This window comes from Streptomyces sp. NPDC051286, assembly GCF_044455345.1.
Lineage (GTDB): Bacteria > Actinomycetota > Actinomycetes > Streptomycetales > Streptomycetaceae > Streptomyces.
The window spans coordinates 1-57,026 of the sequence record NZ_JBITER010000036.1; the positions used below are offsets into that span (position 1 = coordinate 1).

The window sequence follows — 57,026 nt, forward strand, 5'->3', positions numbered from 1 at the left end:
CGTGTCCGATTCCCGGTCGAAGCGGGCCCTCTGCGAAGCAGAAGATTTGTTACTGCGCTTTCCAGTTCTTCGCTTTCGCGTTTCCCTTTCCGGCGGTTCCAACCTTACCAGACTCTTTTTCGTTTCCGTTTCCGGTCCGAATTTGATTCCGGTGGCCTTTGGAGTGGCCTTTGCCTTTCGGCGGATCCGACTTTATCAGAAGCATTTCGGCCGATCTAATCGGCTTCATTGCTCGAGATAGATAAAGGAATCAATGGCTCTGCGGAAACTTGGTTCCGTTGAGAGCGAGATAGATACTAGCCGTTGGGATCGAACCTGTCCAGTCCGACTCAACCGTTTGAATCTACCTCCCCCCGTCCACCATGTCAACGGTTTTTGGGGCGAGGAGAAGACTAGCAGGTCAGCGGGGTCGTGCGCACCATCAGGCAGCGACCGGGAGCTCGGCGCTCCGCTCGGTGGCGTCGAGGTCGCCTGCCTCTCCGGCTCGGGCCGCGCGGCCGCCGAGTATGTAGACGTACGCGAGAAACGCCAGCTCGGCCGCGATGCCGATGGCGATACGGGCCCAGGTGGGGAGACCCGAGGGGGTGACGAAACCTTCGATCACGCCCGAGACGAACAGGACCAGGGCCAGACCGATGGCCATGCCGATGGCGGCTCGGCCTTGCTGCGCCAGGGCGGAACGGCGGGTCTGCGGGCCGGGGTCGATGACCGTCCAGCCGAGGCGGAGGCCTGTACCGGCTGCGACGAATACCGCGGTGAGCTCGAGCAGGCCGTGCGGGAGGACCAGGCCAAGGAAAGTGTCGAGTCGGCCGGCCGACGACATCAGGCCGATGCCGACTGCGAGGTTGAGTACGTTCACGAAGAGGATCCAGATCACCGGCAAGCAGAGGAACGCCCCCAGGACCAGACACATCGCCGCAGCCTGAGCATTGTTCGTCCAGACCTGGGCGGCGAACGAAGCGGCCGGGTGGCTGGAGTAGTACGTCTCGTACTCCCCTCCGGGGCTCGTCATGCGGCGAAGGTCTTCAGGGGCGGCGATCGCCGCCTGGACCTCCGGGTGGGTGCCGATCCACCAGCCCATGAGTGCGGCCAGGAGCGTCGAGAGGACGGCCGTGGGTATCCACCAGTGCCTGGAGCGATAGACCGCTGCGGGAAAGCCGGCGGTCAGGAAGCGGGTGGCGTCGCGCCAGGTGGCCCGGCGGGTGCCCGTCACCGTGGACCGGGCACGGGCCACGAGCTGGGTGAGGCGCGCGGTGAGCATCGGGTCAGGGGCACTGGACTGGATCAGTGAGAGATGGGTGGCCGTCCGCTGGTAGAGGGCGACGAGTTCGTCGGCTTCGGCGCCGGTGAGATGGCGCCCGCGGTGCAGGAGGTGGTCCAGGCGGTCCCACTCGGTGCGGTGGGCTGTCACAAAGACGTCGAGATCCATGGTCGGCTGCTGCTCCAGGCATGGGTGCGTACGGGTCCGTACTACTGCGGCGCGCTGCGGGTCAGCTTGGCAGACTGAGCTCCCGAGGGGCAGGGAAGGTCGGCGAAGGGTGGGCGGCAATGAGTGAACTCGTGACCGGGGACGCGGTCGTACTGGGGCTGCGGCCGGCGAAACTGCCGAGTCGGGCGCTGGCTCTTGCGATCGATCTTGTTGTGGTGTGGACGGTTTTCATCCTGGTGTCGATCGGGCTGACCGTCGCGACGGTGACGCTGGACGAGGCGGCGAGCGCGGCCATTGCCGTCGCCACGTTTCTGCTCGTGCTGGTGGGCGGGCCCATCGCGGTGGAGACGCTCAGCCACGGCCGTTCGCTGGGGAAGCTGGCGTGCGGGCTCCGGGTGGTGCGGGACGACGGCGGGCCGATCCGGTTCCGGCACGCGCTGGTGCGCGGGGCGATGGGGGTCGTCGAGATCCTGATGACGCTCGGGGTCGTCGCATCCATCGCGTCGCTGGTGTCGGCGCGGGGGCGGCGGCTCGGGGATGTCTTCGCAGGGACGCTCGTCGTACGGGAACGGGTGCCTGCGGGGCGGGGTGTCTCCGTGCCGCCTCCGCCGCCGTGGATGGTCGGACGGTTCGCCGGGCTTGATCTGTCAGCGGTGCCGGACGAGCTGTGGCTGGCGATACGGCAGTACCTGACGCGGATGAACCAGCTCGATGCGGAGGTGGGGTGGTCGATGGCCACGCGGCTGAGTGGGGAGCTGGCCGCGCGTACGGGGGTTCCCGTTCCGGAAGGGGTGCCGGCTGCGGCGTATCTGGCCGGCGTGGTGAACGAGCGGCAGGCACGGGACGCACGGCGGGTGTTCGCCGCTGCGCAGAGAGTTTCCCCGGAGGTCGCGGCTCCGCCTGTGGACGGACAGACGGGACTGCCCGTGGACGGACAGAGCGGTATGGCGAGCGCGGGGGGCGTGCGGGCTGCGTCGACGCCCAGGGAGTGGCGGGCCCCTGTGGAACCCGTTAACCCTGGGGTTTCCGGGGCGGACGGGTCCCCGGTGCGGACTCCGGGCACTGGGTTTGCGCCGCCTGCTTAGCGAGGGGAGGGCGGGGATTCCAGCTCTTCGAGCTCGATGCCGGGGGCCGAGAGGACCACGTCGCCGGCGATGTGGACGGTGTGCTGTTCACCCGTGTCCAGGGCGCTGACCTGGTATTCGTCCACCATCAGGGGGCCACTGTCAGTGGCATGCGCTTCACTGTTCACCAGGGCCCAGGACTGGTCGACGGTACGGGGGGCGAGGACGGGTTCGGTGAAAGCGACGAGGCGGACGCGGGTGGCGGGGGAACCGGGGGTGAGGCGCAGTAGTCGTGAGGTCGCGACGAGGAATGCGGGGGAGGTGCCGGTGAAGGCGTGGGCGCGGACATTGCCTTCGGTGGCATGGGTACCGGTCGGATCGGTGCGGACCCAGGTGACGCCTTCGAGGGCGGCTCCTCGGATCTGCCAGCTCGCGGCGTGGAGTTCGAGGCGAACGGGGCGGCCGAGCTCGTCGAGGGTGAGGTCGACGGAGCCCAGGTGATCACCGGAGGGGGTGGTGGTCCGGGAGACGTAGCGCCAGCCGGAAGGGCCTGGGGCGCATTGGAAATGTTCTTGGCCGAGGGGGGTGTGGTCGTGGGGATCGTGGAGCGAATAACGGCCGCGGGGCATGGGGTCCTTCGGGTTCCTCGGGCTGTGCGGGTGCGGTACGACGCAGGCCCCCGACACGGGGGTGCGGGGGCCTGCGCTCGTATCTGTTGCTGAAGGAAGGGCTGGTCCGTCCGTCAGGGCCGTTCTGGACCGGTCACCGGCCGGTCCGATCTGTGCCGCTGACGGACGGGATCAGCACCGGATCAGTAGCGGTAGTGGTCGGGCTTGTACGGGCCTTCGACCTCGACGCCGATGTAGGCGGCCTGCTCGGGGCGGAGCGTCGTGAGCTTCACGCCGAGCGCGGCAAGGTGGAGGCGGGCGACCTTCTCGTCGAGGTGCTTGGGCAGCACGTAGACGTCGGTCGGGTACTCCTCGGGCTTGGTGAACAGCTCGATCTGGGCCAGGGTCTGGTCCGCGAACGAGTTGGACATGACGAACGAGGGGTGGCCCGTGGCGTTGCCCAGGTTCAGCAGGCGGCCCTCGGACAGCACGATGATGACCTTGCCGTCGGGGAAGGTCCACGTGTGGACCTGCGGCTTGACCTCGTCCTTGACAATGCCGTCGATCTTGGCGAGACCGGCCATGTCGATCTCGTTGTCGAAGTGACCGATGTTCCCGACGATCGCCTGGTGCTTCATCTTGGCCATGTCGGCGGCCATGATGATGTCCTTGTTGCCCGTCGTGGTGACGAAGATGTCGGCTTGGGCGACGACGTCGTCGAGGGTGGCGACCTGGTAGCCGTCCATTGCCGCCTGGAGCGCGCAGATCGGGTCGATCTCGGTGATGATCACGCGGGCGCCCTGGCCACGGAGGGACTCCGCGCAGCCCTTGCCCACGTCGCCGTAGCCGCAGACAACGGCGGTCTTGCCGCCGATCAGGACGTCGGTGGCGCGGTTGATGCCGTCAATGAGGGAGTGGCGGCAGCCGTACTTGTTGTCGAACTTGGACTTGGTGACGGCGTCGTTGACGTTGATCGCCGGGAAGAGGAGGGTGCCGTCGCGGTGCATCTCATACAGCCGATGCACACCGGTCGTGGTCTCCTCGGTGACGCCGCGGATCTCGGACGCCAGCTGGGTCCACTTCTGCGGGGCCTCGCCGAGGGTGCGGTTCAGCAGGGTGAGGATGTGGCCGTACTCCTCGCTGTCCGCGGTCGACGGGTCCGGGGCCGATCCGGCCTTCTCGAACTCGACGCCCTTGTGGACGAGGAGGGTGGCGTCGCCACCGTCGTCAAGGATCATGTTCGGGCCGCCGGTGGGCGTGTTCGGCCAGGTCAGGGCCTGCTCCGTGCACCACCAGTACTCTTCCAGCGTCTCGCCCTTCCAGGCGAAGACCGGGACGCCGGCGGGAGCGTCCGGGGTGCCGTTCGGGCCGACGGCGATGGCTGCGGCGGCGTGGTCCTGGGTGGAGAAGATGTTGCAGGAGGCCCAGCGGACCTGGGCGCCGAGGGCGACCAGGGTCTCGATCAGCACGGCGGTCTGCACGGTCATGTGCAGCGAGCCGGTGATGCGGGCACCGGCGAGCGGCTGCGCGGCGGCGTACTCCTTGCGGATCGACATCAGGCCGGGCATCTCGTGCTCGGCGAGCGTGATCTCCTTGCGGCCGAACTCCGCGAGGGAGAGGTCGGCGACCTTGAAGTCCTGTCGATTGGCGACCGTCGTCATAACGGGCTGCTCCTCGTAATGGGGTCGAGGGTGGATAGGGCCGGCTCTGCGGCGGCGGGCACACCAATGCCCGGGCGCTCGCAGCACAGTCCGTCGGAGGCCCTCTCTCCCTCGCCCGGTCCGCAGGAGCGGAGCGGCCGACCGCCATCAGCAGCGACGTCTGACACTGTCACCGAATCTACACCGATCGGCCCAGTCGCTCCCAGCCCACTCGGGGGCCGGGAGCGTTCAAAAGGGGGATCGGGAGGGTCAGTGGCCGGAATCGGCCGGGTCGGTGTCGGGGGTCATGGCTGGATTGATGCCCGCGGCGGCGGCCGCCTCGTTGAAGATGTCCGGTTCCAGGTAGATGACCCGGGCGATCGGGACGGCTTCGCGGATGCGGGCCTCGGCGGCGTTGATGGCGTTGGCGACCTCGGTGGCGGTGTCGTCGTGCTGGACGGCGATCTTCGCGGCGACCAGCAGTTCCTCCGGGCCGAGGTGGAGCGTACGCATGTGGATGATGCGGGTGACGGTTTCGCCGTCGACGACCGCGGCCTTGATCTTGTCGACCTGGTCGGTGCCGGCGGCCTCACCGAGCAGCAGCGACTTCGTCTCGGCGGCGAGGACGATCGCGATGATGATCAGCAGGGTGCCGATGCAGAGGGTACCGATTCCGTCCCAGATGCCGTTGCCGGTCCCGAGGGCCAGGCCGACACCTGCGAGGGCGAGCACCAGACCGATCAACGCTCCGAAGTCCTCCAGGAGGACGACGGGGAGCTCGGGGGCCTTCGCGCGGCGGATGAACTCTTTCCAGGAGAGCGATCCGCGGGTCTCGTTGGACTCCTTGATGGCCGTACGGAAGGAGAAGCCCTCGGCGATGATCGCGAAGACAAGTACGCCGACCGGCCAGTACCAGGCCTCGATCTCGTGCGGGTGCTTGATCTTCTCGTAGCCCTCGTACACCGCGAACATGCCACCGACCGAGAACAGGACGATGGAGACGAGGAAGGCGTAGATGTAGCGCTCACGGCCGTAGCCGAAGGGGTGCTGGGGAGTGGCTTCGCGCTGGGCCTTCTTGCCGCCGAGCAGCAGAAGCCCCTGGTTGCCCGAGTCGGCGACCGAGTGGACGCTCTCCGCGAGCATCGACGACGAGCCACTGAACAGGAACGCCACGAATTTGGCCACTGCGATCGCGAGATTGGCGCCGAGCGCCGCCACGATCGCCTTGGTTCCGCCTGACGCACTCATGGGTGCCTGGTGTCCCTTCGTCAATGCTGCGGCCCTGGTGCCGCGGTACGGCCGGACATTGTTGCAGCCGCTGATTCGGACGGTACGTCAGGCCACCACTGTGGCGCGGAACAGTGTGCCGGTACCAGACGCTTCGACCGATTCGTCCGATGGCACGAAGACCGAGCCGCCGGGAGCGAGGTCGAGCGTGCCGACGCGGGGCGCACCGGCGGTGCAGAGCAGGATCTGCGGGGTGGACCTGGTCAGGTCCACGGGGGCGGCGCCGGGTGAGAGGTCGTAGCGCGACAGCCGGAATTCATCGACCGGGGTCTGGTACAGCTCCTCGCCGGAGGGGGACGCCTCGGGACGCAGGATGCCGGGGTCGGTCGCCTCGAAGCGGACGACTGCGAGGAGCTCGGGGACGTCGATGTGCTTGGGCGTCAGTCCGCAGCGCAGCACGTTGTCCGAGTTGGCCATGATCTCCACGCCGAGGCCGCCGAGGTAGGCGTGCGGGACGCCGGCGCCGAGGAACAGGGCTTCGCCGGGCTGGAGCTGCACGTGGTTCAGCAGCATCGCAGCGATGACACCCGGGTCACCGGGGAAGTGGTGTGCGATACGGGCGTACGGGGCGTGGGCGCCACCGAGGCGTTCTGCGGAGGCGGCCGCAGCCGTAACCGTCTCCGCCATTTCCGCGGGGTCGGCGGTGAGGATCGCCGTGAGCACTTCGCGGAGCGCCGCCTCTTCGGGGTGGGCTCCGAGCAGGTCGACGTACGGCTTGAGGGAGTCGACACCGAGCGCCGCCATCACCTCGGCAGCCTCGGTGGGCCGGCGGAAGCCGCAGAGGCCTTCGAAGGGGGTGAGCGCGCAGATCAGTTCGGGCTTGTGGTTGGCGTCCTTGTACGTGCGGTGGGGCGCGTCGATCGGGACGGACCGGCGCTCCTCGTCCTCGTACCCCTTCTTGGCCTGCGCGAGGTCGGGGTGGACCTGGAGGGAGAGAGGGGCGCCCGCGGCGAGCAGCTTGAGGAGGAAGGGGAGACGGGGGCCGAACTTCTCGACAGTGGCCGGGCCCAGTTCGCGCTCGGGGTCGGCGGCGATGATGTCGGTGAGGGGCTGCTCGGTGCCTGCTGTACGGGTGAGGCGGGAGGGGGCTCCGGGGTGGGCGCCCATCCACATCTCGGCCTGGGGTTCGCCGGTGGGGGCGACGCCGAGCAGTTCAGGGATGGCGGTGGTGGAGCCCCAGGCGTAAGGGCGCACGGTGTTGGAGAGCCGGTCCATGGAGATTTTTCGTCCTCGTGAGATGCGGGGATCGTGCGATGCGGTGGAGCGGGTCAGGGGCGAGCCGCCGACGCCAGGGACAGGTAGACGGCGGCGAAGTCGGTGACTGCGAGGAGTTCAGCGAGGGCTTCGAGTTCGGTGCCCTCTTCCGGTTCGAGTTCGCTGATCGCCGTGTCGTGGCCGAGGGCCAGTTCGCGGGCGGCCGGGGCGGCGCTCAGGCCGCTGGTGGGCCGGTCCCGGAGCAGGACGACCCGGGCGTGCAGGGGCTCAGTCTCATCGACCCGGTCGCGGAAGAAGTCGTCGGGGTCGGCTCCGGCGGCGAAGGTGCCCGCCAGCAGCGCCCCGTGGGCGGGGAGCGCCTCGGGGAGTTCGGCGGCGATGGCCGGGCGGCCGGACAGTTCGGCGAGGACGGCCGCGAAGCGTCGCCCGACCGGTCCTGCGGCGCCGCCCTCCGTCCAGATGAGGGGCAGGCTGTCGGCGAGTTCGGCAGCGAGGGTCTTGGCCGGGTTGCTGTACGTGGCAATGGCCGGGCCGCAGCGTTCGGCGGTGCGGTCGAGGCGGTCGGCGACGCTCTGCAGTGCCTCGGGGCTTGCGGTGACCAGGCCGACCCGGTCGAGCAGGGCGAGCAGCGGCGTGAACAGGGCCCAGAGCGTGCCGGGGCCCGCGGCCGAGGTCTCGGCGTCGTACTCGCCGTGCGGGGCGGACGCCATCGGGACGACGAGGCCGTGCCCCCCGTCGACCGCCTCGCGCAGCGGGGACCGGTGGGGCGCGACGGCAACGACCGTGCAGCCGCGCCGGTACGCCTGTTCGGCGAGGAGGGCGAGGCCCGGTTCGGTGCCGTCGGCCGTGGCGATCAGCAGCAGGTCGACGGAGCCGGCCCAGCCGGGGAGCGTCCAGCGCATCGCGCCCGCGGCGGGTGCGACGCCGGAAGGGGGGATACGGGTGACGGGGGCCGAGGCGCCCGCCAGTGCGGCGATCAGATCGGCGACGCCGAATGCGGCGGTGCCTGAGCCGGCGACCATGACCGCGCGGGGGCGGCCCTCCGGGGTCAGTTCGGTGATCCCGGCCTCCGCGGCGTGCCGGGCTGCGGTACGAACGCGTGCCCCGGCCTCGGCGGCGCCTCGGAGCAGACCGCGGCGGTCGGCTCGGGCCAGTGCTTCCGGGGCGTCGAGCAACGACTCGTCGAGCATGGGGACGGGCCTCCGATCACGTGCTGCTCAGCGTGAGGACTGCGGTGTACGGGGCGGGGTCGCCGATGTGGTGGGTGACGGCGGTCCCGTGACTCGCCGTTACGCGGGGCGGCGGGCCTCGTCGACGAGGAGGACGGGGATGCCGTCCCGTACCGGGTAGGCCAGGCCGCAGTCCGTACCGGTGCAGACCAGCTCGGGGCTGTCGGCTGCCGAGCGGTCGTCCAGCGGGGAGTGGCAGGCCGGGCAGGCGAGGATCTCCAGGAGGCCGGCTTCGAGCGGCATGGGGTGGGTCCCTTCGGGCATTCGAACGTGTGTGTCCGGTTCACGCGGATCAGGCGTCGTCAGCCTACCGCTGGGGTGGCAGGGGCGCGGCCCACCCCGGAGCCGGTGGGGCGCGTGGGGCGATGTGGTGTGCATGGGGTTGCGGTGCGGGTCGGGGCCGGCGGGTGGGGCGCCCGCGGCGGGCTCACCCCTTCCCGAAACCGGTGCTCCGTCCCGCCCCCCGTCCGGTTCCCGAACGCCGGACGGACCGGACGGTCGCTCAAGAGGGCCGGGAGTGGGCCTACGCGCGGACCAGGGCCAGGACCTCGTCGCGTACCGCCTTCATCGTCCCCTCGTCGCGCGCCTCGACGTTCAGGCGCAGCAGGGGTTCCGTGTTGGAGGCCCGGAGGTTGAACCACCAGTCCGGTGCCGTGACCGTCAGGCCGTCCAGTTCGTCGAGCGTGATGCCCTCGCGCGCCTCGAAGAATGCGCGTACCACCGCCGTGCGGGCCGGCTGGTCGTCGACCGTGGAGTTGATCTCTCCGGAGCCGGTGTAGCGGTCGTACTGGGCGACCAGTTCGGAGAGCGGGCCCGGCTGGCCGCCGAGGGCGGCCAGGACGTGGAGGGCGGCGAGCATGCCCGTATCGGCGTTCCAGAAGTCGCGGAAGTAATAGTGCGCGGAGTGTTCGCCACCGAAGATCGCACCGTGTTCGGCCATCTCCGCCTTGATGAAGGAGTGGCCGACGCGGGTACGGACGGGGGTGCCGCCGTGTTCGCGGACCACCTCGGGGACCGAGCAGGACGTGATCAGGTTGTGGATGACGGTGCCCTTGCCGCCGTTGCGGGCAAGCTCGCGTGCCGCGACCAGCGCGGTGATCGCTGACGGGGAGACGCCCGCGCCGCGTTCGTCGACGACGAAGCAGCGGTCCGCGTCGCCGTCGAAGGCGAGGCCCAGGTCGGCACCCTCGGCCAGCACCCGGGCCTGGAGGTCGACGAGGTTCTTCGGGTCGAGGGGGTTGGCCTCGTGGTTGGGGAACGTGCCGTCCAGTTCGAAGTACAGGGGGACGACGTCGAGCGGGAGTCCCTCGAAAACGGTGGGGACGGTGTGGCCGCCCATGCCGTTGCCCGCGTCGACCACGACCTTCAGCGGGCGGATGGCCGTCAGGTCCACCAGGGACCGCAGGTGGGCCGCGTAGTCGGTGAGGGTGTCGCGGTCCATGACGGTGCCGGGCGTGGCGACCGGCTGCGGTACGCCCTGTTCGGCCCACTTCTCGATCAGGGTGCGGATCTCGGCGAGCCCGCTGTCCTGCCCGACCGGTGCGGCGCCCGCCCGGCACAGCTTGATGCCGTTGTACTGCGCCGGGTTGTGCGAGGCGGTGAACATCGCCCCGGGCAGGCCGAGGCTGCCGGAGGCGAAGTACAGCTGGTCGGTGGAGCAGAGGCCGATCAGCGTGACGTCTGCACCGCGTGCAGCCGCGCCGCGCGCGAACGCCGCCGAGAGGCCAGGCGACGACGGACGCATATCGTGGCCGATCACGATCGCCTCCGCGTCCGTCACCTCGACGAACGCCGCCCCGAACTGCTCGGCCAGCGATTCGTCCCACTGGTCGGGCACGACTCCGCGCACGTCGTACGCCTTCACGATCTGCGACAGATCAGCAGTCACGGGCCGGTCCTCCTGAGTTTCCTGCGGACCGCCCAAACTACCCGGCCGGTCCACGTGCCCACGGGGGGATGTGGTCGTTCGATGATCGACTGCTTCAGGAGTCGGGAGAGCGCAGGACCCGCAGGTGACCGCGGCGCGCGACCTCCATCGGGTCCGCGGCGTGCGGGCCGCCGCCTCTGGCCTCCGCCGCGCGGTCGTGCGGACGCGCCGCTTCCCGCACGGCGTTGGCGAGTGCTTCGAGGTCGTCACCGCTGGGGCGCGTGGGTGCGGAGGGATCGGTGAGCCGGACGACTTCCCAGCCGCGTGGCGCGGTCAGTCGCTCACTGTGCTCGGCACAGAGGTCGTAGCAGTGGGGCTCGGCGTAGGTGGCGAGCGGGCCGAGGACCGCAGTCGAGTCGGCATAGACGTACGTCAGTGTCGCGACGGCAGGGCGGCCGCACGCGGTGCGCGAACAGCGACGTACAGGGCTCACGATGTTGGACGGTACCGCACTCTTGAGCGGGCTGCGACGACTCTCCCTCAGGTCACCCCACCGTGTCGCACTGTGACCTCCGGCACAACCGCCTTTCGGGTAACAGGCCTGACCTGCGCGGGAAGAGGGAAGCGCAGGTCGCAACGGCAACGATTCCGGTCACCACTCGGTGCATAAGCTGTCAATACGTAGGAGATCCACGGTCGCGGACCGGGACTGAAACGCGCTCAAGCTTGGCCGGAATGTTCAAGTGCGGACATGCCGCTGTGCTGCCGGTGACGGGCGATCCGGCTGCCCCGCAGAGGGTTACGCTGCGTCGGTGATGGACAGTCCTGTACCGCCGCCCCACCCGTCCGAGCCGCGGTCCGAGCCGCGACCGCGCCGTCGTGACCGCCATGGCCGCGGCATGCGCGGCCCCGTCGCCCCGCCCCAGGTGCCGCTCTCGGCCACCAGGGCGGAGAACTTCCGTGATCTCGTACAGGACTCGGTGGAGCGGCTGGAGCGGCGCTGGCCTCAGCTGGCCGATGTCGACTTCATGGTCCTCGATGTGCCGGGGCCGCAGGCGGAGACCGTACCGCTGGGGCGTGCGGTGTCCGCGGAGAAGGACCGGCCCGCGCAGATCGTCATCTACCGGCGCCCCGTCGAGATCCGTACCAAGAACCGCGACGAGCGTGCGCTGCTGGTGCACGAGGTCGTGGTCGAGCAGGTCGCGGAGTTGCTCGGGCTGTCGCCGGAGTCAGTGGATCCGCGCTATGGGCAGGACTAGGAGGGCACTGAAGATCTTGGCCGGGCTCCCGACGCCTTGCACGCACATCTGCGGCGTTGCCAAAACGGCCTGATAGCTCCGCTATAAGGCCGCTTCGGCGCCTTGCAGCTGCACGCACCAGACGCCGCTCGCTGATCCGGCCAAGATCTTCAGCACCCTCCTGGGGCGTGTTTCGAAAGCAGCGTCGTCCGCCCGTACGGCAGACGGGACTTTCGAAACACGCCCTGACCCGTTGCTCAGTCGTCCAGGACCGAGATGTCCTGTTCGGCGTCGGGTACCTCGACCGTTCCGCCGTCGTCCGGCAGCGTCTGCACCGTGAACATCGGGATGCCGTTCTCCGGAAGGGACAGAGTGCGCGCGGCATGGACCGGACCGCCCGACACCGTCTCGATCGTCAGCGCGTAGCTGCCCTTGAGCCCGGCCGGTACCGGCGGGGTGACGGCGATCGTCGTACCGGCCTTGACCGTGTACGTCTGGACGGTCTGTTCGCCGCCCTCGCTGCCCGCTGAGGCCGTGACCTTCACCTTCCCGGTGGCTCCCGGGGCGGTGAGGGAGAGGATCGAGCCCTTCGCCCGGTTGTCGGCCACGGTGGCCTGCGCGCCCACCGGCCCGGTCGCCGGGATGTACGCGACCTCCCGCTTGTCGCCGGTGCCCCGGACCACGCGCAGCGCCGCCACCACCGGCGTGGCCCGTCCGCTCTCCGCCGGAGTCAGCAGCAGGGAGCCCGCTTCACCCTTGGTGACGTCCTTCAGGTCGACGCCTGCGGTCATGTTCGACTTGACGTGAAGATCCTCGTGTCCGGCCGGTGAGATCGCACTGTTCTTGCCCAGCAGCTTCAACGTCAGATCGGCGTCCTCCTCGCCGGGGGCGAAGGCCACCAGCCGGACGTCCGTGGCGTCCGCCGGGATGCCGGGGAGGACGAGGGTGCCGGTCGGATCGACGGAGGCGGCGAGCCAGTCGCTGCCGGTCTCGTTGTCCGCTGCCCTGACGACGGCGCCGACCCGGCCGGTACGCGTGGTGACGTGGACGGTCACGTCGTCGGCCGCCTCGCTGGTCAGGGTGGAGATCAGGACCGGAACGCTGGACCTGGCCGGGACCGTGATGCCCTCCCCCACGTCGGACTTGAGCGAGCCGTCCGGCCCGTACAGCTCGATGTCGGCCACCGCGGCCGTGTCGTCCGGGTTGGTGAGGTGGACGTAGTCCTCGCGGGACTTCGCAGTGCTGGCGGCCGGGAACCAGAAGTTCGTGTCGGGGCCGGTGCAGCTGACCCCGAGCAGGCCGCGGGTGGCGCCCGCGCTGACCGTGGTGGTCTGCTGGGTGGTCCAGCCGGGCGCCAGCTCGCCGGTGGCGGTGCCGACCAGGGCCGGGGCGTCGGAGCCGGACACCTCGGCGGTGGCCGGTCTGCCCGGCTTCTTGAGGGAGACGACCGGCTTGCCGGAGTCCGCCTTCTTGCTCTTGTCCTTCTTCCCGCCCGTCTCGGCGGTGGCGCCGTCGCCCGCGCCCGCCGCGGTGGAGACGGACGGCATCAGTTCGGCGGCGCCTGCCGCTCCGCTGCTGTCGGCCGCCGGGGTGAAGGAGGTGTACGTCGTCTCCGCGAGGTCTGAGAGGCCGGGCGCCGGGCAGAGCAGACTGGACCGCTCCACCGGCAGCCGTGCGGCGGCTTTCGCCTCGCCGGCATCCGCGTCGCCCGGCGCGGTGAGCGCGGCGAACCCGGTGACGGCGGCGAGGGCTACGGCGCCCGCGATGAGGGACAGGCTGGTGGACTTCACTCGGACTCGCCTCGCGATGCGTTACCGGTCGGCCACGGGTTCCGGGCCGGGGCGGGGTTCTCGTCGGGGTTCTGCGGGTCGTACAGGGGTTGTGCGATGTAGGGGGCCTGTGGGTCGTACGGGGACTGCGGGGCGTACTGGCTGTACTGGCCCTGGTCGTACGCGCCCTGGCTCTGGTCGTACTGACCCTGTTCCTGGTCGTACTGACGCTGGTTCTGGTCGTACTGGCCCTGGTTCTGGTCGTACTGGCCCTGGTTCTGGTCGTACTGGCCCTGGTTCTGGTCGTACTGCTGCTGGTAGCCGTACGGGTCGTACACCGGGGTGGTGCCCTGCTGGTAGGGATCGGCGGCGGCCTGCTGCTGCTCGCCGTGGTACTGCGTGTAGTCGGCGCCCTGGTACTGCTGGGTGTCCCACTCGCCGTACTGCTGTTGCTGCGGTACGGGCGCGTAGTGGCCGTCGTCGTCGGGTTGGGCGTGCGGGTCCTGTGCCGCGGACTGCTCGCCGTACGGGTCCTGCGCTTCGGACCGCTCGGCGTACGGGTCCTGCGCTTCGGACCGCTCGGCGTACGGGTCGGCCGACTGCTGCGCGGGGATGCTCTGCCCTGCCTCGTCCGGCGTCGGCCCGGCGTCCTCGAATGCCGCCTCAGCCTCAGCGGCGGCGCGCAGCCTGCGCGCCCGGCGCCCCTCGCCGGCGACCGGCTCGGCCGGAACCGTCAGGTCCGCCTCGGGCAGGTCGTCGTCGATCTCCCGTCGGCGGCCCGGCAGGGCCAGGACCAGCAGGACCACGCCGAGCGCGGCCTGGGTCCAGATCCACGCGGTGTGGGTGATCGGCGTCTCGTACGTGAGGTCCAGCGTGCCGCCCTCGGCGGGCAGCTCGAAGCCCTGTGCCCAGCCGTCCACGGTCTTGGCGGTCAGGGTCCGGCCGTTCAGCGTGGCCTTCCAGCCGGGGTCCGCGGCGTCGGCGATCCGCAGGACGCGGCCGGAGCCGCCCGCGGGAATCTTGGAGTGCGCCTCGACTGGTCCCGAGCCGACAGGCAGCTGCTCGCCGCCGGCACCGGGCGGGACGATCATGATGCGGGCGACCTGACGGTCCACGCGCCACAGCGCGCTGCCGTCGAGCTGGCTCAGCCGGCTCAGACCCGGGGTCGCGTCGAGCACCCGGCTCATCTCGCGCGGCGCGCCGTCCCGTACGAGTACGTAACGGATCGCGAAGCCGCTGAGCTGACTGCCCTGGTCGGCGCCCGAGCCCGCGACCAGGTTGGCGACCACCTTGTCCAGGTGGCTGTTGGAGCCGCCCGACTCGGTCAGTTCCGCGTCGCCGAGCCGCGCGCCGGAGCCGCGGACCAGGGTGTACGCGACAGAGGCGGGCGAGCTGCCACCGAGGACCAGGGTGCGGGGCTGGTCGCGGGTGCTGCTCTCCTCCGCGACGAACGCGGGGACCTGAACCGGGTCACGGCGCTCCAGCGGGCCCGCGGCGCCGCCGATCATCCAGCCGGCGGCGGCCAGCGCAGGGGCCAGCACCGCGGCGAGGGCGATCAGAGCGGCGACCGGCTGGCGCCAGCCGAAGCTGAGCCCGGCGACCCGTACCCGGGCACCGTCCGCGCCGACGAGCGCGGCGGTGATCAGCGCGATGCCGTAGACGAGGGTGGCGGGCCCGGCCCAGCCGGAGCCGTTGGCGAGCCCGGCGAAGAGCAGGGCGATGAGCGCGACGGCCCAGGCTGCGCGGATCGCGAACTGCCGCTCCCCGCGCAGCAGCGCGGCCAGCGCCGCGAGCACGATGCCGAGCAGCAGCACGCCGCCCGCGGCCTTGGGGCCGCCGGGACTGATCCCGAGCAGGTCGAGTGCGGAGGCCGAACCCGTTCCGAAGTCCAGTCCCGCCTCGTTCAGGAACGACGAGGGGCTGCTGAGCAGCGACAGCGACCACGGGGCGAGGACCAGCAGCGGGGTGCCGATCGTGGCGAGGAAGCGGAGCCCGTAGGCGGCGATGTCGTGGCGGCGCAGCACGAGGACGCCGATGCCGAGAACGACAGCGAGCGGCCAGACGATGGGCGTGAAGGCCATCGCGAGGGTGAGGAGCAGGGTGTACGCCCAGGTGGCGCGCCAGCTGCCGCGGGTGTCCCCGTGGCCGCGCATCCCCCACGCGGAGACGGCGGCGCGGGTGATCAGCGGAAGCAGGATAGCCAGTACGGCGGTGCCGAGGCGGCCGGTCGCGAGGGCGCCGGTCGCGGCGGGCAGGAAGGCGTACGCGACGCTCGCCCAGGCCCGCAGCAGTCGTGATTCGAGCAGCGGGCGGGAGACGAAGTACGCGGTGAGTCCGGCGAGCGGGACCGAGCAGACGAGCAGCAGTGTGAGCGCGAAGCCGGTCGAGCCGAGGAACAGGGCGGACAGGGCGGAGATCACGGCGAGGTAGGGCGGTGCGGTCTGAGTGCCGCCGGTACCGACCGGATGCCAGCCGTCCGCGTACCGCCCCCACAGGTCGGAGACGTCCGCGGGTGCGGGCAGCAGTACGCCGCCCGCCAGTGCGCCGCCGCCGAGGAGGCCGCGGCAGGCGACGAGGGAGACGAGGAGCAGGACGGCGAAGAGGACCGGGCCGGGCTTGCGGCCGATCCGCTTCAGCCGGGCGAACTGCTCGATCTCCAGGAAGTCGGCGTCGTCACCGCCCGGTCCGGACTCGACGGCGCCGTGCCGTGAGCCGCCGGAGTCGGCGTCGGATCCGCTGCCGAAGTTTCCGGCGACCTGCTCGAATGTGGCGCGGACGGTCGCACCGGGCGGCGGGAAGAGACCCCGCAGCTCGGCCATGTCCACGACGCCCTTGCCGCGCCTGCGGCGGGCCGCGAGGATCCTGCCGGGGCGCAGCAGGGTGCCGAAGAGTCCGGCGACCTCGTCGAGTGCCTGACCGGGCACCTTGCCGACCAGGTAGGCGAGGGTGCGGAGCAGCGTGCCGAGCACGAGCCGGAGCAGCACCCAGGGCAGCTGTTTGCCGCGGGCGTTGACGAGCATCGTGTAGACGGCGCCGGCCTTGTCGACGCGGTGCGGGGAGGCGACGGAGCGTCCGGCGCAGTCGATGGGGCGGCGTTCCCGGGCGGATGCCTCGGCGTGCCGCAGGACCGCGTCGGGGGCGACGAGGACCCGGTGTCCGGCGGCATGCGCACGCCAGCAGAGATCGACGTCGTCACGCATCAGCGGGAGTCTGCCGTCGAACCCGCCGAGTTCCTCCCAGATGTCACGGCGGATCAGCATGCCGGCGGAGGAGACGGAGAGCACGGTACGGACCTGGTCGTGCTGGCCCTGGTCCTGCTCGCGGCGGTCGAGTCCGGTCCAGCGGCGTCCGCTGTTGGCGATGGAGACGCCGACTTCGAGGAGCTGCTTGCGGTCGTACCAGCCGCGGAGTTTGGGGCCGACGATCGCTGCGTGGTGGTCGGTCTCGACGACACGCAGCAGCTCGGCAAGCGCGTCGGGCTCGGGTGCGCAGTCGTCGTGGAGCAGCCAGAGCCACTGCACCGGTTCGCCGTGCGGCAGTTCGGGCAGGTCGTACGCGTCGTCGCGCCAGCTCCTGGTGACGGGGTCCCAGGAACTGGGGCGCTTCAGGTACGGCAGGTCGTCAGGGGTGAGTTCATCGGCCGTGCGGACCGCCTCGTCGACGGCCGTACCGAAGCTCGTACGGCGTGCGAGGTGCAGGACGCGCTCGGCGCCGAGCGCCTCGGTGACCAGCCGCGCGGAGTCGTCGGCGGAGCCGGTGTCGGCGGCGACGACCTGCTGTACGGGACGTTCCTGCCCGAGCAGCCCGGCCAGCGCGGTGGGCAGCCAGCGTGCGCCGTCGTGGGCGACGAGCACGGCGGTGACGACGTGCCGGGGGAACTCTGGGGCGGCGGCGGCCGCGTACGGCGCCGCCGATTGGCTGTGCACGGACATCGAGGTACGGGCCCTCCGGCCGGGTCCGGGGGGCGTCCCCCCGGGGGCTGCATCGGTGTACACGCGCGCTCCGTCGGGGCGTTGGCGCGTCTCGGACGGAGCCCCACACTAACGGTACGGATGACCAGGGTGGCGCCGAGCGGTTGAACAGGGGCGCTCGGAGGGCGACGGGCGGAGCGGCCGCGCAGGCGGTGGTATGGGGGGTGCGGACACGGCGATGGCCCGCCGCCTGGCGGGCAGGGTGCAGGCGGCGGGCCATCGGGGCCGAGGTCCGGAGCATGGTCGGTGGCGCTCGGGCGGCCGGGGCTTCCAGTGAATCCGTCGGTCTGTCGCTTCGCGGGCCTCGCGGTCAGACTGCGGCCTTCTTCAGTCGTCGCCGCTCCCGTTCGGAAAGGCCGCCCCAGATACCGAAGCGCTCGTCATTGGAAAGGGCGTACTCGAGGCATTCGGACCGGACTTCACAGGCGAGGCAGACCTTCTTGGCCTCGCGGGTCGATCCGCCCTTCTCGGGGAAGAAGGACTCGGGATCGGTCTGGGCGCACAGTGCGCGCTCCTGCCAGCCGAGTTCCTCGTCCGCGTCCTCGACCAGCAGTTGTTGGAACAGCTCGGTCATGTGCGCCCCTCGTCTGTCTCTTGCGTCCCCGTGATGCAGCCGTTATCGATTCGGCCGAACGACACGAGTGAAATTACAAGTGTGTGGATCCGAGCCAGTCAAGCGGAGATCTGCTATTGGGCCCGGTATTCACTCTGCGGAACCAAGCCTATGCGGAAAGTGTGCAAATCACCAAAACCCTGACATATGCCATGGGCCTCATCGCACCCTCATCCGTCACGGAGTCAGACTCCCGGCGGGGCGGCCATGTTTCGATTCGATCACCGAAGCGATCAAGATCACAGTCGGATCACAAGGCCGCTACGACGTTTGAGGGCGCCGTTGTTGCGCCACATCTCCGGCACGGCGGGTATGCAAACCTCTCTCCGGCCGGAGTAACCGGATGAGGTGAAACATTACCGCCAAATCGGGCATCGGGTTGACAACGGGCGCTTTGCTCGGTTCCCTTGCTGTCATGCCAGCGACCTCTGTGATGCGTGTGACCCACCTCCGTGGGTTCCGCACCGCTGTCCAGGCTCGCTGTTGCTGTTCCAGCTGTCTCAGCTGTTGAGGCCTTCGCGCTCCAGCCAGTGCCCCTCCCGGCAAGCTTTGCCCCGTCGCGCCGCCCAGCACGCATGCTCGGGACGACGCTCCTCATAGGGCAAACATTGCCGGTCACAGCACTAGTCGCAGCTCTTCTCCGGATCTCGACCTTCTCCGGACAACCCCGTCGAACGGCTTCCCGCCCGGCGGCTGCCCGGCCCCTCCCCGGTCCCCGGTCCTCGCGACACCCCTGGATCTCTGCATCTGCACTCTTGCCCTGCACTCACTTGCCGAGGAACCACCGCACCCATGAACAGCGACAGCGACCTCCAGATCGCCGGCGACATCCTTGAGGTCCAGCACCTCCTCCGCCCTGCCCGCCAGCACCCCTCCACGGTGGCCGAGTTCGTCGGGCTCGCCCGCAGCATCGCCGCCGACCGCTCGCAGTGGGCACCGCTCGTCCAGTACGACGCGACCACCCGCTGGTACCACCGGCTCCGCACCGTTCCCCAAGCTCTCGGCTCCGCTCAAGCAGGGGAGACCCCACTCGGCTACGAGGTGTGGCTGCTCAGCTGGGTCCCCGGTCAGGGCAGCGGGCTGCACGACCACGGGCTGTCGTCCGGCGTACTGACCGTCCTGGAAGGCCAATTGACCGAGCGTACGGAGCGTGGCATGCGGTCGCTGGACCCCGGCGCGCAGCGCGCGTTCGCGCCCGGATACGTCCACGAAGTGGTCAACGACTCCCTCGAACCGGCCGTCAGCCTGCACATCTACTACCCGGGGCTCACCGAGATGCCCATGCACGCGGCGCGGTGCTCCTCGGCAACCGCCGACGCCGTACACACCTGACCTTCCCCCACCCGTCACCCACCACCACCCCCACAACGATCAGGCTGCGCCTGACAGTCCCACCCGTCACCCACCACCACCCCACACAACGATCAGGCTGCGCCTGACAGTCCCACCCGTCACCCACCACCACCCCCACAACGATCAGGCTGCGCCTGACAGACTGGTCTGCATGCGCATTGTGGTTCTGGCCGGCGGTATCGGTGGTGCTCGTTTTCTGCGTGGCCTCAAGCAGGCCGCGCCCGACGCGGACATCACGGTGATCGGCAATACCGGTGACGACATCCATCTGTTCGGACTCAAGGTCTGCCCCGACCTCGACACCGTGATGTACACCCTCGGCGGTGGCATCAACGAGGAGCAGGGCTGGGGCCGTACCGACGAGAGCTTCCGCGTCAAGGAAGAACTCGCGGCGTACGGCGTGGGACCCGAATGGTTCGGGCTCGGCGACCGTGACTTCGCGACCCACATCGTCCGTACGCAGATGCTGGGCGCCGGCTACCCGCTGAGCGCCGTCACCGAGGCGCTCTGCGCTCGCTGGAAGCCCGGGGTCCGGCTGCTGCCGATGTCCGACGACCGGATCGAGACGCATGTAGCCGTCGACATCGACGGCGAGCGGAAGGCGATCCACTTCCAGGAGTACTGGGTGAAGCTGCGCGCCTCGGTCCAGGCGCAGGCGATCGTGCCGGTCGGTGCCGAGCAGGCGAAGCCGGCGCCCGGTGTCCTGGAGGCCATCGCCGACGCCGACGTCATCCTCTTCCCGCCGTCCAACCCCGTCGTCTCGGTCGGCACCGTCCTCGCCGTGCCCGGGATCCGGGAGGCGATCGCCGAGGCCGGGGTGCCGGTCGTCGGCCTCTCCCCCATCGTCGGCGACGCGCCGGTACGCGGCATGGCGGACAAGGTGCTCGCGGCGGTCGGCGTGGAGTCCACAGCGGCCGCCGTCGCCCGGCACTACGGCTCCGGGCTGCTCGACGGCTGGCTCGTCGACACGGTGGACGCCGGCACGGTCGACGAGGTGGAGTCCGCGGGCATCCGCTGCCGCGCCGTGCCGCTGATGATGACGGACGTGAACGCGACCGCCGAAATGGCGCGGCAGGCGCTGGCGCTGGCCGAGGAGGTACGGGCGTGAGCGGCACGGCCGCCGGTGAGACGCCCTCGTACCGGGTGTGGGCGCTGCCCGGGATGCCCGAGGTACGGGCCGGTGACAACCTCGCGAAGCTGATCGCCGCCACCGAGCCGGGGCTGGCCGACGGTGACGTCCTGCTCGTCACCTCGAAGATCGTCTCCAAGGCGGAGGGCCGGATCGCCGAAGCCACCGACCGGGAGGCGGCGATCGACGCCGAGACCGTACGGGTGGTGGCGCGCCGCGGCACGCTGCGGATCGTCGAGAACCGGCAGGGACTGGTCATGGCCGCGGCCGGGGTCGACGCCTCGAACACCCCCGCCGGGACGGTGCTCCTGCTCCCCGAGGACCCGGACGCCTCCGCGCGGACGATCCGGGACGGGCTGCGGGACACCCTCGGCGTCAAGGTCGGGGTCCTGATCACGGACACCTTCGGGCGGCCGTGGCGCAACGGGCTGACCGATGTCGCCATCGGGGCGGCCGGGGTCCGGGTGCTGGACGATCTGCGGGGCGGAACGGATGCGCACGGCAATCCGCTGAGCGCCACCGTGGTCGCCACCGCGGACGAGCTCGCCTCGGCCGGTGATCTGGTCAAGGGCAAGGCGGAGGGGCTGCCGGTCGCGGTCGTGCGGGGGCTCTCGCATGTGGTGGACCCGGCGGACGCGGAGGCCGGGGCCCGCGCGATGGTGCGGGTGGCCGCGGAGGACATGTTCCGGCTCGGGACGTCCGAGGCGGTGCGGGAAGCGGTGACGCTGCGGCGTACGGTCAGGGAGTTCACGGACGAGCCGGTTGACCCGGCGGCGGTACGACGCGCCGTGGCCGCGGCGGTGACGGCGCCGGCGCCGCATCACACGACACCGTGGCGGTTCGTACTCCTGGAGTCCGAGGAGTCGCGGACCCGGCTGCTCGACGCGATGCGGGATGCGTGGATCGCGGATCTGCGCCGCGACGGCAAGAGCGAGGAGTCGATCGCCAAGCGAGTGCGGCGGGGCGATGTGCTGCGCCGGGCGCCGTATCTGGCGGTGCCGTGCCTGGTGATGGATGGTGCCCATACGTACGGGGACGCACGACGGGATGCTGCGGAGCGCGAGATGTTCGTGGTCGCGGCGGGCGCGGGTGTTCAGAACTTCCTGGTGGCGCTGGCAGGTGAGCAGCTCGGGTCGGCGTGGGTGTCGTCGACGATGTTCTGCCGCGATGTGGTGCGTGAGGTACTGGATCTTCCGGCGGAGTGGGATCCGCTGGGGGCGGTGGCGGTCGGACGTCCGGCGGTTGCGCCGGTGGCCCGGGCGGAGCGGGGTGCGGAGGGGTTCGTCGCGGTGCGGTGAGGTGGGCCGGGGTGGAATTTCCCCTGCCCGCCCCTGCCCTGGGGCCCAGCGGCGGCCTGGGACGCGTTCGCCCTCGCTCGCCGGACGAACTCGCATGCGACACGGCCGGTCGCGATCTGCGGGCTCGGTTCGTCCTCGCTCGCCGGACGAACTCGCATGTGACGCGGCTGGTCGTGGACTGCGAGGCCGAGTCGGTGTTTGAGGGGGTCTCAGAGGCGGGCGATGTCGCCTCTTGTCATCCGCGGAGCTCTGCGCGGCGGAGTGTGGCCCGAGAGCAGGATGAGGCGTGCGGCTCGGTGGCGCTGGCCCTCGTAGGGCGTGAGGAGCGTCAGCATTTCCGCGTCGTCGGCGTTTCTGTTTCCTGCCAGGGCATGCCCGATGATGCCGGGGAGGTGGAGGTCGCCCACGGTGACCGCGTCGGGGGCGCCGTTGGCACGTTGGAGGGTTTCCGCCGAGGTCCATGGGCCGATGCCGGGGATCAGTTCCAGGCGGGCAGTGGCCTCGGGGAGGGGCATCGTCGCCGCTTCCTCCAAGCGGCGGGCGACTCGTACCGCGCGCAGGATCGTGGCCGAGCGCTTGGCGTCGACGCCTGCGCGATGCCATTCCCAGGACGGGATCAGCGACCAGGTGCGCGGGTCCGGCATGACATGCAGTCCGTGCGTGCCGAACAGGGCCGCTGCCGGGCCGGGGGCCGGAGTGCCGTACGTACGGACCAGGAGGCGCCAGGCGCGGTAGGCCTCGTCGGTGGTGACCTTCTGTTCCAGGATCGACGGGATCAGCGACTCCAGCACCAGACCGGTGCGCAGCAGGCGCAGTCCGGGGCGGCGGTGCCGGGCAGCGGCGACCAGGCGGTGGCGGGGGCGGAATGCTTCCGGGTCGTCCTCCGCGCCGAGCAGGGTCGGGAGCTGGTCCAGCAGCCAGGACGCGCCGGGGCCCCAGGCCGTCGCCTCGATCCGGCCGCCCCGGTCGGTGATGTGGAGCGTGCCGGGGCCTGCCGGGGTGCGGGTGGCCCGCCAGACCGAGCCGTCCCGGTCGATGCGGAACGTGGGGTCGGCGGGGCCGCGGCGCAGCGGGCCGAGGACGAGGCGCAGGTCGAGCGGGCCCGGCGGGGTCCAGTCCCGGGTCAGTGCCTCCGGTGCCGGACCGGTCGGCACCTGGCGTGGGACGGGCGTGCGCGGGGCGCTGCGGGGAGCGAATCGTCCTGCCACGGGTGAGGTCCTCGGTCGTCGGGGATGCCTCTCGAGGGTACGCGCCGCAGCGCGCCCGTCATTCGTCCGACGAGAAACGGACCGACGCGTCCGGCAGGACCGCACCGCACCAGACACGGACGCCGTCACGCAGTTCGTTGTCGGCGCCGACGTGGGCGCCGTCGCCGATGACGGCGCCCGCCAGGACCGTACGGCTGCCGACCCGTGCACCCGCTCCGACCAGGGAGTCCGTGATCACGGCGCCGGGTTCGACGACCGCTCCGGCCAGTACCGCGGAGCCGTCGATCCGGGCGCCCTCGCCGATCAGGGCGTCCTCGCCGATGACCGTACCGCCGGTGAGTTTGGCGTCGGCGGCGACGGACGCGGTCGGCAGGACGAGCCGGTCGCCGCACCGGCCGGGGACGGCCGGGGACGGGGCGCGGCCGAGGACGAGGTCGGCGGAGCCGCGTACGAATGCCTGCGGCGTGCCGAGATCCAGCCAGTACGTGGAGTCGACCATGCCCTGGAGGTGCGCGCCGGAGGCGAGCAGTCCGGGGAAGGTCTCGCGCTCCACGGAGACCGGCCGGCCGGCCGGGATCGTGTCGATGACCGAGCGGCGGAAGATGTACGCCCCCGCGTTGATCTGGTCGGTGACGATCTCCTCGGGTGTCTGCGGCTTCTCCAGGAACGCGGTCACCCTGCCCGTGGAGTCCGTCGGTACGAGTCCGAAGGCGCGGGGGTCCTCGACCCGGGTGAGGTGGAGCGAGACATCCGCGCCGTAGGTGGCGTGCGAGGTGACCAGCGCCTGGATGTCGAGGCCGGTGAGGATGTCGCCGTTGAAGATGAGCACGGGTTCGTCCGGGCCCGAGGTGAGGCGGGACGCCACGTTGCGGATGGCTCCGCCGGTGCCGAGCGGTTCGCGTTCGGTGACGTACTCGATGTGCAGGCCGAGCGACGAGCCGTCGCCGAAGTACGGCTCGAAGACCTCCGCCAGATACGAGGTCGCGAGCACGATGTGCTCGACCCCGGCGGCCCGCGCCCGCGCCAGTTGGTGCATGAGGAACGGGACACCGGCCGCCGGAACCATGGGCTTGGGAGTGTGCACCGTGAGCGGGCGCAGTCGGGTGCCCTTGCCACCGACCAGGAGAATCGCTTCTTTTGCCTCTGTCACGGCACGTCTCTGCTTCCTGCTGGGGCCGGGCCTGGTTTTGGCTGGCCAGTGTATGCAGACCGGGCGGTTCATCACCGTCCGGCAGCCCCGCAGCAGTCCGCAGCGGCGGGTCGTCAGCGGCCTTGCAGACGGGCGGAGGTGGTCCGGGCCGTGCCGAGCTTCTCGTAGAGGCGTTCTCCTGGGCATTCGGTGACGAAGCCGTCCCGGTGGCCGGAGATGACCTTGAGTTTGACCTTCGTCCCCTTCTTGAACCGGTTGCCGCCGCCGGAGACGAGCGTGGTGCTGCCACTGGGGTCGGCGCCGAACAGGCCGAGCTTCCAGGCGGTGAGTTCGGCGACGGCGTTTACCACTGCGATGGGCGGCTTGGACGTGGTGAAGGTTCCGAGCACGGCAATGCCCATGCTGTCGGCGTTGAAACCGAGAGTGTGCGCGCCCTGGACGGGCTTCGTCACGCCTCCGGCGCGTCCTTCGTAGATGGTTCCGCACTTGTCGACGGCGAAGTTGTAGCCGATGTCGCGCCAGCCGCTGCTCTCGACGTGGTAGCGGTAAATACCCCGAAGGACCGAGGCCGCTTGCGCACACGTGTAGCTGTTGCCCGTAGCGGTGTGGTGGATGAAGGCGGCCTTGACGGACTTTGTGTAGACGAAGGTGCTCTCGCGGAGCTTCTCGTCGGCGCCCCAGCCCTTGCGGGTGATGATGGTCGGGCGGGGGCCGATGTACGGCTTGGTACCCGGGGCGACTCCGTCCTCGGCCTCGCTCTCCGCCTCCGTCTCCGCCTTGCTCAGCGCGGGGAGAACCAGGGCTTCGGAGGACGGGGCACGGCTTTCCCCGCCACCGGCTGCGGCTCCCGGGCCTGCTGCGGGGAGGTGTTGAGGGTCCTTGCCCGGGTCGACGAGTTCGAGCCGCAACCCGTAGGGCAGCGGGGCGCTGGCGCCGCTGTCCCGGTCCCGTACGTCGGTCACTTCGGGGCTCACCCGGACCTCGACGCCGTCGGAGTCGCCGACCCAGAGCGGAGCGGTGGAGCCGCGGACGGTCCCGGAGTCCCGTTCGGCGGTGCCGGGGTCGGCGCCGTGCTCGACGTTGTGGGTCTCCAGCTCCTGCCAGTCCGACCAGTGGGTGGTGCCGGTGGCGCGAGTGCGGACCTGGACGGTGCCGTTGAGTTCCACGTCGGCGTCGTCCCAGACGACACCGACCAGGGAGAAGGGGTGGACGTCGCGCCGGGGCAAGCCTTGTTCGGCGGTGGCGGCGGCCTCGGTGGGGGCGCCGGTCGCCCGCGTGGACGCAGGGGGCAGCGCAGTGAGTGGCAGGGACTGGGTCGACCCGGGCACCTCGACGGGGTCGGCGGCCTCGGTCTCTGCGGTGACGGTGGTGTCGGTGGCGGCGCCCGCGGGCGCGGCGAGCGGCAGGACGAGGACTGCCGAGCAGGTGACACCCATGGCGGATGCAATGAAGGCACGCATACGAACGATCCTGGGCACAATCCAACAACTCCGGCTACTGGGATATCTCCCTGCAATTGACGAGCCGTCTGCCGAACCGGTGTATGCGACACCTGTGGCACCCGGTCCCGTCCGGCGCGGCCGCGTACCCTTGCGCGGATGAAAGCCAGCGACCGCACCCCTGCCGACCTGCTGCGTTCCGCGCTCGCCGCGGACCCGGCCCGCCCCATGGTCACTTTCTACGACGACGCCACCGGAGAACGGGTCGAACTGTCGGTGGCCACCTTCGCCAATTGGGTGGCCAAGACAGCCAATCTGCTGCAGGGCGACCTGGCCGCGGAACCCGGCGACCGGCTCGCCCTCCTGCTGCCCGCGCACTGGCAGTCCGCGGTCTGGCTGCTCGCCTGTTCCTCGGTCGGCGTCGTCGCCGATGTGCAGGGCGACCCCGCAGCCGCCGACCTCGTCGTGACCGGTCCGGACACGCTGGACGCGGCGCGCGCCTGCCGCGGCGAGCGCGTCGCGCTGGCCCTGCGTCCGCTGGGGGGCCGGTTCCCGCAGCCGCCCGAGGGCTTCGCGGACTATGCCGTGGAGGTGCCGGGCCAGGGCGACCGGTTCGCGCCGTTCGCACCGGTGGACCCGGACGCGCCCGCACTGACTGTCGGCGGTGTCGCGCTGACGTCGGCGCAACTGGTCGCGCGCGCCCGCGAGGACGGTGCGGAGCTGGGTCTGACGCCCGGGTCGCGGCTGCTGACCGGGCACACCTACGACACCTGGGAAGGGCTCAGCGCCGGGCTGTACGCGCCGCTGGCCACCGGCGGCTCGGTGGTTCTGTGCCGGCATGTGGACCGGCTGGACGAGGACGGGCTCGCCAAGCGCATCGAGAGTGAGCGGGTCACCAACACCGCGGTACGACCGGCACTCTGAGCGCACTCGTACGGCCCACAGCGGGCCGAGCCCCCGGGCCTGCGCCTCAACTCCGGTACATGATCAGCGGTACAGGCCCTGGGCACAACCAAGCGTGGGGTTCAGCCGTCTACTCCTGCGACCGGCGGCCCAGCGCGCTGCCGAACGTGAAGGATGGACGCAGACGTGACCGAAAATGCCGGCACGCCGCCGGATCCCGACCACTCGGCTGCGGACAAGGACAAGGACACGTCGAGGGGCGAGTCGCAGGACGGACCGGACGGGGAAGCCTCCCGCGTGCGGTGGCGGGACGGGGCCGTCCCCGAACGGCGCAGGCACCACTGGCTGCGCTGGGCCGCGCTCGCCGCCTCGTTCCTCGTCCTGGTGGCCGCCGGCGTCGGCTGGTGGCTGTACCGGAAGCTCGACAGCAACATCAAGACGGACACGGCGGCGGCCGCCGAACTGCGCGCGTACGAGAAGGAGCGCCCGCCGTCCCTCGTGCACGAGGCGCAGAACATCCTGCTCATCGGCTCCGACAGCCGCGCCGGTGACAACCGCGAGTACGGTCGCTCCTACGGCGGCAGCCAGCGCTCGGACACCACGATCCTGCTGCACCTCCCCGCGGACCGGAAGAGCGTCACCGCGATGTCCCTCCCGCGCGATCTGATGACGGAGATCCCCAGGTGCCGCACATCGGACGGAAAGCGGACCGACAAGCAATTCGCCCAGTTCAACTGGGCCTTCGAGTTCGGCGGCACCGCCTGCACGATCCGCACGGTCGAGCTGATGACCGGGATCCGCATAGACCACTACACGGTCGTCGACTTCAACGGCTTCAAGGACATGGTCGACGCGGTGGACGGTGTCGAGGTCTGTCTCAAGGAGCCGATCGACGACCCCGACGCGCACGTGAAGCTGCGCGCGGGACGCCAGAAGCTCGACGGCGAGGAGGCACTGGGTTACGTACGGGCCCGCAAGTCACTCGGCGACGGGAGCGACACCGACCGGATGGACCGCCAGCAACGTTTCCTCGGCGCGCTGGTGAACAAGGTGCAGAGCAATGGTGTCCTGCTCAACCCGACCCGCCTCTATACGGTGCTGGACGCGGCCACCAAGTCACTGACCACGGACCCCGGCCTGGGCAGCCTCAAGGATCTCTACGCACTGGTGCGCGGCGTGCGCGACGTACCGACCGACAAGGTGCAGTTCCTGACCGTGCCACGACAGCCGTACGCCGCCGACCCGAACCGGGACGAACTCGTCCAGCCCGACGCGGCCAAGCTCTTCAAGCAACTGCGCCAGGACGCCCCTGTCACGGTGGTCCCGGCGGACGAGCTGGCACGCAGGAAGAACGGGACCGGGCACGCCTCGGAGTCCACGAACCCGACCCCCACACCCACCTATTCGGGCAACAACGCTGCCGCGGATCTGTGTAAGCAGTAAAACAATGGCCAAAGAGTTGTCGACGATCGGCGTGCAATGAGCAGAATGACCGGTTGTAAGATCCGTGGAATTTGTCACGCCCGTCGCTCGACGCCGAACTTGGCGGATAGTGTGACGCGATCCGGTGCTTCCGGCCGTCAGGTCGCGCACTGCTGGAGCGAAAGAACGAGCGCCTTGTCGGGGGAGGCGCCTCGCGTGGCACCGACGGAGGACTCAAACAACCGTGGATGCGCAAAGCCGTGGGCGGGCGGACGAAATCGACCCCGCAGACCAGTGGGTTCTCAACCCGCAGACCGGCGATTACGAATTGCGACTGACCCAATCCGGAGGGGATTCGAGCCGCAGGCCGACCACACCGGGGCAACGTGGTTCCAGGCGTGCAGGCGCGGTTCGTGAGGGCGGCGGCGAGCGCAGAAGCGATGCGCGTGACGGCGGCGGGCGTGGCAACGGGCCGCGGCGCGAGGTGCCGGCACAGCGTGGCCGTCGGGCGACCAATGGCCCGCGCGGGCCGGAAGGTTCCGGTCCGGACAGCGCGGGCCGGCGCAAGCGCAAGCAGCCCAAGTCCCGCCGCAAGAAGGCGCTCATCTGGACGGGCGGCGTGACGGCCTTCGTGCTCGTCGGCCTCTCGACCGGCGCCTACGCGCTGTACCAGCACTTCAACAGCAACCTGAGCACTATCGACACCGGTGACGTCGGAAACAAGAACGTCACCTCCGACGCACCCCTCAACATCCTGATCATCGGCACCGACAAGCGGACCGGTAAGGGCAATGAGGGGTACGGCGACAAGGGCAGCGTCGGTCACGCCGACACCAACATCCTCTTCCATGTCTCCAAGGACCGGACCAACGCGACGGCGCTGAGCATCCCCCGCGACCTGATCACCAACATCCCGGACTGCGAAACCACGCTGCCGGACGGCACGAAGAAGGTCATCCCGGGGACGCAGAACGTCCGGTTCAACACCAGTCTCGGCCAGGACGGGCGCAACCCGGGCTGCACCATGCGTACCGTCGAGGAGATCACCGGCCTGAAGGTCGACCACTTCATGATGGTCGACTTCAACGCGGTGAAGGAACTCTCCACGGCGGTCGGCGGCGTCAAGGTCTGCCTGGCGCACGCGGTCAAGGACCCCAAGTCGCACCTCGACCTGCCGGAGGGTGAGAGCACCGTCCAGGGCGAGGACGCTCTCGCGTTCGTCCGCACCCGGCACAGCTTCGGCAACCACGGCGACCTCGACCGGATCAAGGTGCAGCAGCAGTTCATCGGCTCGATGATCCGGCAGATGAAGTCGGGCGACACCCTGACCAGCCCGACGAAGCTGTACGACCTGGCGAACGCGGCGACCAAGGCCCTCACGGTCGACAAGCCCATCGGCACGGGGAAGAAGCTGATGTCGCTCGCCCAGGAGCTCAGCAAGGTCGACACCAAGAACATCACCTTCGTGACGGCCCCGGTGATAGACAACCCGGCCGAGAAGGTCCATGCGACGGTGGTGCTCAACACCGCCAAGTCCGAACCGCTGTTCCAGATGATGCGTGAGGACACCTCGCTGACCGAGGTGAAAAAGCAGGAGAAGGCCGCCAAGAGCAAGCAGGACGCACTGCTCAAGGGGACCAAGGCCGCTGCCGCCGACGTACGTGTCGATGTCCTCAACGGCGGCGAACGGCCGGGTGCCGCGCAGGAGACGGTCACGTGGCTGCAGAACGACCAGGGCGTGCTCAAGTCCACCAACAAGGCCAACGCCCCGGCGAAGATCTCCAAGACGACGCTCGAGTACGCCCCCAACCAGGCGGACCAGGCCCGTGCACTCGCCGCCATGATGGGGCTGCCCGGCTCGGCTCTGAAGAAGGGCGCCACCGACGCGGAGGGACTCCAGGCGATGGTCCTGACCCTGGGCGCGGACTTCAAGGGCGCGGGTGTGCCCATCACCGGACCGGCAAAGGCGCCGGCAGACGTACCGCTAGCAAACGCCGCCAAGGCAGAGTGCGCAAAGTGACACCGGGTCACTGCGCCAAACCACGAGTCTGAGCAGCAGGGGGGGTCCTGGTGGGACGGAGCAGTACGCCCGGGGAGGGGACGCGACCACGCGTCCGGCACGCCGGCCAACTCGGCTGGGACGACGACCTGTACACGGACGGCCCGGCCCCAGGCCGGGACGCCGGCGCGGGCCGGGAGGGGCCGGGTCGCGGCGGGCGCCGCCGCGGCACGTCGCACCGGCACGGGAAACGCGGAAAGCGCCGCATACTGCGCTGGGTCGCGTACGTACTCGCACTGGTCATACTCGGCGGCGCGGGCGCCGGATACCTCTACTACGAGCACCTCAACGGCAACCTCAAGAAGGCCGACCTGACGCTCGGCGACAAGAAGATGGCCGATCACAAGGCCAATGCCGCCGGTCAGACCCCGCTGAACATCCTGCTCATCGGCTCGGACGCACGGGACTCCAAGGAGAACCAGAAGCTCGGCGGGGCCAAGGACACCTTCGGGGGGCCGCCCCTGGCCGATGTGCAGATGCTGCTCCATCTCTCCGCGGACCGCAGCAACATGTCGGTGATCAGCATGCCGCGCGACACACTGCTGAAGATCCCGAAGTGCACCGATCCGAAGACGCATCACGTCTACTCCGCGTCCACGGGCCTGGCGATGACCAACCAGACGCTCGGTCGCGGCGGTCCCGGGTGCACCGTGGCCACCTGGTACGAGCTCACCGGCATCACCATCGACCACTTCATGATGATCGACTTCGCCGGTGTGGTCTCGATGGCCGACGCGATCGGCGGCGTCCCGGTCTGCGTCGAGGGCAACGTCTACTCCCGCACACGCGAGGGCAAGGGCTCCGGGCTGAAGCTGGAGAAGGGCACCACCAAGATCAAGGGCAAGCAGGCCCTCCAGTGGCTGCGGACCCGCTACGGCTTCGAGGACGGCACCGACCTCGGCCGCACCCACGCCCAGCACATGTACATGAACTCGATGGTCCGTGAGCTGCGCAAAGGCACCAAGCTCACCGACCCGGGCAAGCTGATGGGCCTCGCCGAGGCGGCGACCAACGCGCTGACGGTCGACAAGGGCCTCGACTCGGTCAAGAAGCTGTACGACCTCGCGGGCGAGCTCAAGAAGGCACCCACCAAGCGCATCACGATGACGACGATGCCGAACGTCTACGGAACGGGTGTGAACGAGGGCCGGGTGCTCCCCAAGCCCGTCGACGCCGATCAGCTGTTCCAGATGGTCCGCGACGACGTCCCACTCGACGGCCAGGCGTCCAAGCGCAAGGCACCGGCCGCCAAGAAGCCCACATCGCCCGCCGCCGAGATCCCGGTCAGCGTCCGCAACGGAACCCGCACCGACACCGATTACCCGGTCAAGGGCCGAGCCATGGCGGTCAAGGACCTGCTGGCCGGGAAGGGCTTCACACAGACCACGGTCGACAGGCAGAACACCGACGCGACGGCGAGGACCGGGGTGCTCTTCCCCAGCGTGGACATGGAGGGCAATGCCCAGGCCGTCGCCAAGGCGCTCGGTATCCCGCTGACGGCGGTGAAGAAGTCGACCGATGTCTCGGGCATCACGCTGACCGTGGGGGCTGACTGGCGCGAGAGCGGGGACTACCGCGCGTCCAGCGGCGAGGAGAAGACTCCGAAGAGCGCCCGCGCCCTGAACGGCGACGACGAAACGGCTTGCATGGACATCCAGCCGGGCTTCGGCTGGTAGCTCCGAAACGGGCACAACGCACTGTGGGGGCCTTCCGGCACATCGGAAGGCCCCCACAGCATGTCGGTCTGCTACACCGTGACGGCCGGGCGCCGGCTGGCTATGACCTTCTTCGCCAGCGAGCGCGGGCTGGTCAGGAAGCCGTACCCCCACGACATGTGCATGGTGGCCAGCGCCACCGGGATCTGGGCCCGCGCCTTCAGCGACAGGCCCTTGCCCGCCGGGAGGGACCCGGCGGCGATGGCGGCGACATAGCCGGCCGGGACGACGAACGCCCACGGGGTGACGGCCGCTCCGGCCACGAGGCCCGCCGCGATCGCGCAGACGGCGGTCGGCGGGGCGAGGTAGCGCAGGTTGATCGAGCCGGAGTGGTAGCGGGCGACGACATGGCGCCAGCGGCCGTAGTCCTTGTACTGCTTGGCCAGCGCCTTCACCGAGGGACGCGGCCGGTACTGCACCTTCAGCTCCGGCGAGAACCAGATCAGTCCGCCCGCCTCGCGGATCCGGAAGTTCAGCTCCCAGTCCTGGGCGCGGATGAACTCCACGTTGTACCCGTCCGCCTTCTCCAGCGCCTCGCGGCGGAACACGCCGAGGTAGACGGTCTCGGCCGGGCCCGCCTGGCCGCCGGTGTGGAAGGCCGCGTTGCCGACGCCGATCTTCGATGTCATGGCCGCGGCGACGGCGTCCTCCCAGGCGTTCTCGCCCTCGGCGTGCATGATGCCGCCGACGTTCTGCGCGCCGGTCTCCTCCAGGAGACGGACGGCGGTCGCGATGTAGTTCGGCGAGAGCATGCCGTGGCCGTCGACCCGCACCACGATGGGGTGCGAGGAGGCCTTGATCGCCGCGTTGAGCGCTGCCGGGGTGCGGCCGGTCGGGTTCGGCACGGTGTGGACCCGGGAGTCCTCCCGTACCAGCTCGGCGGCGATCTCATCGGTACGGTCCGTGGACGGGCCGAGCGCGATCACGACCTCCATCTCGCCGGCGTACTCCTGCTCCAGGATGTGCCGGACGGAGTTCCTGAGATGACGTTCCTCATTGAGCACCGGCATGATCACGGAGACGGCGGGGTACTGCGCGGCAGACATGTGGTCCTCGGGGGGTCCTCGGGGGCGCCGGGGGTTCTCACCCCAGGAGGCGGCGTTTCGGCCGCCACGTTACCGCGAATGGGGGACACGGGCGCGCGCCGCAAGGTCGCTTCCCGGTATGGAGATCGTACGGGCCTACTGTGCGAACGATCCCCCTTGCACCGCGGAGGTCCCCCTGTGCCCACACCGCACCGCTCCCCCCGTCCGCCGCGCCCCCGCGCCGCTCCCCCGCAGCTCAGGCCGAGAAAGCAGGACGAGAGGTCACGCTGGGGCATGCGGGTCGCGACCGGTCTGTCCGTGCTGGTGCTCGGCGCCGGCGGGATCGGTCACGCGGTGGTGACCAATCTGGAGACCGGGATCGACCGCATCGACCCGTTCAAGGACATGAAGAACCGGCCGCGGGCCGGGAACGGCACGAATCTGCTGCTCGTCGGCACCGACGGCCGCACCAGCATCAGCAAGGACGACAAGAAGAAGTACCGGCTGGGCGGTGCGCCCTGCTACTGCACCGACACGGTCATGCTGGTGCATCTGTCGGCGGACAAGGAACGCGCGAGCATCGTCTCCCTTCCGCGCGACAGTTACGCCGAAATCCCGGAACACCGCGACCGGAACACCGGCGCCGAGCACGCCGCCCACCCGCTGAAGCTGAACGCCGCCTACGCGGAGGGCGGGCCGAATCTGACCGTGCAGACCGTCGAGGACATGACCGGTATCAAGATCGATCACTATCTGGAGGTCGACTTCACCAGCTTCATGAAGACGGTCGACACCCTGGGCGGGGTAAAGATCTGCACCACCCGGCCGATGAAGGACTCGTACACCGGTCTTGATCTCGCCGCGGGCACCCACTGGCTGAACGGCGGGCAGGCGCTCCAGTACGTGCGCTCGCGCCATGTCGACGGGGCTGCGGACCTGGGCCGGATGCAGCGCCAGCAGAGGTTCCTCGCCTCGCTGATCAAGCAGACGACCAGCAGCGGTGTGCTGCTGAACCCGGTGAAGTTCCGGGACATCGCCTCGACGATGCTCCATTCGGTCCGGGCCGACGAGGGGTTCGGCACGGAGCAGATCCTGGACCTCGGCCAGGCGATGCGCGGCTTCAGCGCGGCGTCGTCCGAGTTCACCTCCGTACCGATCAGCGATCCCTCCTATCCGGTCAAGGGCATCGGCTCGACGGTCAAGTGGGATCCGAAGAAGTCGGCCAAGCTTTTCCAGGCGCTGCGTGACGACAAGCCCCTCGCGGTGAAGCGGCCGACGCAGGCAGCTGCGAAGACCGTCGATGTCGCGCCCCAGCAGATTCGGGTCCAGGTCTACAACGGGACCCCGATGGACGGCCTCGGCAGGACGGCCGACGACGCCCTGCGCGCCACCGGGTTCCGTACGACGCGGGCCCCGCTCAACGGGGCACCGCGGGAACTGAAACACACCCTGGTCGAGTACGACCCGAGGTGGGACCAGTCGGCGAAGTCGCTGGCGGCGGCGCTGCCGGGGGCCGAGCTGCGGGCAGTCAAGGGACTGGGCGCGACGATGAAGGTGACGACGGGAGCGGACTTCGGCAAGGTCGAGCGGGTACGGGCCGAGGACACGCACCCGGGCGCGTTCGCCGCGGTCACGGGCGACCAGGTGGTGTGCCCGTAGTGAGGCGCCCCGTGGGTGGAACTCCGGGGCGGTGGTCCTCCCCGGAGCTCCGGGGAGGGCGCCCCGCCGTCAGTCCTCGATGCCGTCCGCCGCGCGCTTCTCGCGCAGTTCCTTGATCGCACGACGTCGGGCCAGCCGGTGCGTGCGCCGGATCTGTGCCTCCTGGTAGCGCCGCTTGTCGCGCTCTGTCTCGGGGATCACCTGCGGTACGGGGCGCGGCTTGCCGTCCCCGTCGACCGCCGCGAACACCAGATATGCGGTGCCGACCTGCTGGGCCGGGGTCGATTCGTTCCACCGCTCGGCCATGACCCGGACGCCGACCTCCATCGAGGAATGGCCGGTCCAGTTCACCTGGGCACGGACGTGAACAAGGTCACCGACGCGCACCGGCTCCAGGAAGACCATCTCGTCCATCGAGGCCGTGACCGCAGGTCCGCCGGAGTGCCGGCCGGCCACGGCGCCCGCCGCGTCGTCGACCAGCTTCATGATCACGCCGCCGTGCACCGTACCCAGCAGATTGGTGTCGCTGCCGGTCATGATGTGGCTGAGGGTGGTTCGGGACGCCGCAGTCGGCTTGCCCGGAATGTCGCCCTCCGGGCGTGGGGCCTGATCTGTCATACCGTCTACCTTATGCGGGGGGCCGTGGGCCGCGGACATTGCATCAGCTTCGCAACAGCCCAGGCCCGATATCTCACACCCCCTGTAATACTGGCACGCCCGGACTGCACACTGGACCGCATGAGCGACAGGCCCGGTGGATGGACCGACGACGACCGCAACGACCGCTACGGGCGGGGCAGTGACAGCGCCCAGCCCGAGGGCCCCCGCGTCATGCGGCACGTCCAGCGGCGCCCCGCGCCGCCTCAGCAGCGTCCCGCGCCGCCGCAGCAGCGACCGACGGCACCGCGACAGCGTCAGCCCGAGGCACCGCAGTACTCCGGCGGCTATGACGACGGCGCAGGGTACGGCGGCGGTTACAACGCGGGGCAGGTCTACGGCGGCGGCAACGGCGGTGGCTACGGTCACGGCGGCGGCCCGGGTGACGGCGGTTACGTCCAGGGGAGGCCCGCGCCCAACTGGCGCCGCCGGATAAAGATAGGTGCCCTGACCCTCGTGGTCGTGGTGCTGGCCGTCTCCATCGGCACGTACTTCTGGGCCGACTCCAAGCTCAAGCGTGAGGTCGACCTCTCCAAGGTGATCGAGCGACCGCACGAGGGCGACGGCACCAACTATCTGATCGTCGGCTCCGACAGCCGCGCGGGCATGACGGCCGAGGACAAGAAGAGGCTCCACACCGGCTCGGCCGAGGGTAAGCGGACCGACTCGATGATGATCCTGCACGACGGATCGAACGGCCCGACGCTGGTCTCGCTGCCGCGTGACTCGAACGTCGAGATCCCCTCGTACAAGGGCTCCGACTCCGGGAAGCTCTACCCGGCCCGTGGCCGGTTCACCAAGCTGAACGCCGCATACGCCGAGGACGGGCCCGAACTGCTCGTTCGCACGGTCGAGTTCAACACCGGGCTGCACATCGACCACTACGTCGAGATCGGCTTCGGCGGCTTCGCCAAGATCGTCGACGCGATCGGCGGGGTGGAGCTCGACATCCCCAAGGCGTTCAAGGACAAGAACTCCGGCGCCGATTTCCAGGCCGGCAAGCAGACCCTCAACGGCGAGCAGTCCCTCGCCTTCGTGCGGACCCGGTATGCCTTCGCGGGCAGCGACCTGGACCGTACGAAGAACCAGCAGAAGTTCCTCGCGGCGCTGGCGAGCCAGACGGCGACGCCGTCCACGATCCTCAACCCTTTCAAGCTGTACCCGACGATGGGCGCCGGTCTCGACACTCTGATCGTCGACAAGGACATGTCGCTGTGGGACCTGGGCAACATGTTCTTCGCGATGAAGGGCGTCACGGGCGGTGACGGCACGTCCATGAACATGCCGATCTCCGGCTCCACGGGCGGGAACCTGGTGTGGGACAAGGCCAAGGTCAAGCAGCTGGTGGAGCAGCTCAACAACGACGAGAAGGTCACCGTCTCCGGTAACTGACGGCAGGCGGACGCGGGGCCCGGACGGTTCGCCGTACGGGCCCCGCGTCATGCCCGGCCCGGATCCGCCGCTCGCTCACGTCGAACGCGGTCGTCACACGCCTCCGGCGGGCCCCTGCGGCTCGACCTCGTCCAGGTCCTCGTACAGCGCGCCCAGAATCCGTCCGGTCGGCTCGCCCTGCGGTGTCAGCTCGGCCAGGCACCAGCCGGGCAGCTTCTGTTCGATCTCGGGCGGAAGGTCGCCGTCCGCCGGGTCGGCCAGTCCGTAGAGAAGACCGAACGCGGTCTCCTTCGCCACCTCACGGGCTATCTCCCCCAGATCGCCGGGGGTCAGACCAAGGGCCAGCGCCCGTTCAACGGCGCCAGCGGCGAGCCCGTCCTTCCGGTAGGCCTCGACCCAGTCGGGCGCCGCCGTACTCCACCCCTCGATGTCCTGCCAGACCATCCGCAGGAACCGGTAGCGGGCGAGTTGCGGAATGTTCTCCTCGGCCTCGGATTCGGCCCAGCCCTCCGCGTCGTCGGCACCGAGCGCGGTGAACAGGCCGGTGAGTGCGGTGATGTCGGTCATGGAAGGGGAAGGTACGCCATGGCGCCCCGACGTAACGATCTTTTGCGGGCCTGCTCCGCCACTGTCCGCCGCAGGTGACAGTGCCCAATCGTCCAACACCCGTGCCCCGATGCCTGGATCAACCGGGCATCGGGGCACGGGTACTCAGACCTCAGCTCTCGGACGCGTACGTCACGAAGTCAATCCACGCGCCCGGCGCGAACCCAAGCAGCGGCCCCCGCGCATCCTTGGAGTCACGGACGTGGACCGAACCGGGTACGAACGCGACCTCGATGCAGTCGTTCCCGTCGCCACTGCTGCTGTAGCTACTCTTGAACCACTCCAACTCGGAAGCGTCCTCGGCAGAGGGCTTGCGGATCATGTCTCTCCCAGAACTTGCTCGATGAAGGCCAGCGACTCACGTGGCGTAAGAGCCTGGGCCCGGATCATCCCATAGCGCAACCCAAGGATTCTGAGCTGCTTCGGGTCGGAGACCGGGCGGCCACTGAACGCACCCTCGGAACGCCCCACCGCACTGCCGTCGGGGAACTTCAGAACCTCGATCAGCCCGCCCGTCCCGGGATGCTCCTCGCGATGCGTCGGCATCACCTGGATCACCACATTCCGCAACCGCCCTAATTCCAAGAGGCGTTCGAGCTGTCGACGCAACACCATTGCGCCTCCGACCGGACGGCGAAGCGTCACCTCTTCCTGGACAAAACTCAGCGACGGGAGAGGATCCCGATCGAAGATGGCTCGTCGTGCCATGCGAGCAGCCACCACTCGGTCCGTCTCGTCCCGCGTGTAAGCCGGCAGCCACGATGCGAACAGGGCCCGCATATGTTCCTCGGTCTGCAACAGGCCGTTGATGTTGTGGTGGTGGTACGCCTCCAGCTCGACAACCTTGGCCTCCAGCTTCGCCAGATCCCGCACCTTCTTCGGGTAGCGGACCTCCGCCACATCCCGCTTCATCGCGGCAAGTTTCCCGCCCGCACCCAGCACCTCGTCCGCCCTGTCCAGGAACTCCGGGCGAGGGATGCGCCGACCGCCCTCCACCTTGTAGACCAGGTCCTCGCCGTACCCGATCGCCGCCCCGAACTCGCCGGCCCGCATCCCCGCCGACTCCCGCCACGCCTTGATCTGGCGGCCCACCGCAGCAACCACCGCAACCCCCGACTCGTCATCGGGATCGACGTCCCAGCCGGGCTCGTCCGCCCCGCCGTCCCCGCGCTCCGTACCGACTCCATCCACGCTCATCCGTACCCCACTTCCGACGTGCATGCGTTCCTGCTCAACCCTGGTCGCCTCCAGCACGTCACCCCGGACAGCCGGGACAGCACTGGACAATCACCGTACGTAAGGGCCTCGTCGCTATTCACGGTACGCACGCCCGGCCACGCTGAGTGATGTGAACCAACACATCACCCGAGCCGAACGTTCCGCTCCCACCCGGCAGTTCACCGTGCTGCTCTCCCCCACCCGCCGAGGTGCCAGGCTCGCCCGTCTCCTCACCACGGCGCATCTGAGCGACTGGGGCCTGCCCACGGAGCACGCCGCGCACATCGTCGCCGAGCTGGCCACCAACGCCACGGTCCACGGCCGCGTGCCGGGCCGGGACTTCCAACTGAGTCTCGCCGTCCACCGCGACGCACTCCTGCGGATCGCGGTGACCGATACCCGGGGCGAGCAACTACCTCCCACGCCCGGCAGCGCGTCAGCCCCCGCTGACGATTCGGAATCCGGGCGCGGCCTGCTGATCGTCGAGGCACTCGCCGACCGCTGGGGAATCGACCTCGGGCCTGTCCCGCGCAAGACGATCTGGGCCGAACTCAGCCTCGTACCGTGACCGCTCCACCGGGTCGCGGAGACCCACGACCCGGTGAGCCACGTCGCCGCGCCCCACGACGCATAAAGCATTAAAGAACCTGGGGAAATTACCCTCCCCACCCAAACCCGGCCCCACCCCGCCCTCGTCACTCGCGCGGGTGACATAGGGCAACTGGGCTGGATTTCATATGGGTTGGCAGGCATATGCTCGCCGCGACAACTACAGACATGCGACGGCCCCCGACGAGACGCCAATCTCGACCGAGGGCCTGACCACCGAGGAAGTTAGGCCCTTCCCGATGGATACCCAGCAGGTTACCGCGCCCCCATGCGCCCCGTCCCCCGTACCCGGGGACGCCACACCGTCATCCGGCGTCATCCACATCAACGTCCGGCACGCCGCAGGCTTCACGGTCCTCGGCAACCACCTCACCCAGCACCACGGACTCTCCCTCACCGCCATCGGGCTCGCCGCACACATCCAGTCGCTGCCCGCCGGGGCGAAGATCGGCATCAAGGTTCTCGCCGAACGCTTCCCCGAGAGTGGGACCCGCATCGCCGCCGCCCTGCGCGAACTCGAAGCAACCGGCTACCTCCACCGTAGCCGCGTACGCCTTCCCAACGGCCGCGTCGTGACGCGCACGGTCTCCTACAACCAGCCGGGCGCCACCACGTCCACCGCCCCAGCACCCGAGCCGCGGACCAGGCGGACCAAACCGGCAGCCCCCTGGCCCACACCGCAGCCGCGACTGCGCGAGACCGCCGCCGCCGAGGCGCCGCAACCGCCCGCGCCGCAGCGGACGCCCGAACCGCACCCCACCCCCGTCTTGGTACCGGCTCCCACCGCCCCCAGGACGCCGCCCCCGCCGCTCCCCCAACCGCGGGCACTCACCCCCCAACTGCACCAAGCAGCCGCCGCACTCCTCGCCGACCTGCGCCGCCATGCACCTCAGCTCGTCCTCTCCGAGAACGACATCCGCACCCTCACCCCCGGCGTCGCCACCTGGCTTGAACGCGACGCCCACCCCGGCACCATCCGCCACGCCCTCACCACCGACCTCCCGAGCCCCGTGAAGCACCCGTCCAAGCTCCTGCGCCACCGGATCACGACGCTCCTGCCACCGCCGATGCCGGGAGGCCAGGACGTCGCACTCGCACGCCCCGGAGTCATCGTCATCCCGCTCCAGAACTGCGACCGCTGCGACCGCGCCTTCCGCAGCCTGCAAGGACCTCGCTCTCGCCACCCTGGCCGCCATCACGCACGCCGACAACCCGGACGTCGGTGCTGCGGGACGCACCGGAATCCGTCGCCGACCCCATCGTCGAACTCACCGCACAGGGCCTGGGCAACCGCCCGGCCGCACAACAGTGGAGGAACCTGGTGGCCGTGGACCTCTCTTTCTACAAGTCCTTCATGTCGGAAGAAATCCGAGACGAAGGCCGGGCAAAGGGCCGAGCAGAAAGCCTCTTGCTGGTCCTCGAAGCACGCGGCATCGCCATCACCGACGGGATCCGCGAGAAGATCGACACCTGCGACGACCCCCAGTTCCTGCGCCAATGGCTCAACCGCGCCGCCACCGCCGCCTCCGCCGAGGAAGTCTTCGCCGAGGAGTAACCCCCGCCCCGTCGGCTACGGCCCGGTCGGCCCGTCTCACGCGGTCTCTTGGCCGCCACATACACGTCCGGCCCCCGATGTGCGCATCGGGGGCCGGACGCCAAGGCAATAACCGCTACGGCAGGTTCCTCGCCATGACGATCCGCTGGACCTGGTTCGTGCCTTCATAAATCTGCGTGATCTTGGCGTCGCGCATCATCCGCTCCACCGGGTAGTCCCGCGTGTAGCCATAGCCGCCGAGCAGCTGGACCGCGTCCGTGGTGATCTCCATCGCGACGTCGGAGGCGAAGCACTTGGCCGCGGCGCCGAAGAAGGTGAGGTCGCTGTCGAGTCGCTCGGACTTGGCGGCGGCGGAGTAGGTGAGCTGGCGGGCCGCCTCCAGCTTCATCGCCATGTCGGCGAGCATGAACTGGATGCCCTGGAAGTCGGCGATCGGCTTGCCGAACTGCTTGCGCTCCTGGACGTAGCCCCTGGCGTAGTCGAGGGCGCCCTGCGCGATGCCGAGGGCCTGGGCCGCGATCGTGATGCGGGTGTGGTCCAGGGTCTTCATCGCCGTGGCGAAGCCGGTGCCCTCCTCGCCGATCATGCGATCAGCGGGGATCCGGACGTTGTCGAAGTAGACCTCGCGGGTCGGGGAGCCCTTGATGCCGAGCTTCTTCTCCGGCGCGCCGAACGAGACACCCTCGTCCGACTTCTCGACGACGAACGCCGAGATGCCCTTGGAGCGCTTGGTCGGGTCGGTGACCGCCATCACCGTGTAGTACTCGGAGACGCCCGCGTTGGTGATCCAGCGCTTCACGCCGTTGAGGACCCAGAAGTCGCCGTCGCGGACGGCCTTGGTCTTCATGCCGGCGGCGTCGGAACCCGCGTCGGGCTCGGAGAGGCAGTACGAGAACATCGCGTCGCCCTTGGCGAGCGGGCCGAGGTACTTCTTCTTCAGCGCCTCGGAGCCGGAGAGGATCAGCGGGAGCGAGCCCAGCTTGTTCACAGCCGGGATCAGGGAGGAGGAGGCGCAGACGCGGGCCACCTCCTCGATCACAATCACGGTGGCGAGGGCGTCCGCACCGGCGCCGCCGTACTCCTCGGGGACGTGCACGGCCTGCAGTTCGGAGGCGACCAGGGCGTCCAGCGCCTCCTGCGGGAAGCGGGCCTCCTCGTCGACCGCCGCAGCGAACGGGGCGATCTTCGCCTCGGCGAGCGCACGGACCGTCTCGCGGAGCATGTCGTGCTCCTCGGCCGGACGGTACAGGTCGAAATCGGTGGAACCCGTCAAGACTCTCACTCCCCAGGGATGCTAACTACCGTTAAGTAACCCAATTTTAGGCGCCTGCCCCACAAAGGCCTATGGGAGCTGCACGTGAGCTTCGCGACAGGGGTCCCCCGAGCCCGTAAAACCCGGCCTTCAGAGGCACGACTATGCTCGTTCACCGCATGTCTGTCCGCATCTCTCTGGAGCACTCCATGGCCCTCAGGATCACTGTGATCGGCACCGGCTACCTCGGCGCCACCCACGCCGCGGCCATGGCGGAACTCGGCTTCGAAGTGCTCGGCCTCGATGTCGTGCCCGAGAAGATCGAGATGCTCAGCAGTGGCCGGGTCCCGATGTACGAGCCGGGACTGGAGGAGCTGCTCCACAAGCACGTCGCGGGCATCGAGGGATCCTCCGGGCGGCTGCGGTTCACCACCTCGTGGGAAGAGGTCGGCGCCTTCGGTGATGTGCACTTCGTCTGCGTGAACACCCCGCAGAAGCACGGCGAGTACGCCTGTGACATGTCGTATGTGGACTCCGCCTTCGAGTCGCTGGCACCGCAGCTCACCCGGCCCACGCTGGTCGTCGGCAAGTCGACCGTGCCGGTGGGCTCCGCGGCCCGGCTCGCGGCACGGCTGGCCGAACTGGCGCCGGTGGGAACCGATGCGGAGCTGGCCTGGAACCCGGAGTTCCTGCGCGAGGGCTTCGCCGTGAAGGACACCCTGCACCCGGACCGCATCGTCGTCGGCGTGGAGAGCGAGCGGGCCGAGAAGCTGCTGCGCGAGGTGTACGCGGTGCCGGTCGCGGAGGGGTCGCCGTTCGTGGTGACGGACTTCCCGACCGCGGAACTGGTGAAGACCGCGGCGAACTCGTTCCTGGCGACCAAGATCTCCTTCATCAACGCGATGGCGGAGGTCTGCGAGGCCGCCGACGGTGATGTGGCGAAGCTGGCCGAGGCGATCGGTCACGACGAGCGGATCGGAGCCAAGTTCCTGCGGGCCGGGATCGGTTTCGGCGGCGGGTGCCTGCCGAAGGACATCCGGGCCTTCATGGCGCGCGCCGGTGAGCTGGGCGCCGACCAGGCGCTGACCTTCCTCCGCGAGGTCGACTCCATCAACATGCGGCGCCGCGGTCACATGGTGGAGCTGGCCCGGGAGGCCGTGGGCGGGGGCTCGTTCCTCGGCAAGCGGGTGGCCGTGCTGGGTGCGACGTTCAAGCCGGACTCGGACGACGTACGCGACTCGCCGGCCCTGAACGTGGCCGGTCAGATCCACCTCCAGGGCGGCCAGGTCACCGTCTACGACCCCAAGGGCATGGACAACGCCCGGCGGCTCTTCCCGACGCTCGGATACGCCGAGTCGGCGCTGGACGCGGTGCGCGGCGCGGACGTGGTGCTGCACCTGACGGAGTGGCGCGAGTTCCGCGAGCTGGACCCGGCGGCGCTGGGCGAGGCCGCCGCACACCGGATCATTCTCGACGGCCGCAACGCGCTGGACAGCACGCTGTGGCGCGAGGCGGGCTGGACGTTCCGGGCGATGGGCCGGCCCCGCGCCTGACACGCCCTACCGGTCGAGTTCGCCGATCGTGGCCGTCGACGGGGCCCGGCGGAGCTGTGCCGCACGGGAGGCGAATTCGGCCTCACGCATCACACGTACCGCGTTCTCCCAGGTCAGCGCGGCGATATCGGACTCCGGCCAGTCCCGTTCCAGTAGCTCGGCGATCAGCTGCGGGTAGCGGGAGACGTCCGCGAGACCGTCGGCGTGCGTCGCCCCCGTGTCGTATCCGGCGCCGAGGCCGACGCAGTCCGGGCCTGCCACGTCCCGCACGTGGTCCAGATGGTCGGCGACCTCGCGCAGAGAGGCTGTCCCCTCGCGGGCCACCTGGTCCGCGGTGAAGCCGACCATGCAGAGGCCGTTGTTGGAACGCAGCATCCGCAGCACGTCGTCGGGGACGTTCGACGGATGGTCGGTGAGCGCGTGGGCCGCGGAGTGGGAGAAGATCACCGGCGCCTTCGCGACGGCGAATGCGCGGCGCATCGTGTCGGGCGAGGCTCCGGTGAGGTCGACGAGGATGCCGAGCCGGTTCATCTCGCGTACGACTTCCTGGCCGAAGCGGGTGAGTCCGCCCCCGCGGTCGGTCCAGCTGGTGCCGGTGAGGGTGACCGCCCGTACGCCGAGGGCGTGGTACGCACGAAGGGTGCCGAGCGAGTCGGCGAGGGCGTGGCCGGAGACGGGGCCGAGCAGCGCTGCGACGCGACCGCAGTTGCGGGCGTCGGCCATCTCCCCTGCTCCGTGGGCCGGGCGCAGGGCCTCAGGGTATGCGGCGACGAGGGCACGGACCTGGTCGATGCGGTCGAGGGTGGCGCTGACCGCCCGGTCGCCGGCGTGGTCCGCGGGAACCTGGAGGGACCAGAACTGGGCGCCGACGCGGCCGGCGCGCAGCCGGGGGACGTCGGTGTCCAGGGCCCGTTCGCCCAGTTCGAGGTCGCACCAGGGGATGGAGCGGACGGCGTGGGCGAGGCCGTTGTACCCGTCGACGACCGGGTGTGCGGCGAGGAGTGCGCGGGCGCGGGCCAGTGGGTCGGGTGGCGTCGGTGCGTCCGGGTGCGGAGCCGGTGAAAGCCTCGCGGGGGCCGATATCTGTGCGTATTCCGCGTCGAGCTGCCTGATCGCGGCGGCGGTGTCGGCGTGGTCCTGCAGGTCTGCCATGGGATGACTCCGTGACTCGGCGGCCGTACGGTCACCGTTTCACGTGCGGGCAGGGGGGTCGCGGCACGCTGCTGCGTTCGGGGGACGGGAGGGGGCGTCCTCCCGTCCCGGGGGACGTCAGGACGCCGGGGTGTCGAGTTCCTCGATCGTGGCGTGGGACGGGCCGCGTCGCGTCCGCAGGTCGCGGGCGACGGCCTCGGCGTCGCGCAGCACCCGTACCGCGTTGCGCCAGGTGAGCTTGGCGAGGTCGGCGGCGGACCAGCCGCGGCCCAGCAGTTCCGCGATCAGGTTCGGGTAGCCCGAGACGTCCTCCAGACCTGCGGGGAGGAACGCGGTGCCGTCGTAGTCGCCGCCGACACCGATGTGGTCGATCCCGGCGACCTCACGCATGTGGTCGAGATGGTCGGCGATCGTCGCCACGGTGGCCATCGGACGCGGGTGGGCGGCCTCGAACTCCGCGTGGATCTTCATGGCCTGCGCGGTGGTGTCGAGGTGGTGCAGACCGTGGTCGCGCATGTTCTGGTCCGCCGCGCGGGTCCATTCGACGGCTTCCGGGAGGACGAACTTCGGTACGAAGGTCGCCATGGCGATGCCGCCGTTGGCCGGGAGCTGCGCGAGAACGTCGTCGGGGATGTTGCGCGGGTGGTCGCAGACCGCCCGCGACGAGGAGTGCGAGAACATCACCGGCGCGGTGGAGGTGGCGAGCGCGTCGCGCATCGTCGTGGCCGCCACGTGGGAGAGGTCGACCAGCATGCCGGTGCGGTTCATCTCCCGTACCACCTCATGGCCGAACGGCGAGAGACCGCCGACGCCGGGCTCGTCCGTCGCCGAGTCCGCCCACGCGATGTTGTCGTTGTGGGTGAGCGTCATGTAGCGGACGCCGAGGGCGTGCAGGGCGCGCAGGGTGCCCAGCGAGTTGTTGATGGAGTGGCCGCCCTCGGCGCCCATCAGGGAGGCGATCCGGCCCTCGGCGCGGGCCGTCTCCATGTCGTCGGCGGTCAGGGCGCGCCGCAGGTCCGCGGGGTAGCGGTCCAGCAGCTCGGTGACCACGTCGATCTGTTCGAGGGTGGCGCTGACGGCGTGCTCGCCCGCCATGTCGGACCGTACGTAGACGGACCAGAACTGCGCGCCGACGCCACCGGCGCGCAGCCGACCGATGTCGGTGTGAAGGTGGGCGGACTGGTCGGTGGCGATGTCGCGGGCGTCCAGGTCGTACCCGACCTGTTCGCGAAGCGCCCAGGGCAGATCGTTGTGACCGTCGACGACCGGGTACTCGGCGAGGAGTTCCGCAGCCTGTGCGAGGTGGTCCCCGGAGTGGTCCGTGGTCCGGTCCGTGATCTGATCCGCCATGGTCGCCCGCTTCCGCTCGTTGTCCGCTGTGTCTACTTGCCGAAGCCGAAGGAGTCGCTGCCCTCGACCTTGCTGCGCAGCCGCTTGCCCTTCTCGGTCGCCTGGTCGTTCAGCTCCTGCTGGAACTCCCGCATGCGGGCCAGCAGCTCGCTGTCGTGGGCGGCGAGGATACGGGCGGCGAGCAGACCCGCGTTTCGCGCACCGCCGACCGACACGGTCGCGACGGGCACACCGGCCGGCATCTGCACGATGGACAGCAGGCTGTCCATGCCGTCCAGGTACTTCAGCGGAACCGGGACGCCGATGACGGGCAGCGGGGTGACCGACGCGAGCATGCCGGGCAGGTGGGCTGCGCCGCCCGCGCCCGCGATGATCGCCTTGAGGCCGCGGTCCGCGGCGTTCTCCCCGTACGCGATCATTTCGTGCGGCATGCGGTGGGCGGAGACGACGTCGACCTCGTACGGGATCTCGAACTCGTCGAGGGCCTTGGCCGCTGCTTCCATGACGGGCCAGTCGGAGTCCGAACCCATGACGATGCCGACGACCGGCGCGGCGGAGGCGGGGGAAGTCATTCGGTGATCGTTCCTCGCAGGTAGTCGGCCGCGTGCCGGGCGCGCTCACGCACATCCGCCAGGTCGTCGCCGTAGGTGTTGACGTGTCCGACCTTGCGGCCGGGCTTCACGTCCTTGCCGTACATGTGGATCTTGAGCTGGGGGTCGCGGGCCATGCAGTGCAGGTACGCCTGGTACATGTCCGGGTAGTCGCCGCCGAGGACGTTGCACATGACCGTCCAGGTGGCGCGCGGGCGCGGGTCGCCGAGCGGCAGGTCGAGAACGGCCCGGACGTGGTTGGCGAACTGGGAGGTGATCGCGCCGTCCTGGGTCCAGTGCCCGGAGTTGTGCGGGCGCATCGCGAGCTCGTTGACAAGAATGCGGCCATCACGGGTCTCGAAGAGTTCGACGGCGAGGTGGCCGACGACACCGAGCTCGGCGGCGATCCGCAGGGCCAGCTGCTGGGCCTCGCCGGCGAGCTGCTCGCTCAGCTCGGGGGCCGGGGCGATGACCGTGTCGCAGACGCCGTCGACCTGGATCGACTCGACGACCGGGTAGGCGACTGCCTGGCCGTGCGGCGAGCGGACGATGTTGGCCGCCAGCTCCCGTACGAAGTCGACCTTCTCCTCGGCGAGGACCGGGACACCCGCCCGGAACGGGTCGGCCGCGTCCGCCTCGGAGCGGACCACCCAGACGCCCTTGCCGTCGTAGCCGCCGCGGACCGTCTTGAGAATGACGGGGAACCCACCGACCTCGGCCGCGAACGCCGCGGCGTCCGCCGGGTCCGTCACGATGCGGTGGCGGGGGCAGGGCGCTCCGATCTCGTCGAGCTTCGCGCGCATCACCCCCTTGTCCTGGGCATGCACCAGCGCGTCGCGGCCGGGGCGTACCCGAATGCCGTCCGCCTCCAGGGCCCGCAGATGCTCGGTCGGGACGTGCTCGTGATCGAAGGTGAGCACATCACAACCGCGTGCGAAGGCGCGCAGCGTGTCCAGGTCGCGATAGTCGCCGATGACGACTTCGCTCACCACCTGGGCCGCCGAGTCCTGAGGGGTGTCGCTGAGGAGCTTGAATTTGATGCCGAGGGGGATGCCCGCCTCGTGGGTCATACGGGCGAGCTGACCGCCGCCGACCATGCCGACTACCGGGAACGTCACGCCTCCAGGGTATCGGGCGTCCCGGGGACCGCCGGACGATGCCCCCGGGGGACGGCGGCCGGAGACTCCGTGTCACAGGCTCGCCACGCCTCTGTGGATGCTCACAGGAATCTCCTAGGAGGCCTGGATAGCATGACCGGGTTGACCGAATCCATGGACGGGGCTGAGTCATCACCATGAACGAACGGGGCGTACTACGGACCCGGCTGGATGCGCTGGCCCGGGAGGTCGCCAAGTTCGGCGTGGTCGGTGCCATGGGTCTGCTGGTCAATGTGGCGGTGTCCAACCTGCTGTGGCACACCACGGACCTTCAAGTGGTGCGGGCCAGTCTGCTGGCCACGTTCGTCGCCATCCTCTTCAACTACGTGGGCTTCCGCTACTGGACGTACCGGGACCGTGACAAGACCGGGCGGACCCGGGAACTGACGCTGTTCCTGCTGTTCAGCGCGGTGGGTGCGGCGATCGAGAACGGTGTGCTGTACACGGCGACGTACGGGTTCGGGTGGGACGGCCCGATCCAGAGCAACGTCTTCAAGATCCTGGGAATCGGGATCGCGACGCTGTTCCGGTTCTGGTCCTACCGGAGCTGGGTGTTCAAGGCGCTGCCTGTCGCAGACGGCGTAGCCGTGGTGGCACAGGGGCGCGGGGCCGCGGAGCGGGTGCCGGCGGAGCCCGTACGACGTTGAGGCACCGGGGTGTCCGATTGCCGCTTCGCCCCCGGTCTCCCCTCGGCGGGCTCGATTCAGCGGACCGGTCGTTCCGGTTCCTCGCGGTTCCGGGCCACCCGGCTCAGGAACAGGGCGAAGACCGCCGGTTGCTGCTGGAGCAGTTCCAGGCGACCGCCGTCCGCCTCGGCCAGGTCGCGGGCGACCGCGAGGCCGATTCCCGTCGAGTTGCGGCCGCTGATGGTCCTCTCGAAGATCCTGGCGCCCAGATCGGGCGGGACGCCGGGGCCCTCGTCCGTCACCTCGATGACCGCCTGGTTGCCGGTGACCCGGGTGCGCAGGGCCACCGTGCCACCGCCGTGCATCAGTGAGTTCTCGATCAGTGCGGCCAGCACCTGGGCGACCGCGCCCGGCGTGCCGACGGCCCGCAGGCCCTGTTTGCCGGAGCGGACGATGGCGCGGCCCTCGCCGCGGTAGGCCGGGCGCCACTCCTCGATCTGCTGCTTGACCACCTCGTCGAGGTCGAAGACGACCGCCGAGCCGGTGCGCGGGTCGCGGGCGTTGGTCAGCAGCCGCTCCACCACGTCGGTGAGGCGCTCGACCTGGGTGAGGGCGATGTTCGCCTCCTCCTTCACCGTGTCCGGGTCGTCGGTGACGGAGATCTCCTCGATCCGCATGGAGAGCGCGGTCAGCGGCGTGCGGAGCTGGTGGGAGGCATCGGCTGCGAGCCGGCGTTCCGCGGTCAGCATCCGGGCGATCCGTTCGGCGGAGGAGTCCAGGACGTCCGCGACCCGGTCCAGCTCCGGCACCCCGTACCGCTTGTGGCGCGGCCGCGGGTCACCGGAGCCCAGGCGTTCCGCGGTCTCGGCGAGGTCGGTGAGCGGCGAGGTCAGTTTGTTGGCCTGACGTACGGCGAGGAGCACCGCGGAGACGATCGCGAGCAGCGCCACCGCACCGATGATCATGAGCGTGCGCCCGACCTCACGGGTGACGGCGGAGCGGGACTCCTCGACGGTGACCTTCTCGCCCTGCTCCCCCTTCGCCGTACTTCTGATCACACTGCCGGTGGGACGCGTGCCCACTGCGATGGGCGTGCGGCCGGGGATCTCGACCAGGGCGTACCGGTTGTGGGCGACCTGTTCGGCCAGCACCCGGGGATTGATCCGTTCCGCCCCGAGGAGCCGGCTCTCGACCACGCTGATCAGCCGCAGCGCCTCGGAGTCGACACTCTCCTGGGCGCTGTGGCTGATGGTGCGGGTCTCGACGATGACGAGGGAGACGCCGAACACGGCGATCACCACGAGCACCACGGCGAGCGTGGAGTTGATCAGTCGGCGGCGCATGACTGCTTCTGTATGTCAGCTCTTCTCGAACCGGAAGCCGACGCCCCGGACGGTCGCGATGTAGCGAGGGTTGGCTGCGTCGTCGCCGAGCTTCTTGCGGAGCCAGGAGATGTGCATGTCGAGCGTCTTCGTGGACGACCACCAGGTGGTGTCCCAGACCTCGCGCATCAACTGGTCGCGGGTGACGACCCGGCCGGCGTCGCGAACCAGGACCCGCAGCAGGTCGAACTCCTTCGCGGTGAGCTGGAGCTCCTCGTCGCCCATCCAGGCCCGGTGCGATTCGACGTCGATCCGCACCCCGTGCGTGGCGGGCTGCGGGGCCGGGTCGGTGGCGCCGCGCCGGAGCAGCGCCCGGACCCGGGCGAGAAGTTCGGCCAGGCGGAACGGCTTGGTGACGTAGTCGTCGGCTCCGGCGTCCAGGCCGACGACGGTGTCCACCTCGTCGGCGCGGGCGGTGAGCACCAGGACCGGCACGGTGTGGCCCTCGGCTCGGAGCCGTCGGGCTACTTCGAGGCCGTCCATCCCGGGCAGGCCCAGGTCGAGCACGACCAGGTCGATGCCGCCCTGGAGGCCGGCGTCGAGAGCGGTCGGACCGTCTTCGCGGACCTCGACCTCGTAACCCTCCCGACGCAGGGCGCGAGCCAGCGGCTCCGAGATGGAAGCGTCGTCCTCGGCGAGCAGTACACGGGTCATGGAGTGATGGTAGTCCGCATGGGGCGGCCACCGGGAGGTGATCCACAAGGCCTGTAGGTCTGCATCCCAATTCGGAGAGCCGCCTTGGAATATGCGATTTGGTTGCACATGAACCTGTGATCCATGTCTCAAGTCCTTCCATATCGACCACCGTGGTGTCGTATGGTGACTCAACGCCTGTTGCACTACTCAAAGACCTTTGGGCAGCTTTAAGCGCCAAGGGTCTCTTTTGTGCACGGGCTGGTACCCACCAGCCCTGACTTCAGTGAATGACCTGTGGCCGGGCCCGGAGCGCAAGGATGTGCGCCGGGCGTGGATCCCGATGCAGCTGGTCCCCCGACTCCGGTACCCGCTCCGTACACCGTGCGGAGTCCGGAGCACATCCCTTCCAGGCGTGAGGGATGGGGCATGTGACGCGTCGGTGCCGGCCTCCCCCCACCGGGCGCGTCACGCTCACAAGGCGTCGCGTCCCGAGCGAGCAAGGATCGACCATGGCGTCCAGCCTGACGAAGGACTCCGCCGGCACGGCTGGTTCCGAGAAGACCTTCTTCGGCCACCCCCGCGGCCTGGCCACTCTCTTCATGACCGAGATGTGGGAGCGCTTCAGCTACTACGGCATGAGGGCCCTGCTTCCCCTCTACCTGATCGCTCCCGACGGGCTTCACATGAACCCCGCCACGGCCACGGCGATCTACTCGGTCTACGTGTCGCTGGTGTACCTGCTCGCGATGCCCGGCGGCTGGTTCGGCGACCGTGTCTGGGGCCCCCGCAAGACGGTCGCCGTCGCCGGCACGGTCATCATGATCGGCCACCTGGCGCTGGCGCTGCCCTTGCAGGGCACCTTCTTCGCCGGCCTCGGACTCGTCGCCATCGGTTCCGGTCTGCTGAAGTCCAACATCTCCACGATGGTCGGCCACCTCTACGACGGACCGGACGACCCGCGCCGCGACGGTGGCTTCACCGTCTTCTACATGGGTATCAACGTGGGCGCCTTCGCCGCCCCGCTGGTCATCGGCACCATCGGTGAGAGCGTCAACTGGCACCTGGGCTTCGCGCTCGCCGCGGTCGGCATGGGGCTGGGCCTCACCCAGTACCTGCTCGGCACCCGCCACCTGAACGAGCGCAGCCTCGTCGTCCCGAAGCCGCTGTCGGCCGCCGAGCGCGCCAGCACGCTGCGCAAGGGCATGATCTGGCTGGCCGTCGCGGCCGTCTTCTACATCGTGACGGTTGTCACCGGCGTCTACACGCTCAACTGGATCCTGGTCCCGATCACCGTCGCGGGTCTGATCATTCCGGTGATGGTCCTGACGCGCATCAAGCGCGACAAGGAGCTCAGCGCCGCCGAGCAGTCGAAGATGTCCGGCTACATCTGGTTCTTCGTCGCCGCCGCCATGTTCTGGATGATCTACGACCAGGGCGGTTCGACCCTGGCGATCTTCGCCGACACCTCGGCCGACAACAGCATCCTCGGGTGGGACTTCCCGGTCTCCTGGTACCAGTCGGTCAACCCGGTCCTGATCATGGCGCTGGCCCCGGTCTTCGCCGCCTTCTGGCTGGCGCTGAACCGGCGTGGCAAGGAGCCGAGCACGATCGTGAAGTTCAGCTCCGGTCTGGTGCTGGTCGGCGCGTCGTTCTTCCTCTTCCTGATGCCGCTGACGATCGCCACGGACGGTCACAAGGCCGCCGCGATGTGGCTGGTCGCGATCTACTTCGTGCAGACCGTCGCCGAACTGACGCTGTCCCCGGTCGGTCTCTCCGTCACCACGAAGATGGCCCCGGCCAAGTACGCGAGCCAGATGATGGGTGTCTGGTTCCTGGCCGTCACCGCCGGTGACTGCACCACGGGTCTGCTCTCCATCGCGGGTGTCGGCCTGAACGGCACCGGTATCGTCGCTCTGCAGGCCGCCCTCGCGGCAGCCGCGGGTGTCGCGATCTTCATGTACCGCAACAAGGTCAAGCAGCTCATGGGCGACGTGCACTGAGGCACTGAAGCACTGAAGGGCCGCTGCACCGGATCGCCGGTGCAGCGGCCCTTCGCGTTCCCGGCGGCTCAGCTCACCGGGTGCCGCGCAGCCTGCGCCACGGGGTGAACGTGAACACGGCGCCGCCCAGCAGGATCGCCGTACCGGCGACCAGGCCGAGTGCGCGCAGGGTGCCGTTGTCCTCGGTCCCGGTCTCGGCCAGTCCGCCTCCGGAGTCCGTGCCGCCGCCGGCCGTGGCGCCGCCCGTGCCCGAGCCGCCCACGGCCCCGCCGGGCTGGGACGAGGTGTCCAGCTCCAGGGAGACCGCGACACCGGCGGGCGGGGTGCAGGTCGTCGTCGTGCCGAGCGCCTTCACGGTCAGCACGCCCGGGCTGAGGGTGGACCTACCGCTCGCGCCCGGCTTGTACGTACCCGTGAGATCGGGGATCCCGATCGGTTCGCCGGACCTGATGGGCTCCTTGTTGGCGGGGCCCTCGACATGGACCGTGCCCTTGTCTGCTCCGCCGAGCCTGACCTCCATGGAGGGCTTCACCGAATCGGCCGGAATGTCGGCGGGGCTGTCCATGACCGACTTGCTGAACTTCACCGTGAGGTCGAAGCTGCCGCCGTTCTTCTTCGCGTCGATCTTCACCGGGGAGGTGGCGTTCTTGTCACCGATCGGGGTCTTGCAGGCGTACGCGACAGACACCTCCTTGCCCTCGAAGTCGGTCTGACCACCGCCGCCGCTCGACCCGGCGGTGGTGCCGCCGGAGTCAGCGCCTCCGGTGTCCGTTCCGCCGGCCGTCGTGCCCGCCGTCGTTCCCCCCGCCGCCGTCGTGCCGCCCGCAGTCGTGCCGCCCGCCGCAGTGGAGCCGGTGGTCGTGCCACCCGCTGTCGTGCCCGTGGTCGTACCACCCGCTGTCGTACCGCCGCCGTCCGTGACCTTGATCGTCGCGCCCGGCTGAACGGTCTCCTTCGGGGAGCACTTGGTGTCGGTGGAGACCGGCTTCGACACGTTGATGTTGTACGCGCCCGGTGTCAGCGTGATCTCACCGGCCTTCTCCAGCTTCAGCGTGCCCTTCATGTCGGGCAGCACCATGGCGCTGTTCCTGGGGATCGGCGGGTTCTGCCGTGGCCCTTCCATCTGCAGCGTTCCCGTGGCCGCACCGCCGACCTCGATGGTGCCGGTCGGCTTGACCGTGTCCTTCTCCAGGTCCAGGACGTCGGGGTTCCTGGAAGCGGCCTGGACCGTCTTCCACACCACCTCGACGCTGTCCCCGACCTTTGCCTCGGCAGGTGCGGTCAGCTGCACCTCGGTCGTGCCCTGCACAGGAGGCAGTCCGGAGATGGACGGCGGTATGCACTCCGTCTTGTACGAGACGTCGGCAGCCAGGGCTGGGCTCGCGGCCAGCAGGATCCCCGCGCCGCCGAGCATCAGCGCGACTCCGGCCGCGCTCATCCTCCGTTGCGTGCTCACGAATGTCCCTTCGTCGTGGGTCTGTTCTCTGACGGTGCGGAATCCGGTGTGAACCACGGCAGCGCGGCCGTGGTGGTCGCGCCCGGGGCGGGCCCTGCCACGGACGCTGTCGAGGGGGGCGCCGGGGTGCGCGGTCCCCGGCGCAGACCCGGGAGCTTCGCCGTCACGCCCGCCGGCAGCGGATGGCGGTGACGACCGGCGCGGGCCGGGGTGTACGCGGCGCGGGGCCGCACCTTGTCGACGATCGCCATGCCGATACGGAACACCGCGGCCGGTACGACGACGCAGAGCAGGATCCAGAAGAGCGTGACGCCCCAGGGGCGACCCACCCCCCACGGCTGTTCGGCCAGTGTTTTCGTCCCGTACCGCAGGGAGATCCGGTAGTCGCCGTGGGCGCCCGCCGTGAGTTCGACCGGCAGTCCGATCTGTGCCTTGCGGCCGGGCGCGATGGTGCCGCGCCACTGCCGCTCCTCCCACTGCGGGGCGAAGACGCCGTGCGCGGTGCCGACCCGGAAGACCGGGTCCTTGACCGGCGCCGAGCCGAGGTTGCCCACGGTGAAGACGAGTTGCCGGGAGGGCGGGGCGCCGAACCAGGTGAGGATTCCGCTGTCGCCCTCCAGCCGGGTGGTGGCGAGCACCGCGAGCTTTCCGCCGTCCGTCTGTTCCGGCAGTGGGGCGACGGGATGTCCGGCGACGACGAACCCGGCGTCGGCGGCTGCCTGTTCCCCGGTGACCGTCGCGACATGCACCACGCAGGGGCACGGCTTGGGCGGTTCGGAGACCGGCATCTTCTTGCTGAAGGCGCCCTTGGCGTCGGTGGTGACGGCGCGTCCGTCGGCGTTGGCACAGGAGTTGGTGCCGCCGATGACGCCCGTGGCGGGCGCGGACTGTCCGCAGATCAGCATCATCAGCAGGGTGTTCGGCCGCCATCCGGTGCCCTTGACGGTAATGTCGCCGCCCTTGCCCGCCTGCTTCCCGGAGAGGGTGACCGCGGGCTTTTCGTCCGCCGCGCGGGCGCCGGGCGCGGGCAGGAGCAGCAAGGTGGGCAGCAGCGCGACGAGCAACGCGGCGGCCCACTGGTGGCTGCCGCGCCGGAGGGACGCCGGTCCGGTCTGTCGTCTCACGATTCCGCTCCCGCCTTCACCAAGTGCCCTCTCTCTGCCGGGGTTCGAGCTGCGTCGCCATGGTCCGGGCCGCCGTCGCCCGGTGGCCGGCGGTGGCTGCGCCGGAACCGGTACGCGTACGCGCCTGCGGCGGCCGGGACCAGCAGGGCGCCGCCGGTCACCGGCGCCCAGGGGACGAAGACCGCCGGGGCGGTCGCCTCGCTGTGCGCTCCGCCCGCGGCGGTGACGCGGAGCCGGACGGTGGTGGAATCGAGGGCGGGGGCGTCCCGCCACGGTTCGGTGAGTCTCACCCGCTGTCCGGGCAGCAGGTCCACCGGCAGATTGCGTGCCTCGCGCCGGAGCAGGGTGCCGAAGACCCCGTCCGCGCTGACGGCGAGGCGTGGGGCGAGGGCCGCGTTGCCCCGGTTGACCAGGGTGTAGTGGATGGCCCGCCCGGACACGCTGACCTCCTCGACGGTCAGCGCGGTCAGCGTGGGCCCGCTGACCCGCAGATGGACGCGTACGGCCACCGAGCGCCCGGAGCTCTCGGCGACGATCGCCCCCGGGTGGTCGCCTGGTGACGCACCTGCCGGGACGGTGACGGAGAACGGCACTTCGGCGCGGGTACGGGCGGGCACGGTCACCCGGTCCGCGGCGAGCCGCAGCCAGGCGCCGGTCCCGGTGGAGACCTTCGTTCCGCGTACGGCGACGTCACCGCCCTCGGCGTTGTACGCGTCCGCCCCGCGCAGTCGCACGGTGACCGGGGCGGTGCCCGGGTTGGTGACGGAGAGCCGGTCCTGCAGCACAGTGCCGGGCAGTCCCTCCAGATAGAAGTACGGTCTGCCGCCGTCCTCGCCGCTCCGGGTCCCACCGCCCGCCGCGGGCCGCGCCGTCCAGTCCGCGCCGCTCCGGCCGGCGGCAGTCGCCGGGGTCGCGGAGAAGGCGCAGGCGAAAGCGCACAGCAGCGCTGCGAGAACGGCTCGGGCGGCGTGACCGGTCGACGGTGGCATAGCGGCAGGCTCCCTGGTGCGTACAGAACGGGCGTGTACGTACGGACGGCGCGCGGCGGCTCCGTGGAGCTCAGCCCGCGGCCCGCTGTCCGCGCCGGGTCAGCCACAGCACCCCGGCCGCCCCGGTCAGCAGTACCGTGCCGCCGAGCGTCCCGAGCGCCATCGCCGAGTCGAGCGGTCCGGTCTTCGGCAGGGTGGTCTCCGGGGTGTCCTTCGAGCCGCCCGCCGCCGTCACATCGAGTTCGAGCGACGGCTTCGGACTGTTGCCCGGGGTGCAGGTCGTGGTCGTACCGAGCGCCTTGATGGTGAGCACTCCAGCGGTGAAGCCGACCTTGCCGCTCTTCTTCGGGGTGTACGTACCCGACAGGTCACTGATCTTGATCGGGGTGTTCGCGGGGATCGCCTCGGCGTTCGCCGGTCCCGAGACCTGGACCTGACCCGATTCGGCGCCGCTCAGCCGGATGACCGCGCTGGGCTTCATGGCGCCCTTGCCCAGCTCGACGGGGCTGGACGAGACGCCCTTCTGGAAGGACATCGTGAGCGTGTAACTGCTCCCGCTCTTCACGCCCTTGATGTCGATGGGCGACACCGCGCTCTTGGCGCCGATCGGCGTCTTGCAGGTGTAGCCGACGTCCACGACCGTGGCGTGGGCGGCGGGCGCGGCCAGCAGCACCACCGAGCCGGCCAGCGCGGACGCCAGTGCGAGAGCTGTTCGCTTCGGGTACAGCACCTCAGTTCCCCTCATGCCGGAAGTCGCCGCGCGCCGCAACACTCCGACGCAAGTTACTGACGACACATCAGATCGGGCGCTCAAGGTACGCCTGGGGCCGTATGGAGGGAAGACAAAGAGCGCGCCGATCCGGCGCGCTCTTCGAGGGCAAGGGGGAGGGCCGCACGGCCCGACGGTTCGGTGGTGACTACGCGGGAGCGGCCAGCTCCGCCCATACGGTCTTGCCGGGCTCACCCGGCACCCGCTGGACACCCCAGTCCAGACAGAGCCGCTGCACGATGAACATGCCATGTCCGCCGGGCCGGCCCGCCCGGTGCGGGGTGCGCGGCGCGGGCTGTCCCGCACCACCGTCGACGACCTCCACCCGCAGCACCTTGGAGGTGCAGGCGATACGAAGCTCCTCGGGCCCTTCCGCGTGCAGGCAGGCATTCGTCACCAGTTCGGAGACGACCAGCAGGACGTCCTCGGCGGCTGCGCGGCGGTCGGCGCTCGACGCGGGGAGCCAGCCCCAGTCGTGGAGTGCCTGACGGGCGAAATCGCGGGCTGTCGGCACGATGCCGCTGACCTGCCGCAGGGGCAGCGTGCGCCACCGCCGGCCGACGGGCCCGGGGGAGGCTGCGTCGGCGCCGTCGCCCGCGCCCTCCGACTCCCGGCCGAGGTCGCCCGGCGGTTGCTGCCGGGTGGTGCTCATCAGCGCTTCAC

At 70.0% G+C, this 57,026-nt stretch carries 47 protein-coding genes and 2 pseudogenes; 17 read left to right on the forward strand and 32 right to left on the reverse strand.

Going from position 1 to position 57,026, the window contains the following annotated elements; genetic code table 11:
• Positions 1–421: 421 nt before the first annotated feature.
• Positions 422–1,429: a stage II sporulation protein M gene (locus ACIBB8_RS28200; protein WP_398956758.1), complete on the reverse strand. Its 1,008-nt coding sequence runs from the start codon at positions 1,427–1,429 to the stop codon at positions 422–424.
• A 119-nt stretch (positions 1,430–1,548) separates the two neighbouring features.
• Here ACIBB8_RS28200 and ACIBB8_RS28205 point away from each other — a divergent pair, with 119 nt between their 5' ends.
• Positions 1,549–2,514 carry an RDD family protein gene (locus ACIBB8_RS28205; RefSeq protein ID WP_398956760.1) on the forward strand — a complete coding sequence of 322 codons (966 nt, stop codon included), beginning with the start codon at positions 1,549–1,551 and terminating at the stop codon, positions 2,512–2,514.
• Here ACIBB8_RS28205 and ACIBB8_RS28210 read toward each other — a convergent pair.
• The 8 genes from ACIBB8_RS28210 to ACIBB8_RS28245 form a co-directional block, all read right to left on the reverse strand.
• On the reverse strand, positions 2,511–3,122 hold the full coding sequence (locus ACIBB8_RS28210) for a hypothetical protein (RefSeq protein ID WP_398956762.1): 612 nt from the start codon (positions 3,120–3,122) through the stop codon (positions 2,511–2,513). The genes ACIBB8_RS28205 and ACIBB8_RS28210 overlap by 4 nt on opposite strands.
• 182 nt (positions 3,123–3,304) lie before the next feature.
• Positions 3,305–4,762, reverse strand: a complete 1,458-nt coding sequence (gene ahcY / locus ACIBB8_RS28215) for an adenosylhomocysteinase (protein WP_398956764.1) — start codon at positions 4,760–4,762, stop codon at positions 3,305–3,307.
• 249 nt (positions 4,763–5,011) lie between these two features.
• Positions 5,012–5,989: a cation diffusion facilitator family transporter gene (locus ACIBB8_RS28220; protein WP_398956766.1), complete on the reverse strand. Its 978-nt coding sequence runs from the start codon at positions 5,987–5,989 to the stop codon at positions 5,012–5,014.
• 87 nt (positions 5,990–6,076) lie between these two features.
• Positions 6,077–7,243: a mannose-6-phosphate isomerase, class I gene (gene manA / locus ACIBB8_RS28225; RefSeq protein ID WP_398956768.1), complete on the reverse strand. Its 1,167-nt coding sequence runs from the start codon at positions 7,241–7,243 to the stop codon at positions 6,077–6,079.
• Positions 7,244–7,296: 53 nt separating this feature from the next.
• Positions 7,297–8,433: an SIS domain-containing protein gene (locus ACIBB8_RS28230; RefSeq protein WP_398956770.1), complete on the reverse strand. Its 1,137-nt coding sequence runs from the start codon at positions 8,431–8,433 to the stop codon at positions 7,297–7,299.
• Between the two features lie 99 nt (positions 8,434–8,532).
• The gene (locus ACIBB8_RS28235; protein ID WP_030927015.1) at positions 8,533–8,715 is read right to left on the reverse strand and encodes a Trm112 family protein; all 183 of its coding nucleotides are present in this window, start codon (positions 8,713–8,715) and stop codon (positions 8,533–8,535) included.
• 280 nt (positions 8,716–8,995) lie between these two features.
• Entirely contained in the window at positions 8,996–10,360 is a 1,365-nt protein-coding gene (locus ACIBB8_RS28240; protein ID WP_398956772.1) for a phosphomannomutase/phosphoglucomutase, read from the reverse strand.
• Between the two features lie 94 nt (positions 10,361–10,454).
• Positions 10,455–10,832, reverse strand: a complete 378-nt coding sequence (locus ACIBB8_RS28245) for a DUF3499 domain-containing protein (protein ID WP_266984962.1) — start codon at positions 10,830–10,832, stop codon at positions 10,455–10,457.
• 322 nt (positions 10,833–11,154) lie between these two features.
• On the opposite strand from ACIBB8_RS28245, the gene ACIBB8_RS28250 reads away from it, so the two are divergent.
• Entirely contained in the window at positions 11,155–11,598 is a 444-nt protein-coding gene (locus ACIBB8_RS28250; RefSeq protein ID WP_398956843.1) for a metallopeptidase family protein, read from the forward strand.
• Between the two features lie 236 nt (positions 11,599–11,834).
• Here ACIBB8_RS28250 and ACIBB8_RS28255 read toward each other — a convergent pair whose 3' ends face one another.
• The 3 genes from ACIBB8_RS28255 to ACIBB8_RS28265 form a co-directional block, all read right to left on the reverse strand.
• A complete protein-coding gene (locus ACIBB8_RS28255) occupies positions 11,835–13,367 on the reverse strand; it encodes a DUF5719 family protein (RefSeq protein ID WP_398956775.1) in 1,533 nt (510 codons plus the stop codon).
• On the reverse strand, positions 13,364–17,278 hold the full coding sequence (locus tag ACIBB8_RS28260; protein ID WP_398956777.1) for a glycosyltransferase: 3,915 nt from the start codon (positions 17,276–17,278) through the stop codon (positions 13,364–13,366). Before ACIBB8_RS28260 ends, ACIBB8_RS28255 begins: the two co-directional genes overlap by 4 nt.
• Before the next feature lie 349 nt (positions 17,279–17,627).
• Positions 17,628–17,891, reverse strand: coding sequence for a WhiB family transcriptional regulator (locus ACIBB8_RS28265; protein WP_030927001.1), 264 nt, complete (start codon positions 17,889–17,891; stop codon positions 17,628–17,630).
• 831 nt (positions 17,892–18,722) lie between these two features.
• On the opposite strand from ACIBB8_RS28265, the gene ACIBB8_RS28270 reads away from it, so the two are divergent.
• From ACIBB8_RS28270 to ACIBB8_RS28280, 3 genes are all read left to right on the forward strand, one after another.
• Positions 18,723–19,262: a cysteine dioxygenase gene (locus tag ACIBB8_RS28270; RefSeq protein ID WP_398956780.1), complete on the forward strand. Its 540-nt coding sequence runs from the start codon at positions 18,723–18,725 to the stop codon at positions 19,260–19,262.
• A gap of 172 nt (positions 19,263–19,434) precedes the next feature.
• Positions 19,435–20,391: a 2-phospho-L-lactate transferase gene (cofD, locus tag ACIBB8_RS28275; RefSeq protein WP_398956782.1), complete on the forward strand. Its 957-nt coding sequence runs from the start codon at positions 19,435–19,437 to the stop codon at positions 20,389–20,391.
• Positions 20,388–21,710: a coenzyme F420-0:L-glutamate ligase gene (locus ACIBB8_RS28280; RefSeq protein ID WP_398956784.1), complete on the forward strand. Its 1,323-nt coding sequence runs from the start codon at positions 20,388–20,390 to the stop codon at positions 21,708–21,710. Before cofD ends, ACIBB8_RS28280 begins: the two co-directional genes overlap by 4 nt.
• A 209-nt stretch (positions 21,711–21,919) precedes the next feature.
• On the opposite strand, the gene ACIBB8_RS28285 is transcribed toward ACIBB8_RS28280, so the two are convergent.
• The 3 genes from ACIBB8_RS28285 to ACIBB8_RS28295 all read right to left on the reverse strand — a co-directional run bounded on the left by ACIBB8_RS28285 (position 21,920) and on the right by ACIBB8_RS28295 (position 25,528).
• Entirely contained in the window at positions 21,920–22,918 is a 999-nt protein-coding gene (locus tag ACIBB8_RS28285) for a DNA-3-methyladenine glycosylase family protein (RefSeq protein ID WP_398956786.1), read from the reverse strand.
• 58 nt (positions 22,919–22,976) lie between these two features.
• Complete coding sequence (locus ACIBB8_RS28290; RefSeq protein ID WP_398956788.1) at positions 22,977–24,068, reverse strand: sugar phosphate nucleotidyltransferase; 1,092 nt, start codon at positions 24,066–24,068, stop codon at positions 22,977–22,979.
• A 113-nt stretch (positions 24,069–24,181) separates the two neighbouring features.
• Complete coding sequence (locus ACIBB8_RS28295; RefSeq protein WP_398956790.1) at positions 24,182–25,528, reverse strand: peptidoglycan recognition protein; 1,347 nt, start codon at positions 25,526–25,528, stop codon at positions 24,182–24,184.
• Between the two features lie 138 nt (positions 25,529–25,666).
• Between ACIBB8_RS28295 and ACIBB8_RS28300 the strand changes: the two genes are divergently transcribed.
• The 4 genes from ACIBB8_RS28300 (at position 25,667) to ACIBB8_RS28315 (ending at position 31,567) form a co-directional block, all read left to right on the forward strand.
• The gene (locus ACIBB8_RS28300) at positions 25,667–26,431 is read left to right on the forward strand and encodes a TIGR03089 family protein (RefSeq protein ID WP_398956792.1); all 765 of its coding nucleotides are present in this window, start codon (positions 25,667–25,669) and stop codon (positions 26,429–26,431) included.
• A 165-nt stretch (positions 26,432–26,596) separates the two neighbouring features.
• On the forward strand, positions 26,597–27,853 hold the full coding sequence (locus ACIBB8_RS28305) for an LCP family protein (RefSeq protein WP_398956794.1): 1,257 nt from the start codon (positions 26,597–26,599) through the stop codon (positions 27,851–27,853).
• A gap of 223 nt (positions 27,854–28,076) precedes the next feature.
• Positions 28,077–29,852, forward strand: coding sequence for an LCP family protein (locus ACIBB8_RS28310; RefSeq protein WP_398956796.1), 1,776 nt, complete (start codon positions 28,077–28,079; stop codon positions 29,850–29,852).
• A 50-nt stretch (positions 29,853–29,902) separates the two neighbouring features.
• Positions 29,903–31,567, forward strand: coding sequence for an LCP family protein (locus ACIBB8_RS28315; protein WP_398956798.1), 1,665 nt, complete (start codon positions 29,903–29,905; stop codon positions 31,565–31,567).
• A 71-nt stretch (positions 31,568–31,638) separates the two neighbouring features.
• On the opposite strand, the gene ACIBB8_RS28320 is transcribed toward ACIBB8_RS28315, so the two are convergent.
• Positions 31,639–32,652, reverse strand: a complete 1,014-nt coding sequence (locus tag ACIBB8_RS28320) for a glycosyltransferase family 2 protein (RefSeq protein ID WP_398956800.1) — start codon at positions 32,650–32,652, stop codon at positions 31,639–31,641.
• A gap of 273 nt (positions 32,653–32,925) precedes the next feature.
• On the opposite strand from ACIBB8_RS28320, the gene ACIBB8_RS28325 reads away from it, so the two are divergent.
• A complete protein-coding gene (locus ACIBB8_RS28325; protein ID WP_398956802.1) occupies positions 32,926–34,290 on the forward strand; it encodes an LCP family protein in 1,365 nt (454 codons plus the stop codon).
• 69 nt (positions 34,291–34,359) lie between these two features.
• Here the strand turns inward: ACIBB8_RS28325 and ACIBB8_RS28330 are convergent, their stop codons facing one another.
• Positions 34,360–34,908 (reverse strand): acyl-CoA thioesterase, encoded by a 549-nt coding sequence (locus ACIBB8_RS28330; protein WP_398956804.1) that lies wholly within the window; start codon positions 34,906–34,908, stop codon positions 34,360–34,362.
• Between the two features lie 120 nt (positions 34,909–35,028).
• Between ACIBB8_RS28330 and ACIBB8_RS28335 the strand changes: the two genes are divergently transcribed.
• On the forward strand, positions 35,029–36,339 hold the full coding sequence (locus tag ACIBB8_RS28335) for an LCP family protein (RefSeq protein ID WP_398956806.1): 1,311 nt from the start codon (positions 35,029–35,031) through the stop codon (positions 36,337–36,339).
• A gap of 93 nt (positions 36,340–36,432) precedes the next feature.
• On the opposite strand, the gene ACIBB8_RS28340 is transcribed toward ACIBB8_RS28335, so the two are convergent.
• From ACIBB8_RS28340 to ACIBB8_RS28350, 3 genes are all read right to left on the reverse strand, one after another.
• Positions 36,433–36,906, reverse strand: coding sequence for a hypothetical protein (locus tag ACIBB8_RS28340; protein ID WP_398956808.1), 474 nt, complete (start codon positions 36,904–36,906; stop codon positions 36,433–36,435).
• A 151-nt stretch (positions 36,907–37,057) separates the two neighbouring features.
• Complete coding sequence (locus ACIBB8_RS28345; protein ID WP_398956810.1) at positions 37,058–37,267, reverse strand: DUF397 domain-containing protein; 210 nt, start codon at positions 37,265–37,267, stop codon at positions 37,058–37,060.
• The gene (locus ACIBB8_RS28350) at positions 37,264–38,142 is read right to left on the reverse strand and encodes a helix-turn-helix domain-containing protein (protein WP_398956846.1); all 879 of its coding nucleotides are present in this window, start codon (positions 38,140–38,142) and stop codon (positions 37,264–37,266) included. The genes ACIBB8_RS28345 and ACIBB8_RS28350 overlap by 4 nt, the downstream gene beginning before the upstream one ends.
• A gap of 151 nt (positions 38,143–38,293) precedes the next feature.
• Here ACIBB8_RS28350 and ACIBB8_RS28355 point away from each other — a divergent pair, with 151 nt between their 5' ends.
• The 3 genes and pseudogenes from ACIBB8_RS28355 to ACIBB8_RS28365 form a co-directional block, all read left to right on the forward strand.
• Positions 38,294–38,731, forward strand: coding sequence for an ATP-binding protein (locus ACIBB8_RS28355; RefSeq protein WP_398956812.1), 438 nt, complete (start codon positions 38,294–38,296; stop codon positions 38,729–38,731).
• Between the two features lie 280 nt (positions 38,732–39,011).
• Positions 39,012–39,932: pseudogene (locus tag ACIBB8_RS28360) on the forward strand (helix-turn-helix domain-containing protein); the annotation flags it as partial.
• Positions 39,916–40,327, forward strand: a pseudogene (locus tag ACIBB8_RS28365) (hypothetical protein); the annotation flags it as partial. The pseudogenes ACIBB8_RS28360 and ACIBB8_RS28365, both read left to right, overlap by 17 nt.
• Before the next feature lie 115 nt (positions 40,328–40,442).
• Here the strand turns inward: ACIBB8_RS28365 and ACIBB8_RS28370 are convergent.
• Positions 40,443–41,600, reverse strand: a complete 1,158-nt coding sequence (locus ACIBB8_RS28370) for an acyl-CoA dehydrogenase (protein ID WP_398956814.1) — start codon at positions 41,598–41,600, stop codon at positions 40,443–40,445.
• Positions 41,601–41,788: 188 nt separating this feature from the next.
• Between ACIBB8_RS28370 and ACIBB8_RS28375 the strand changes: the two genes are divergently transcribed.
• The gene (locus tag ACIBB8_RS28375) at positions 41,789–43,132 is read left to right on the forward strand and encodes a UDP-glucose dehydrogenase family protein (RefSeq protein WP_398956848.1); all 1,344 of its coding nucleotides are present in this window, start codon (positions 41,789–41,791) and stop codon (positions 43,130–43,132) included.
• A gap of 6 nt (positions 43,133–43,138) precedes the next feature.
• On the opposite strand, the gene ACIBB8_RS28380 is transcribed toward ACIBB8_RS28375, so the two are convergent.
• From ACIBB8_RS28380 to ACIBB8_RS28395, 4 genes are all read right to left on the reverse strand, one after another.
• Positions 43,139–44,284 (reverse strand): dipeptidase, encoded by a 1,146-nt coding sequence (locus ACIBB8_RS28380; protein ID WP_398956816.1) that lies wholly within the window; start codon positions 44,282–44,284, stop codon positions 43,139–43,141.
• 117 nt (positions 44,285–44,401) lie between these two features.
• Positions 44,402–45,634 (reverse strand): dipeptidase, encoded by a 1,233-nt coding sequence (locus ACIBB8_RS28385; protein ID WP_398956818.1) that lies wholly within the window; start codon positions 45,632–45,634, stop codon positions 44,402–44,404.
• A gap of 32 nt (positions 45,635–45,666) precedes the next feature.
• Positions 45,667–46,206 (reverse strand): 5-(carboxyamino)imidazole ribonucleotide mutase, encoded by a 540-nt coding sequence (purE, locus tag ACIBB8_RS28390; protein ID WP_266984915.1) that lies wholly within the window; start codon positions 46,204–46,206, stop codon positions 45,667–45,669.
• A complete protein-coding gene (locus ACIBB8_RS28395) occupies positions 46,203–47,342 on the reverse strand; it encodes a 5-(carboxyamino)imidazole ribonucleotide synthase (RefSeq protein WP_398956820.1) in 1,140 nt (379 codons plus the stop codon). Before ACIBB8_RS28395 ends, purE begins: the two co-directional genes overlap by 4 nt.
• Positions 47,343–47,518: 176 nt before the next feature.
• On the opposite strand from ACIBB8_RS28395, the gene ACIBB8_RS28400 reads away from it, so the two are divergent.
• Positions 47,519–48,028 carry a GtrA family protein gene (locus ACIBB8_RS28400; protein WP_398956822.1) on the forward strand — a complete coding sequence of 170 codons (510 nt, stop codon included), beginning with the start codon at positions 47,519–47,521 and terminating at the stop codon, positions 48,026–48,028.
• A 56-nt stretch (positions 48,029–48,084) separates the two neighbouring features.
• On the opposite strand, the gene ACIBB8_RS28405 is transcribed toward ACIBB8_RS28400, so the two are convergent.
• Both ACIBB8_RS28405 and ACIBB8_RS28410 read right to left on the reverse strand, forming a co-directional pair.
• A complete protein-coding gene (locus ACIBB8_RS28405; RefSeq protein WP_398956824.1) occupies positions 48,085–49,350 on the reverse strand; it encodes an ATP-binding protein in 1,266 nt (421 codons plus the stop codon).
• Positions 49,351–49,365: 15 nt separating this feature from the next.
• Entirely contained in the window at positions 49,366–50,043 is a 678-nt protein-coding gene (locus ACIBB8_RS28410) for a response regulator transcription factor (RefSeq protein ID WP_398956826.1), read from the reverse strand.
• 491 nt (positions 50,044–50,534) lie between these two features.
• Here ACIBB8_RS28410 and ACIBB8_RS28415 point away from each other — a divergent pair, with 491 nt between their 5' ends.
• Positions 50,535–52,025, forward strand: a complete 1,491-nt coding sequence (locus tag ACIBB8_RS28415) for an oligopeptide:H+ symporter (RefSeq protein ID WP_398956828.1) — start codon at positions 50,535–50,537, stop codon at positions 52,023–52,025.
• Between the two features lie 73 nt (positions 52,026–52,098).
• Here ACIBB8_RS28415 and ACIBB8_RS28420 read toward each other — a convergent pair whose 3' ends face one another.
• The 5 genes from ACIBB8_RS28420 to ACIBB8_RS28440 form a co-directional block, all read right to left on the reverse strand.
• Positions 52,099–53,463: a hypothetical protein gene (locus ACIBB8_RS28420; protein ID WP_398956850.1), complete on the reverse strand. Its 1,365-nt coding sequence runs from the start codon at positions 53,461–53,463 to the stop codon at positions 52,099–52,101.
• Positions 53,464–53,477: 14 nt separating this feature from the next.
• On the reverse strand, positions 53,478–54,605 hold the full coding sequence (locus ACIBB8_RS28425) for a hypothetical protein (RefSeq protein ID WP_398956830.1): 1,128 nt from the start codon (positions 54,603–54,605) through the stop codon (positions 53,478–53,480).
• The gene (locus ACIBB8_RS28430) at positions 54,602–55,594 is read right to left on the reverse strand and encodes a hypothetical protein (protein ID WP_398956833.1); all 993 of its coding nucleotides are present in this window, start codon (positions 55,592–55,594) and stop codon (positions 54,602–54,604) included. Before ACIBB8_RS28430 ends, ACIBB8_RS28425 begins: the two co-directional genes overlap by 4 nt.
• 70 nt (positions 55,595–55,664) lie before the next feature.
• On the reverse strand, positions 55,665–56,339 hold the full coding sequence (locus tag ACIBB8_RS28435; protein WP_398956835.1) for a peptidase: 675 nt from the start codon (positions 56,337–56,339) through the stop codon (positions 55,665–55,667).
• 172 nt (positions 56,340–56,511) lie between these two features.
• Positions 56,512–57,015 (reverse strand): ATP-binding protein, encoded by a 504-nt coding sequence (locus tag ACIBB8_RS28440; protein ID WP_398956837.1) that lies wholly within the window; start codon positions 57,013–57,015, stop codon positions 56,512–56,514.
• Between the last annotated feature and the right edge of the window lie 11 nt (positions 57,016–57,026).

Coding starts and splice junctions, on each gene's coding strand:
- ACIBB8_RS28210 (WP_398956762.1), bottom strand. CDS start 3,122: ATGCCCCGCGGCCGTTATTCGCTCCACGATCCCCACGACCACACCCCC.
- ACIBB8_RS28265 (WP_030927001.1), bottom strand. CDS start 17,891: ATGACCGAGCTGTTCCAACAACTGCTGGTCGAGGACGCGGACGAGGAA.
- ACIBB8_RS28235 (WP_030927015.1), bottom strand. CDS start 8,715: ATGCCGCTCGAAGCCGGCCTCCTGGAGATCCTCGCCTGCCCGGCCTGC.
- ACIBB8_RS28325 (WP_398956802.1), top strand. CDS start 32,926: ATGCGGGTCGCGACCGGTCTGTCCGTGCTGGTGCTCGGCGCCGGCGGG.
- ACIBB8_RS28230 (WP_398956770.1), bottom strand. CDS start 8,433: ATGCTCGACGAGTCGTTGCTCGACGCCCCGGAAGCACTGGCCCGAGCC.
- ACIBB8_RS28260 (WP_398956777.1), bottom strand. CDS start 17,278: ATGTCCGTGCACAGCCAATCGGCGGCGCCGTACGCGGCCGCCGCCGCC.
- ACIBB8_RS28205 (WP_398956760.1), top strand. CDS start 1,549: ATGAGTGAACTCGTGACCGGGGACGCGGTCGTACTGGGGCTGCGGCCG.
- ACIBB8_RS28430 (WP_398956833.1), bottom strand. CDS start 55,594: ATGCCACCGTCGACCGGTCACGCCGCCCGAGCCGTTCTCGCAGCGCTG.
- ahcY (WP_398956764.1), bottom strand. CDS start 4,762: ATGACGACGGTCGCCAATCGACAGGACTTCAAGGTCGCCGACCTCTCC.
- ACIBB8_RS28220 (WP_398956766.1), bottom strand. CDS start 5,989: ATGAGTGCGTCAGGCGGAACCAAGGCGATCGTGGCGGCGCTCGGCGCC.
- ACIBB8_RS28375 (WP_398956848.1), top strand. CDS start 41,789: ATGGCCCTCAGGATCACTGTGATCGGCACCGGCTACCTCGGCGCCACC.
- ACIBB8_RS28345 (WP_398956810.1), bottom strand. CDS start 37,267: ATGATCCGCAAGCCCTCTGCCGAGGACGCTTCCGAGTTGGAGTGGTTC.
- ACIBB8_RS28340 (WP_398956808.1), bottom strand. CDS start 36,906: ATGACCGACATCACCGCACTCACCGGCCTGTTCACCGCGCTCGGTGCC.
- ACIBB8_RS28405 (WP_398956824.1), bottom strand. CDS start 49,350: ATGCGCCGCCGACTGATCAACTCCACGCTCGCCGTGGTGCTCGTGGTG.
- ACIBB8_RS28200 (WP_398956758.1), bottom strand. CDS start 1,429: ATGGATCTCGACGTCTTTGTGACAGCCCACCGCACCGAGTGGGACCGC.
- ACIBB8_RS28350 (WP_398956846.1), bottom strand. CDS start 38,142: ATGAGCGTGGATGGAGTCGGTACGGAGCGCGGGGACGGCGGGGCGGAC.
- ACIBB8_RS28440 (WP_398956837.1), bottom strand. CDS start 57,015: ATGAGCACCACCCGGCAGCAACCGCCGGGCGACCTCGGCCGGGAGTCG.
- ACIBB8_RS28270 (WP_398956780.1), top strand. CDS start 18,723: ATGAACAGCGACAGCGACCTCCAGATCGCCGGCGACATCCTTGAGGTC.
- ACIBB8_RS28435 (WP_398956835.1), bottom strand. CDS start 56,339: ATGAGGGGAACTGAGGTGCTGTACCCGAAGCGAACAGCTCTCGCACTG.
- ACIBB8_RS28420 (WP_398956850.1), bottom strand. CDS start 53,463: ATGAGCGCGGCCGGAGTCGCGCTGATGCTCGGCGGCGCGGGGATCCTG.
- ACIBB8_RS28335 (WP_398956806.1), top strand. CDS start 35,029: ATGAGCGACAGGCCCGGTGGATGGACCGACGACGACCGCAACGACCGC.
- manA (WP_398956768.1), bottom strand. CDS start 7,243: ATGGACCGGCTCTCCAACACCGTGCGCCCTTACGCCTGGGGCTCCACC.
- ACIBB8_RS28320 (WP_398956800.1), bottom strand. CDS start 32,652: ATGTCTGCCGCGCAGTACCCCGCCGTCTCCGTGATCATGCCGGTGCTC.
- ACIBB8_RS28250 (WP_398956843.1), top strand. CDS start 11,155: ATGGACAGTCCTGTACCGCCGCCCCACCCGTCCGAGCCGCGGTCCGAG.
- ACIBB8_RS28415 (WP_398956828.1), top strand. CDS start 50,535: ATGGCGTCCAGCCTGACGAAGGACTCCGCCGGCACGGCTGGTTCCGAG.
- purE (WP_266984915.1), bottom strand. CDS start 46,206: ATGACTTCCCCCGCCTCCGCCGCGCCGGTCGTCGGCATCGTCATGGGT.
- ACIBB8_RS28300 (WP_398956792.1), top strand. CDS start 25,667: ATGAAAGCCAGCGACCGCACCCCTGCCGACCTGCTGCGTTCCGCGCTC.
- ACIBB8_RS28400 (WP_398956822.1), top strand. CDS start 47,519: ATGAACGAACGGGGCGTACTACGGACCCGGCTGGATGCGCTGGCCCGG.
- ACIBB8_RS28410 (WP_398956826.1), bottom strand. CDS start 50,043: ATGACCCGTGTACTGCTCGCCGAGGACGACGCTTCCATCTCGGAGCCG.
- ACIBB8_RS28380 (WP_398956816.1), bottom strand. CDS start 44,284: ATGGCAGACCTGCAGGACCACGCCGACACCGCCGCCGCGATCAGGCAG.
- cofD (WP_398956782.1), top strand. CDS start 19,435: ATGCGCATTGTGGTTCTGGCCGGCGGTATCGGTGGTGCTCGTTTTCTG.
- ACIBB8_RS28295 (WP_398956790.1), bottom strand. CDS start 25,528: ATGCGTGCCTTCATTGCATCCGCCATGGGTGTCACCTGCTCGGCAGTC.
- ACIBB8_RS28385 (WP_398956818.1), bottom strand. CDS start 45,634: ATGGCGGATCAGATCACGGACCGGACCACGGACCACTCCGGGGACCAC.
- ACIBB8_RS28330 (WP_398956804.1), bottom strand. CDS start 34,908: ATGACAGATCAGGCCCCACGCCCGGAGGGCGACATTCCGGGCAAGCCG.